Raw genomic sequence first — 45,766 nt, 5'->3', positions numbered from 1 at the left:
AGCATTTTCAAATTTTAGTTAGTGCGTAGAGATACGAACTGACACCCAATTTGCTTGGTGACAATAGCGTTTTGGACCCACCTGATCCCATGCCGAACTCAGTAGTGAAACGAAACAGCGCCGATGATAGTGTAGCATTTGTTATGTGAAAGTAGGTCATCGCCAGGCTCCAAATAAAGAAAGCCCGACTCATAGAGTCGGGCTTTTTTACGTCTGCAGGAAAGTGAAAAAGCGAGCAAGGTGCAAGGTGGCCAGTGTCGCTCGGGCGTTCATCTGAAAGCAATACACCCCCATATATCGGTTGTCGCGATAAATCACGACCTACTATTTTGCAATCAGCGTGCGGGTATTTTATTGTAGGTCAGGCTTTAGCCTGAAGGCATATACAGTATTCCCCAGAGCCCCATATACTCTCTTCGCAACGCATTTTCATGTCACGATAAATCACGATCTACAATAGGTTGACAGCAAGGGACTATATTTTTTCAGGATAGCTTGGTCTCTTGAACAGTAAATACAAACTCCATAAGTGAACAGCAACTTGTGCAAATTATTATCTTTATTGACTGGGCTATAACTAACTGTAACTATTATGCCTGCTAATGAGGTTGTTAAGGGAAGTGGTCGATATGTCTTGTATACAGGTTGTAATTATTGAGGATGAGAAAGCGATTGCTGATACGTTAATTCATACACTCGAAATGGATGGATTTAAAGTCGCCTGGTTTTCAACTGCTGGCGCGGGGCTTGAACATTTAAAAGCAATTAGTACTGATTTACTCATTTTGGATATTGGTTTACCCGATGCTAACGGTTTTGAGTTATGTAAGCAGATCCGAGAGTTTTCATCATTACCTATTATTTTTTTAACAGCCCGCAATGATGAAATAGATCGTGTAGTTGGTTTAGAGATAGGTGGTGATGACTACGTTACTAAGCCGTTTAGCCCTAGAGAAATGCTAGCTCGCGTGAAACTTCGTTTAAAACCACATCGTGTTTCGGCGCCACTGTTAGATTCCTTTCAAAGTAAACCTGTGCTTTATAGTGAAAACTACGATTATTATTATGCAAAGCAATCGCTTGGTCTAACTGCTTTGGAGTTTAAGGTACTCGATAAACTAGTCTCACAACCACGGCAGGTATTTTCTCGCGAGCAATTATTATCATCAGCTGAACTATGCCAAGAGAGTATGTATGCTCGTAATATTGATAGTCATATTAAAGCGATTAGAAACAAGTTACGCACAGCAGGTACAGATGAATTGATTCATACAAAGCGTGGCTTTGGGTACTTTTATGAGCCCGTTTAAACAGATTACTCAAGGGTTATCTCGATTTAAGCGCTGGCCTAAAATCCCTCTGGGGTTTAGATTATTTTTACTCTATTTTGTACTCGTTATATTAACCACTTACTTGGTTAGCTCTACTGTAATGCGCGAAATAAAACCAACGGTGCGTCAAGTAAGTGAAGAAACTCTCGTTGATATGGCTAATTTACTCGCTGTCATGGCCCGAGAAGATCTTGTTCAGGGTACATTGGTAGAAGGTAAGTTCGCTAAACAGATTAATTCATACGGTATGCGAGAGCCTAATGCGGCCATTTGGGGGATTAGCAAGCCTGCAATTAATCACCGTATTTATATTACTAATGCTGATGGAGTTGTTGTCCTTGATTCTTGGCAGCAAGATATAGGTAAAGATTTTTCGCGCTGGAATGATGTGTATCTGACATTACGAGGAGAATATGGTGCACGCTCTACAGCCTTGGATTCAAGTGATCCCCTTTCTACTGTGATGCATGTAGCTGCGCCGATTATCCATAATGAAAAAATCATTGGCGCTGTCACGGTAGCTAAAGCAAACCGATCGGTGCAACCATTTATTAATATGTCTAAGTACCGTGTATTAAGTTGGCTAGCGGTGATGAGTATATTGGCATTAATAGTAGGGGCTTTGATCGCTTGGCGGATCAATAGCGCTTTGTATAAGCTAGCTAATTATGCCGACAAAATAGGCCGGGGTGAAAAGGCCAATAAACCGACTTTTAGAGTATTTTATGAATATGGGTTACTCAGTGATGCACTTGAGAAAATGCGCCGTCAACTAGATGGTAAAAGCTATGTAGAAAACTATGTGCAAACTCTAACACATGAATTGAAAAGTCCATTATCAGCGATTAAAGGCGCGAGTGAGATCCTACAAACCCCGCTAAGTAATGATAAACAGCAGTTATTTGCTAGTAATATTGAATCAGAAACAGCACGAATGCAAAAGTTGATAGATAAGTTATTAGCATTAACGAAACTAGAGCAACTTCCTGAACTTGAAAAGCGAGAAGTTATTTTTATAGCCCCATTACTTGAGGCAATAAAGGGTTCTTTTATAGCTAAAGCCACTAATAAAAATGCCCTAATAACAATTCAATGTGACTCTAGTATGCAGTTAATGGGAGACCGCTTTTTAATACAGCAGGCTTTTTATAACATTGTTGATAATGCGTTCGACTTTTTATTCGAAAGCGGTCAAATCAATATCTTCGTAGAATTACGTCAGCGCATGGTGAGTATTAAAATTAGTAATACGGGCTCTTGTATTCCTGATTATGCGCTGTTGCGCATTACAGAGCGCTTTTACTCACTGCCTCGTGCTAACGGTAATAAAAGCACAGGCTTAGGTTTAAATTTTGTAGAGCAAGTCATTAAATTACATAAAGGGGAACTCACTATAAGTAATATTGAACAAGGGGTGTTGGTTGAGATCACAGTACCAACTCCATAAAAGCTCCACTTAAGACCCACCATAACTCCACATAGCTTCGTTACCATGTATACCCAAGCCACCTCAAGATGCAGAATTCAGCGTTTCACAGGGGCTTAATATCAAGGCGTTACTTTGAAACAATGGCAATCCCTTTTAAGAAGGAACAACGATGAGAGTAAGTCCCTGTGAAGCGCCCTGCGGGTTGGTTTTAAAGCGATTTATACTACGTTATTGATTTTAACAATAGAACCACTATTACTTGCAATCAATGCCTTGCCTAAATCGCTTTAAATTCCAACTGAAACTCGCATCTTGAGGTGGCTTGGGTATATTTAAATAATACATGGAGCGAATATAGATGAAACAAAAAATAGAAACAAAATTGGTGATAATCATAGGTTTAATTGTCCTGCTACTTATCCCAATTTTTATGATCCAAAATTTAATAGATGAGCGAGCTGATCTGCAAGATCAAGTTCAAGCAGATATTGCAAAAAGCAGTAGTGCTGAGCAACAAATTATTGGTCCTTTTATTCATGCTGAATATATTGAAACCAGCACTCGAGATGGTAAAACGATAGATCATGTCGTAAGTGTTTTGCTATTGCCTGAATCACTGAATATAGACAGCACATTATCAACATTCGAAAAATACCGAGGCATTTATAAAGCTCTTCTATATCGTTCAAAAAATAGGTTTGATGGTGTGTTTGATACAACGTCATTAAAACCATTAGCAGGCAAAAAAATAAAGCGGCTTAATCTTGTTATGGCCATTGCTGATATCCGAGGGATTGGGCAAGGCTCTCAAATAAGTATGAATGATCACACCTACAAATTGTTACCGGGTACGCAAATCGCACAATTACCAGAAGGGGTTCGTATTGAACTTGATTATGCAAGCATCATGGAAGCGCCTATTTTACCGTACCAAATTGACTTAAATTTGCAAGGTATGCGCAAACTTGCTTTAGCGCCTGTTGGCAAAGAAACCTCATTAACGATGCAAGCTGATTGGCCTCATCCAAGTTTTGTCGGCGACTACCTCCCAATTGAATCGAATATTTCACAGCAAAGCTTCTCAGCAAGTTGGCAAACAAATTATTTTGCCACGAATCTGCAGGAGTTATTTAACCATTGTTTATTTCAAAATGAATGTGCGCAATTTAAGCAGCGCAGCATGGGGGTTAATTTAGTTGATGGCGTAAATCATTATCTTAAAAGTTATCGCGCAAGTAATTATGCTTTACTCGTGATCTTACTGGTGTTTGCTAGTTTCTTTTTACTTGAGGTATTGCGTGGTGAGCCAATACACCCTGTACAATATGGTTTTGTCGGACTTGCTCTAGCTGTTTTTTATTTACTGTTGATTTCTTTAAGTGAGCATTTAGGGTTTAATCTGGCGTATCTTTTATCAGCTCTTTCATCCGCATTTTTACTCAGTATCTATGTTGCGGGCATGCTTAAAAATAGTAAACATGGTGGGTTTTTCTTCCTCGGTGTTGTGTTTTTATATGGTTTATTATTTGGCTTATTAAGTGCGGAAGATTATGCATTATTGATGGGCAGTGTATTGGTGTTTGCAGTACTCAGTTTGATTATGATGCTCACTCGAACCGTAAACTGGTATAGCACAAAGCCGCAAGCTGATAACGAGGTTACTTAAGTAACCTTCGCTCAAATAATAAAAGGGCTGATAATTTTATCGGCCCTTTTATGATTATTCAGAGTTCAGGTTTATTAACTATTAGACAAAAATACAGTTAGCTTTTCGCCTATTTTTAAATGGTCGCTTGAGAGATTATTCCATTGTTTTAGTTTATTTATACTGACTTTGTAATGCTTCGCGATTTTCCATAAGCTTTCTCCCGATTTTACTTTATGCTCAATTTCTTGATCGGCAAGTATAGGGAGGATCAATTTACTCCCCGCGCGAATGCGGTTACTCGTTAGGTTATTAAATGCTTTTAATTGATTCACACTGATCGCATAGCGTTTAGCTATCACACTGAGACTGTCACCAGATTGAATTGTATAATGCTGCCATTGACTGAAATCGTTACTTTTTTGACTTGCGAGCATGCTTTTAAATGCGGCTTGTTTATCTATAGGGACAACGATGTGCGGTGCATCAATAATAGCAGGAAAGCGGATCACGCCATTATTTAATGATTCTAGTTGTTGCCATTTATCTTTGTTATCTAAAATAACCGATCCCGATACAGGCACCACAGCAATAGCATTTTTATTTGGAATTACTGGAAATGCCATTTTCTGGCTTTTTAATAATTGCGCCGCAGCAAGTAATTTAGGTACGTACTGACTTGTTTGTTTTGGTAACTTTAAACTAAAAAAATCGGTCGGTTTACCCTGTTTTTTATTGTTACGAATTGCCCTCAATACACGTCCTTCGCCTAGATTATAGGCCGCAACAGTATGATACCAATCACCGTCAAAACGTAGATATAAATACTCCATAAAATCGAGCGCTGCGCGGGTACTATCTATAACATCCTGACGCCCATCGTACCAAGGAGATATGTGCACTTTAAAGTGCTTGGCAATTGCGGGAGTCAGTTGCCATAACCCTGAAGCATGTTTATGTGAATAGGCACTTGCATCAAAGTCACTTTCAATCAGCGGCATTAATGCCAATTCAATGGGTAACCCGCGTTTTTCGACTTCGTTTACAATATAGTAAAGGTAAGGTTCGGCTCGGCGGCTAATTTCATCCATATAGTTTGGGTGAGATAAATACCACGCTATGCGTTGCTGTACATCTGGGTGGCTTGAATTAGCAAAGCTTAACTGTACGCGAATACGTTGCCAAACATCATCTAGCGTTTGAGGGGCTAAAGGCGCTACCTGCTCAATCGCTTCACTTTGCTGACTAATAACGGAGCTTGGCTGTGCTGTAATAACTGTTTGAGGGGTTGGCTTTTCAGATGTGGTTTCACAGCCAGATAAAACAAAAATGAGCGGAAAAATGCCGATATATCGATTAGAAAACACGTATGAAATCACTCCTAAAATGTCGATGAGGTCAGCCTAGCTAAAAACGAACGCTAGCTGGAGAGTACTAACAACACTAGGGCGTGTTGACCTTTGTGGATTGAAGTTTGTTCAATCTAGGGGCGATTTAATCGCGGCGCGAGGTTTGTAACCTAGTGGGCTAAGTAAAAACCGAGCAATAATGAGTTAATCACCCCTAGGAAGAACCCTTTGGGCAGCGCATGTTTGGCATTTATACTGCGTTATCGCCTATTTATGGGGAACACCACACACCATAGGCGCTGCCTTGCCTAAGTACCAAACAGTCTGCTGAAAAATCAATCACGAAAGGTCAACACGCCCTAATATTACTATGTTAATTAGCATCTTAACCAAAGTTGGGGTTAATTAATATTTAAGTGAGTTTTAAATTGATCTTTATAACGTCGGGATAAATTAAGTACCTTACCCGTGGTTAGTTTTATTTCACTATCGCCGCTAGATAATGGTGTGATCGATTCAACTGCATCTAAGCGAATTGCATGAGAGCGATGAATACGGCAAAACCCTTGAGATTCTAAATTACTGCTAAGCTGAGTTAATGTAGCGCGAAGTGGGTAAATACGTTCTGCGCAGTGCAGGTTTACATAATTCCCAGATGATTCTAACCAGTCTATGTTGTTCACTTTAACGATAAACTCTTTACCGAGCTTTTTTACTAAAAAACGATCGAATTGGGTGGGGATAAGCTCTTCTTCATTATTTGCCAAAGTGGTCGCTTCCCCTATGATTTGAGCGAAAACATAACTAAATACTTTAATAACGACGATAAAAAACAAAAACGCCCACAGATCTTTGCGGTATTCATATAACAGCTCAAACCAATTCAGGCCAAAGTCATAAGCGCGCGCTTGTAGCCAATAGATAAGCTTGCGCAATCCAATCATCACCCCAACGTGCAGCACACAATAAAGTACAGATGCTGCAAAATATAAAGCGATTGAGCGGTTCACTGCTTGCCAATTAAAAGGATGGTGTTTTAGCAAGTATAAAAGAGCTGGTATGAGTAATAAGGTACTAACAGCGCTCGTGTATTCCCACACAAAAGGCTCCCACAACAGAAATGGTAATGCGCCATCGCGCTGCGCTTCCATAATTTGAGAGGTGGCGTTAATACTGTTGTTAATAAACACATACAATGCTAGAAAAATAGCGGCATACCATTTTTGGTAGTGTTGAAAGTGGTGTAGTTGAGCGCTATTTAATGTATGCATACTTTACAGAGTTATCGCAAAAATTATTCCAATAAGCTTGAGCATAGCAAGCAGGTAATAATAGGCAATACTTTTCATCGGCTACCGTCCCTGTGAGCCACCGCTTATCCCTACGTATTGTTTTATCAGCCTTTTATACTGGGAATTAAGATTATCTTCACTACATTAATACACATATTAAGGTATGGATGTAAGTCATGGTCAAACAACTAAAAAATGGGCTCGGGAGTGTTTTTTCACCTTGGCGAAATGTGTTTAATCACTCTTGTGAAAGTTTACCGCGGCGCTATGAGCTCGATTGGCTAAGAGTGTTGGCATTTGGTTTACTTATTTTTTATCACACAGGTATGCTGTACAGCCAAAGCTGGGGTTTTCATTTCAAAAGCCAATATCTAAGCAGCGGTGTTGAAAATGCCATGCTATTACTATCGCCCTGGCGAATGGGACTGATTTGGTTTATCTCTGGCGTTGCACTGCGCTTCATTGCGGCGCGTTTGTCTTTTTGGGATTTTTTAGTTAGTCGCAGTATACTCATATTATTGCCCTTGCTTGTTGGGATCTGGTTTGTAGTTCCGGTACAGCTGTATGCGCAAATGTCACAAGAAAGTGGTTTAACGCTGAATTATTGGCAGTTTTATCAGGCATTTTTTGATTTATCACACCCGATTTTTAAAAATTATAGTGCCGGTATTTGGCCCCATGTTGATGTAAATCACCTTTGGTATTTACGCTCATTATGGCAATTTACCTTGTTGCTTGTGCTGATTTTACCTTTACTACATCTTTCTAAAGTTCAGGCTTTAATTGCGTACTTGTGTGAGCAGTCACTGCTTATTATTTTCATTGTATTACTGTTGCCGCTTTGCGCGCTAAAATTGAGCTGGCCGAGTGATACGTTTCGTTATCCCATGGGCGCGTTGTTTTTACTTTATGGTTATTTGCTTGCGTGGCAGCCAGTATTTTATAACCAATTACTGCGCTGTTGGCGGGTGTTGCTAGGGCTATTTATTGTCGGTTATCTATTAGTTGTTGCGGGCTATCATATTATTTGGCAAAACCCTGCATCTAGCCAATGGCAAATCACTAGCATGGACATGCTTTATACCACCCAGCGTTTACTTGGTGTAGTACTGATGTTAGCCCTCGCACAGCGTTTTTTGAATCGCAACCATCCGATACTTAGCAAGCTTAATGGCGCCGTTTTCCCATTTTATATTTTACATCAAAGCGTGATCATCGCCTTGGCGTTTTGGTTTACGCCAATGCAATTGGGAGTAATCATTGAGCCTCTTGCTATCATCAGCCTTACTTTTATGATTTGTTGGTTTTTCTATGAAGTGATTAGCGGATTCGATGTTCTTTGCCCGTTGTTTGGTATAAAGCCTAGCGGGCAATACAGCAGAAAACTTCGCTTTTATGCGCGGTTGATTGGATTTGGGATTATTAGCCCGTTGATGTTGGTATTACTTATTTAGAAAGTGATTTAGGGCTGAGTTAAGAGTTGCCCTGTATTATTAGTTGTCATAAAAAAACCATAAAACCGTAGCCCATTAGTCATACACATGTGATGCACTATGCCCCAATTAATTATTCAAAAAATTAAAAGGGTTTTTTCATGCTAAAACGTTCATTGCTCGCAATTTCATTACTTTGTGCTTTAACAGGGTGCTCGCTTGATGGCGACGATGGTTTAACTGGTCCGCAGGGAGGGCAAGGAGCTGCCGGTGTTGATGGTCAAAATGGAGTTGATGGGGGCGATGGCGCTAATGGTGAAAATGGTCAAGACGCGAATCGACTTTTAGATATTAACTTAGTTGGTCGCGCGGTACTAAATGCACAAAGCCCTGAAGGGGCAGCTGAAATTGTTGCTTACCAGGCTTCAAAAAAGTGGATTTATGCAATTAACAGCTCCGGTGATGTTGCCGTTGTAAATATTTTGCCAGCACAAAGCTTTGATAGCGCCGCCATGGTAAAAAATAATGAAGGCATTGTTACGGCAACTAATTTAACAAGCGCGATCACCATTACTTTAAATGATCACACCACCGGTGATGCAAACAGTATTGCAATTGATGAGAATAACCAGATCCTTGCTGTGGCAATGGCATCTAAAACGGTTGGTGAAGCAGGTTACATTGCCTTTTATAACATCGCAGGCGATGCCCCTGTTTTTATTAAAAATGTAATGGTTGGTGCATTGCCAGATATGGTGACATTCACCCATGACGGTAGCAAGGTAGTGGTTGCAAATGAAGGTGAGCCAGCAGGCGATTACAGTGTAGATCCACTTGGCAGTATTAGCATTATCAGTGTTAATAACGGGGCGATTGCAGATGCAGCTACAATGCTTGATTTTACAGCCTATAACGACAAACAAACAGAGCTAGAGGCACAAGGTTTTGTATTTGCCAATCCCACAGGGCGAACGATTAATGGCAACGTTATTAATACAACGGTGGCAATGGATTTAGAGCCTGAGTATGTCAGTATCTCCAAAGATAACCGCTACGCGTACGTGTCTATTCAAGAAAATAACGGCTTGGCTGTGGTTGATTTAACAGACAACAGCCTAAAGTTGATGGGGCTTGGTTTTAAAGATTGGTCTAACTTGACCATGGATGCGTCAGATAAAGACGGCAAAGTTAATTTTCAGAAGTACCCAGGTTTATTTGGTATGTATCAGCCAGATACTATTTCCAGCTTTAGCTACAAAGGGGCAAACTTCATTGTCAGTGCAAACGAAGGTGATGGCCGAGAGTACTTTTTTGATGCAGCCAATGCCGCAGACTGTACAGCAAAAGGCGGTCTTGATTTTGACGATAAAGACGGCTGCTTGGCGTACATTGATGAGTCACGCGCAAAAGATTTAACGCTCGCGGCGAACTTCTCTTATCTGAATAACGACAATGAGGATATTGGCCGTTTAAAAGTAACCACAGTGAAGGGCGATGCAGATAACGATGGGCAATATGAGCAGCTTTATACTTACGGTGCACGCTCATTCACTATTTGGGATAGCAATGGCTTAGTGGTATTTGATTCTGGGGATCAAATTGAGCGCATTACCGCATCTATCCATGGCAGCGCGTTTAATAACGATGAAGATACCAATGAAGGCGATACCCGCTCAGATGCCAAAGGGCCGGAGCCTGAAGCATTAGCGCTTGGTAAAGTTGGCGAGCGTTTATTTGCGTTTGTTGGATTAGAGCGTATGGGTGGCATTATGGTATACGACATCACCAACCCATTTGACGTTAAATACACTGATTATTTTTATAACCGTGGCACGACAGAAGGGGCAGATATCACTGGCGATTTAGCGCCAGAGGGCATGGCATTTGTACCCGCTGAGCAAAGTGCGACAGGCAAAGCATTGCTGATTGTAGGTAATGAAATATCAGGTTCAATAGCAGTATGGGAAATTGCACTTAAGTAATTATTTAACTTAAAAATGGCGCACATACACAGTGCGTCCTTTTATTTTCTAGCGCGTAAAGGTGTTTACTGTAGGGTTATACTTTAGGTTGTCGCCATAAATGACGACCTACAATGTAGGGCTGCTTTAGCGCGAAAAGGTGTTTGCTGTAGGGTTATACTTTGGATTGTCGCCATAAATGACGACCTACAATGTAGGGCTGCTTTAGCGCGAAAAGGTGTTTGCTGTAGGGTTATACTTTGGATTGTCGCCATAAATGACGACCTACAATGTAGGGCGTGCTTTAGCGCGTAAAGGTGTTTGCTGTAGGGTTATACTTTAGGTTGTCGCCATAAATGACGACCTACAATGTAGGACGTGCTTTAGCGCGTAAAGGTGAATTTGGCTGTTTATGCTGTGTCGCCATAAATGACGACCTACAATGTAATGGCGTACTAAACAGTGCGCCATTTTATTATGTGGTTGAGTTATTCCAAAATTGGTTTTGGCGTATCGTCAAATGCACTATTTTTCACCAAACCTCGGCGTTTGTATTGCGCTAAAGTAAAACAAAACCCCGCTACAACTAACAACATCGCATTGACTAAAACCACATCTAATAATTGGTAACTGTGCGTGGTGTGTCCAAAAATAGTATTTATAAGGTCGTAAATAGGGCAAATTGTAAATAGTAATGCTGCAACAAATAACTGTTGTACCATCGCTAAACGAACGCGCTGGCGCTGCATACTATTAAATATTGCATGTAATAAACTGACTCCAATAGCACAAAAGAACAAGGTAGGCAGTAGTTCGGTTCGATCCCAGCTAATAGGAGTAAGCCGTGCGCCAATAAAGCTGCAGGCTACGGCGATTAATGTTCCTGTTGAAAGAGCTAAGGTCATGGCTTTTACAAAAGCTAATCCTCGTTTACTTTGTTGGCGGTTATTTTCTCGCTTTTCTAACCAAATAAGGTTGCCGGATAAAATTAAATAACAACAACTAAACCCTAAAATAAAGTACACAAACTTAAGCGTGATCCCACCAAACTCGCCAAAATGTAGATTACTTAGTACAGTGTAAGTGGCTGCTGTAGGCGCTTGCTTTGAATTATACTCATCAATAAACGAGGCATCTTTAAGCTTATAAGTAAGGTATGTTGTGGGCACTAAACTGTTTTGCTCATGTAGCCTAACTTCTACCTCGCCATTTTCGTCTCCTGCACCATAAATGTTTATTATTTTAATAGCTTGGTTTGGGTACTGTGTTTGGGTTTTTTTGAGGATGACATCAACTTGGCTATTGTTTACAGCATTGCCAGAATATTCCACTTGAGGGAATTGAAAAAAGCCTGCCGTTTGTATTAAAGCAGGTATATCACCTTTAAAAACAGCAAAACCAAAACCTGCTTGTAGCACAATACTTAAATTAAACATAACCCCAGTCAGTGCAAAAACAAAGGTAAATGGCAGTGATGAAACACCAATTAAAGTATGCCCATCAAGGTAAGTATCTTTATTACGATTTGTACGGTATTGATAAAAATGACTGATCATTTTTTTCAATACCATACATAAACCAGACATCACCATCACAAAAAAGAGCAAGGTAATTACACCCACTATTTCAGTGCCATAAGGGAGTAATAAGCTGATATGTAAATTATAGAGCATGTCACTCAAATAAAAGGTATCAAGATCAAATGGTAGCTGCTGCCCTGTAACAGCATCAAAATTTAGCTGGTGGTCAACATGATGACCATCCGCAGTTTCAGTTTCGAACGCGGTGTAATAATAAGGTTGCTCTGCTGATGGTAGTGCAATTAATAAATTATGATGGGCAGGAATAGCAAAATTTTGAGCTGCGATATTATCTAGAATTGTTGATACAGGCACCACTTCACCCGAAGCGGCCGCAGGAGCATGATACTGGCTATCCCACTGTGTAATATTATGGCGGAAAAACGAAATTGAGCCGCACACAAATACAATCATTAATACGCCAGAGATAATTAACCCAAGCCACGCATGAGCATGTGTAAGGTTTTTTAAGGTCTCTTTATTCATACTGTTGGCCCCGTAGCAGTTAAAAATACGCCAATGAAGATAATAATGGTTGGAATGGCCGCCTTAGCAGCTCTTAACCATGCTTGTTTATTTGTATTTGCACCATAGCACCAAGTCATCACGCCAGCCCATGCTGATAAAGCGAATACCAATCCAAGCGCTAAAATAAGCCCGACTAATTGAGGGAATATTAAGCTAATGATGCTTGGCACCAGTATCATTACAATTAAGCCACTTAACATTCCGGCAAATGTTTTATGCCACATGAGTTGCTCCTAATAAGTGAAATACCGCCGCGAGGCAGCAAAAAAAACCAACGCTTGGCCAAGCCCATTTAGGTCTGTGCGAGAGTAAAAAAACAGGAGCAGGAATAAAAAACATAAATAAAATGAATACGTAAAGAAGCGCAATAAAAATGCCTGTATTAGCAATAAGCATCAGCGATACAGTTAAAATTAATAAACCGGTCGTAAACAACAAGGTTAACCATTTTGGCGGTACACGCTGATTGGGGTTTATAAATTTTTGCCTAGGGCTTGCCCCATATAACAAAATGCCACACAGCCAATAAGCTGGTAGCAAAAAAAAGTAGCTCATTTCTATTCCTTTAAATATTATTTTTATATTGTTTAAACGACAAAAAGACGCCAGCTGAACTGACATCTTTTTAAACCAACTATCTGGCGCTTTGCAGAGACTTACTCTCTGCAAAGCGCCTAGGTTCTGACCCTGTGAAGCGCTGAATCATGCATTTATACCCAAGCGACCTCAAGATGTGAGTTTCAGTTGGAATTTAAAGCGATTTAGGCAAGGCATTGATTGCAAGTAATAGTGGTTCTATTGTTAAAATCAATAACGTAGTATAAATCGCTTTAAAACCAACCCGCAGGGCGCTTCACAGGGACTCACTCTCATCGTTGTTACTTCTTAAAAGGGATTGCCATTATTGCAAAGTAACGCCTTGATATTAAGCCCCTGTGAAACGCTGAATTCTGCATCTTGAGGTGGCTTGGGTATACAAGGCTTAGGTAATTCTTACTTACAAATCAAATACACCACGAATATTAAGTGCAAACTCTCTTGGTTTTCCTAAATCAGGATTTCTGACTCCGTTTGAAGTGAAATATTCTTCATCCAGCAGGTTTTTGCCAATGAGGTAAACGCCTACAGATTCCCACTCATAGCCGATTTGTAAGTTCACTAAAGTACGTGCATCATTGTGTAGATCATAATAAGGGTCACCCGGCTTATCGCCATTACGTTCAGGGTTGATAGCAGTAGGTGCATTGCTTGCATAATTAAGGTTTAGGTTGGTAAAAAAGCCATTATCAGCTTGATAGGTTAAACCTAAATTATGGGTTCTTTGTGGAGCCATAAAGCGACGCCCAGATAAATCGGTTTCTTTAAAGCCATCAGCAACCGGGATGCTTATTTTAAAATTAGTAAACTCAGTGCCAGAGTAGCCAATGGCCGCATATGCCGTCAGGTTGTTGCTTACTAAATAATTCAGCTCTAGCTCAAAGCCTTGGACTTTTGAGCTTCCGGCATTTTTTGTTTCTCTATCATAGGTATTTGTAGATAGCTGCACATCAACTTGTTGATCTTTCCAATCAATGTAGAACAGATTAGCATTTACCGTTAACTTATTAGCAAGCCAAGTTGAGCGGTATGAAAGTTCATAATTGTCTGTATATTCAGCATCATATTCAAAAATTTGACTAGTTGCTTGGTTTACACCTACGCCACCAGAACGGTAGCCTTTTTGGTAAGTGAAACTCGCTGTCGCATTATCATTAATGTGATAGCTGGCACCAATTTTAGGTAATAGAGTGTTAAATGATGCGTCTACCATTGGCGCTGTTTTTGATGCTTGTGCAGCAAAGGCCAACAGCTTATTGTTTATACCCGTAATAAGGGGGGTAATACCTTCAAGAGGAGTGCCTGAGTAATTGGCTGGGTTAGGCATTTTGTCTTGATTTAAAATAGTGTACTTAGCGTCATTAGCGTTGCTTTGTTTTTCTTTATCGAAGCGGATACCGGCAAGTAAATCCCATTGATTATTTAAATGCCATACACCATCGGCAAACAGTGCATAACTGGTTACTTCGCTGCTTAGCTGCGTATAAATTTCTGTTGTTGCAGGGTTAAATGCATCGTATTGGCTGTAAACTAAGTCAGCAATATTTTTTGGCAATTTAAACTGCGCTTGCAAGCCATCGCTAGATAAACCAAACCTGGATAACTGATAATGATTTAAGCCAGTGCTAGTACTCTCGCTGTCAGCGTTAAAATAGTAACCACCTAACACACCGCTAAAGCTATCATAATCAAACGTTAAGCGAAGTTCCTGACTTAACGTATCAATATTAGAGTCATTACTGCGAGTGCTGCCAGTATCGACTGTTGGCTCTATACCCCTTTTAGCCACATAATCAGAGTCCCAGACAAAGGAAGTGTCTACAGTTGAATAGGTAGTATAAGACGCAATCGATAAGTGATCATCAATATCGTATTGCAACGTTAAAGAGGCAAGATCAGAGCTGGTTTTTCGTCTACGGGGATCATTAAAAACGGTTACGCGATTTTCAAAAGGGTTTTGACCTTCAGCAATTGCCAGTGTAGTTGTACCGTACGATCGCTCAGCATTCATTAGACTTAATTGGGCAGAGAACCCTTCTAAATTTGTGGGTTCATATAAAAACTTAAGGCGGTATGTGTGTTCATCAGAGGCACTGGCATCTGAATTATCAAATGTATTTTTTACGGTGCCGTCATCGCTGGTTTCTTCTGCACTAAAGCGAAATGCAAGTTGCTCATCAACAATACCACCTCCAATAGCAACACCTACATCCTGGTGGCCATGGGATCCTACGGTAAGTTTATACTTGCCTTGCCAGTCATAGGTTGGGTTTTGTGTATTTAAAATTACAGCACCCGCTAATGCATTTCTGCCTTGTAGTGTTGATTGCGGACCGCGTAAAACTTCAATTTGTTGCGCGTCCCAAGTTGAAAAAGCACCGGCTCTAACTAAGTCAGCAGGTAGGGGCGCACCATCAACATAAATACTGGCTAAAAAGCTATTACCACCGCCTGAAACATTAAAGCCATCAATACCGCGAATGCTAAAGCTGCGATTATTGTCACTATGCGTATTTGCAATATTAATCATTACATCATCAAAGCTGTTTATCTGTTGTTGCTCAAGTTGTTCAGGCGTTAAGACCGCTACACTGGTTGTTGTTTCTTGTAAAGAGCGGGCTATTTTTTGTCCTGTTACCATAATAGTTTCGATTTTTTTATCGCTATCAGGTGTCACTTGTTCGGCATGAGTAGTATGAGAGAGTATTACTGCTGGCAATAGAGCCATGTTTAATGCAACAGAAACTAACGAGCGTTTCATAGAGTCCTTCTTTTTTACAACATTTCATCTTGTGTTCACAATGGTAACATGTGGTTTTGCAAATCACTATCATTTGCATTGCCTTTTGTTCGGGTTTTGTAAAGAAGGAATAACCATATTGGGCAAGAATCACACTATAAAATTAGTACACGTATAGTGATGAGCTGTGGCAAGATGAGAGAAATGTGGTAGTAAGTTGTGTTTTAGCGAAAAGTATAAATTCTAATTACCGTCATAAATGAATTACCGCCATAAATGACGGCCTATCATCCAAACACACACCTAAAGCATGCGCCTTGTGGCTTTTGCACATAAACTAAATCACCGCCGTGGTTGAGCATAATCTGCCTTGATAGGCTTAGGCCAATACCAGAACCTTGTTGCTTGGTGGTAAAGAAGGGCACAAAAATCATATCTATAACGTGTTCAGCAATACCTGGGCCGTTATCGCTGATTTCAATGTAAAGCTGTTGGGCGCTATTTTGCGCGAGGGTGAGTTGAATTATGGGTGTTTTGTTTGAGTGCTGCGCGTTTTGTTGATGATCCATAGCAAGTACTTCAAGTGCATTTTTTACTAAGTTAACCAGCACTTGCTCTATTTGGCTATTATCGAGCATCACCAGTTGCTGGCTACGAATCGCAAGCTCAAAAGTTGTGCCTTGGCTGAGTGCTTGCTGTTGGTGCAGCGCGACTATTTGTTCAAGTATATTAGCTAAATTGTATGGTGCTAAATTAGGTTTGGGTAAGCTACTAACTTGACGAAAACGTGCTATAAATTCGCCTAAATGCCCAGTACGTGACGCTAACGTGCTTAGTGCAAGCTGTAAGTCTTGCTTATCTTCAATATCATCAAAACACAGTTCTTGCGGTAATAAGGTTGTACACGTATGAGCTAGAGATGAAAGTGGCGTGATAGAATTTGCTATTTCGTGCGTTAGTACTTTAGTTAAGCGCTTATAGGCTTGCTGTTCTTTTAACTGCAATTGATCATGAATCGATTGTATGCTGACAACACGGCGAACTTTACCCTGAATTTCGGCGATACTTAGTTGAATTGACAATGTATCGTGTTGTTCACCTGTTTGCCAGTGTAGGGTGCTACGTACGTTTTGGTCGGCTTGTAAAAGTAGCTCACCCACCGCGCCTAATTCAGTTAAGTGCTTAAAGCTTTTGCCTAAAAGCTTACTTACAGCAGGGTTTGACTCAATAACTTGGCCGCTGTCATCAGAGACTAATACAGCCAAGTCGACATGAATTAATAATGCTTGTAAAAACTGTGCTTGTTGCTCGGCATTAAAGCGTGCGGTTTGCATTTGCTCTTTGACTTGATCGAACTGCTTACGCATTGGATGATACTGGCTAAGGCCTAAGGTACTATCGCCATTAGCGAGTGCGCGAATAACCATTTCGGCTTGTTTTTGCTGGCGAGTAAATAGTGTAAATAGATGGCCGATCAGCGCAATACTTATTAAGCCAACTGATAGCAACGTTGCCGAAAAGCCTTTATTAATAAACAGGTAGCATAATAATGCACTGCAGCTGGTTAATGCGGCTAGGTTAAAGCCGAGTAAAAAATAAGGGCGCATATTTATAAGCCATACTTTTCAAGGCGGCGATACATCGCACCGCGGGTTAAACCAAGCGCTTTAGCTGCGTGGCTCACATTACCTTGATAGTGAGTAAGGGCTGCGCGCACTGTGCGTTGTTCGAGTATATCTAAATCAAAAGTATCGTACGCATTATTATTTTCAATTGGGTTATTAGTGCTGTTGACGTTACTTGTAATATTGCCAACCACTGAACTCACATCAAGATTTTCGCCTTCGCTTAATATTACCGCACGCTCTATGGCGTGGGCGAGCTCACGTACATTACCCGGCCATGAGTAATGGCAAAGCGATGCCATATCATGCGTGGTTATGGTTAAGTTGCGTTTATATTTTTGTGCAAAATGATTGAGGTAGTAATCAGCAAGTAATGGAATGTCATCACTGCGCTCACGTAAGGCAGGTAATCTAATTTCAACGGTATTAATACGATACAGTAAGTCGTGACGAAAACGACCTTCAGCGACCGCTTGCTCAAGGTTGTCGTTAGTGGCGCAAATGAGGCGAATATCAATATCAATTGTTTTACTGCCGCCGATCGGAGTTACTTGGCGGTTTTGCAATGCGGCGAGTAACTTAGCTTGATGTTCAAGAGGTAAGTTACCTAACTCATCTAAAAATAAACTGCCGCCTTGGGCAAGTTCAAATTTACCAATTCGATCAGCTTTAGCGTCAGTAAACGCGCCTTTTTTATGGCCGAATAACTCACTTTCAAACAGGTTTTGCGCCACTGCGCCCATATCTAAGCTCAAAAAGGTGTGTTCGCTACGCATACTTGCTTGATGAATTGCGTGAGCGGTGAGTTCTTTACCTGTGCCACTTTCGCCGGTGATCAATATATTTGCGTCGGTTTTTGCGGCTTTTTCAATGGTATTAAATACCAGCTGCATTGCTGTGCTTTGTCCTAAAAATTCAAACGAAGGCGTATTTAGTGCTTGGTTTAGGCCGTGCTTTTGACGAGTGAGCTTACCGACTTGTTGTTTGTCTTTAGCGTGTGAGAACGCAGCGGCGACTGCACCGAGTAGTTGCTCGTTTTGCCATGGTTTAGCAATAAAATCAGAGGCACCCGCTTTAATGGCATCAACAGCAAGTTGAATATCACTGTAGGCGGTCATCAGTAACACCACGATGTTGGCGTCTTGTTCGATGATTTTTTTTAGCCAATAAAAGCCTTCCTTGCCGCTAATGGAATCTTGGCTAAAGTTCATATCTAATAAAATAACGTCAATGGGCTGATCGCTATTGCGCTGTTCGTTAATAATGCCAGCAATATCAAATGGGTTATCAGTAGTTTTAACGCGTTGATAGTGTTGCTTTAATAATAAACGCGCCGCAATGAGAATATCGGGGTTATCGTCAACAATTAAAATCGAACCTGAATGTTTCATAATTATTATTTTTTATAAGGTTTTATTTAGCCTAAAACAAAAACGGTACAGTGTCCATAAATGGACGCTTAATAAGTTACTAAGTGTTCTATAAACGGACACTATAATTAGTTTATAGACTCGATGTAAATTTAAGTGGTTGATTGTATTGGTTAATTAAAGTTGGCATACGCTTTGTAATAGCAATAGGTAATTAGTTATTAAACCTGTATCAAGGTAGCCGACATGGACAAAAAAATAGAACGCTCATTTACGCAAAAATATTTAAAAAAATTTACTTTTGCAGCACTTACTTTAGGTGTTGCAGCGGCTGCATACGGTTTTACGCAAAGCAGTGATACAGGCCGTAGCCAAAATATCGAGCGCAGCAGTTTAACGGTTAGCACGGTTAAACAAGGTGCCTTTAAAGATGCCTTAAGCTTACGCGGTCAAGTCTTACCAAAAACCAGTATTTACCTTGATACTATCGCTGGCGGTCAAGTTGAAGAGCGTTTGATAGAGCAAGGAGAGTTTGTAGAAAAAGGCCAGCCACTGGTGCGCTTAAGCAATACTAACTTACAGCTGGATGTTATGAGCCGTGAGGCACAAGTAACAGAGCAGCTTAACTTTTTACGTAATACACAAATGACGATGGAAACCAGCCGCTTAAATTTACGCCGTGACCTATTAGAAATCGAATTAAAAATCACTCATTTAACACGCCGCTTAAAACAAACTAAGCCCTTGGTTAAAAGCGGGGTGTTGGCGCAAGACCAACTAGCTGAGCTTGAAGAAGATTTAAATTATTACCAAGCCCGTAAAGAGCTCACCCTAGAGCGCCAAAAACAAGAAAACTCAATACGAGAGGTGCAAGTGGCTCAGCTTTCAGATAGCGCTAAAATGCTAGAGAAAAACCTCCAGTTTGCCCGTCGAAACCTCGACAACTTATTGGTGAAAGCGCCCGTGTCAGGCTATTTAAGCGAGCTTGATGTAGAAATTGGTGAGTCAAAAAGTAGCGGTGCACGACTCGGTCAAATTGATATTCCTAACGAATATAAATTAGTGGTGCGTCTTGATGAGTTTTATTTAAATCAAGTTCAGCGCGATATGACAGTGATGATTGAGCTTGATGATGGCGAGATTACCGCCAAAGTGAGCAAAATTGATAGCCGCGTACAGCAGTCACAATTTCAAATCGAGGTTGATTTACCCAGTGCGACAAAAAGTATTAAACGTGGGCAGAGCATTGATATTGAGTTAATGCTAGGGGGTGACAATAACAATGCCTTACTGCTTAAACGCGGGGCTTTTTTTACTAACTCGGGCGGTAACTGGGTTTATGTAATCGAACAAGGCGGTGATAAAGCAGTGCGCCGTGATATCCGCCTAGGCAAAAAGAATCAACACTATTTTGAAGTGCTTGAAGGGCTCAATGCTGGGGATCAAGTGATTACCTCAAGCTACAGCAACTTTGACAAAGCACAGCAATTACAATTTTAAGGATAATAACAATGATCAAACTAACTAATTTAAGCCGCGTATTTCGTACTCAAGATGTTGAAACAACAGCGCTAAGCAATATCAACTTAACTGTAAACGAAGGCGATTTTTTAGCGATAATGGGGCCATCTGGCTGTGGTAAGTCAACGCTGCTTTCTATTTTGGGTATGCTTGATTCACCGACCTCAGGCAACTTTGATTTTGCGGGAACTGACATTGCAGGCTATAGCGAAAAGCAACTAGCAGAGCTGCGTAAAGAATCAATTGGCTTTGTATTTCAAAGCTTTAACCTGATTGATGAGCTAACAGTTTATGAAAACGTAGAGTTGCCATTGCAGTATCAAAAAATATCAAAAAGTGAGCGTAAGCAACGCGTAGAAACCATTTTAAAGCGCGTGGGTATTGATCACCGCGGCGAGCATCTACCACAGCAACTGTCGGGTGGTCAGCAGCAGCGGGTAGCCGTTGCGCGTGCATTAGTGATTAATCCCAAGCTAATTTTAGCCGATGAGCCAACCGGTAACCTCGATTCTAAAAACGGTGATGAAGTGATGGCGATGCTACGCGAATTAAACCGCGAGGGCACCACGGTTATTATGGTGACTCACTCAGAAAAAGAGGGTGCCTATGCTGATCGCTTAGTGCGCCTATTGGATGGCCAAGTGATGCTTGATAAAGCAAATATTGCGCAGCAAGCCGTTGTTGAGGTTGCTTAATATGTTTATTAATTATTTAGTCACTGCTTTAAGATCATTTAAGCAACAAAAACAGCATTTTATCCTAAACCTTTTAGGGCTAAGTATCGGCTTAGCTGCGGCAATTTTAGTGGCACTGTTTGCACAAAACGAGTTGTCATACGATAGTCAGCAACCTCACGCTGAACGTGTTTACCGTGTAGGCCAAGATTACTCAAAGTTAGGGTTATCAGTTATTCCTATTTTTAATTATTCTCAAGCGGCAAAAGCCACTGAATATAGCCAAGTAGAAGAAGTGTTTGGTTTGACGATGGTATCGCTGACTCGAGAAGCTATGGTTGACGTGCAGTACCGGGATCAGGGTTTTAAACTTAATGACTTGTATGGGGCAACGCCAAATATTGAGAACTTTATCAATATAAACACATTGGCAGGGGATTTAAAAAATGCAATGAGTACACCTGAGAGCTTGGCTCTAAGTGAATCTGAAGCACTGCGAATTTTCGGTACAATAAATGTTATTGGTAACACGCTACAGCACGAACAAGGGCAATATACTGTACGGGCGGTGTTTGCAGATTTACCAAGCAATACTCACTTTGCATTTAAAAACCTCGTATATGTAAAACATGATCCAAATAACCTGATGGTTAATAGCAGTTATGTTTATATGCGCTTGGCGCCGCAAGCAGATCCAAAAGCACTCGCTGATACACTGTCTAAACAGTACTTCAATGGGCAAATGGCGGGTCAAGTTGCCATTGAGTTACACCCATTACTAGACTTACATTTAACAGCAAAATCGCCATTTGAAATGAAAGCAGGCGGCGCAAAGCAAGTTGTAACGATTTGTGCAGGGTTGAGCGTGTTACTTATTTTGATTGCTGGCTTTAACTTTATCAATATGACGGTGGCACAGTCTGCAAAGCGCGCCAAAGAAGTAGGGGTGCGCAAAGCACTTGGCGCAAGTAAGCTGCAGTTAGTAACACAGTTTTTAGCTGAGTCTACTTTGGTTGCTCTATTGTCGATGATTATTGCCTGTGTGTTAGTGGAGCTGTTATTGCCAAGTTTTAACCAGCTGGTCGATCGTGAACTGATAGTGAGTTATTTTTCAGCCTTTGGTTTGGGCATTATGGCTGTTGTTATTGCTGTAGGCATACTTGCAGGTTTGTACCCGGCATTGTTTATCTCATCATTTAGCGCAAAACGAGTGTTAAGTGGCGATTTACAACGCGGTAATACGGCCATTTGGGTACGTAAATGTTTATTGACCTTGCAAGCTTCATTAGCAATCGGTTTGATCATTGCATCGGTTACGTTGTTAAAACAATTATCTCACTTACAAAGTCTTCCTTTAGGCTATCAAACGCAGCAACGCTTAGTGGTTTCAGAGTTGCCGGTGCAATCGGTATTTACGCAGCAGCCTAGCGCACTAATTAATCGCTTGACGGCTATAGATGGTGTAGAGCAAGCAACGATTATTGATACTCGTTTAACCGTTTCAATTAATAATACATTACAGCCTACTTGGCCCAATGGTGAATTTTCAGGTGGAATAACCCCTGTGATAGGTTCTGGTTTTGATGTTGTAAAAGGGCTAGGCCTTACGCTTATTGCTGGTAGAGACTTTAGCCGTGAGTTTTCCTCAGACTGGGCGACGCGAGCAAACGGGGTTACAACAGTAGGTACAATTATTACAGAAACCGTTGCCAAGCAGGCTGGTTATAGCAATGTGGCTGATATTGTTGGACAAAAAATTAAAGACACAGGGCGTAATGTGGATATGCAAGTTGTTGGTGTTGTAAAAGATGTAAAGGTTGGTAATGCACAAGATGCGAATTCTAACATTATGTTTTTATGTGGTTATAACTATTTAACACCAGTATCTGAAGTAATTTTAACCGTGAACGTGCAAAACCTCCCTGCTATAAAACAAGCAGTGATCACAGCTTTAGCTGAAGTGTCTAATATTTATGAGCCAAAAATAAACCTACTAGCTGAAAACTATAAAGCGGTATTAAAAGGTGATGAGCGTGTTTCTCTTGTCGTACTTATATTTACTGGCCTTGCAGTGTTCTTAACTTGCTTAGGTACTTTTGGTTTAGCTTCATTTGCCACGATTCGTCGCCAAAAAGAAGTCGCTGTACGCAAAGTGCTTGGCGCATCACGCATCAGTATTATGAATCTACTGGCAAAAGAGTTTTTAATTTTAGTGCTTGGCAGTGTAGCAATCGCATACCCGCTAACTTATTGGCTGGTGGGTGACTGGCTCGCAAACTTTAATGAGCGGGTTGATCAAGCGTTATGGGTGTATGGCGTGGCTGCATTGGTTGTGGCAGTAATAACTTGGCTTACGGTAGCAACTATTGCTTTCAAAGCCGCGAGCGCACGGCCATCGCTTACTTTACGCTATGAATAATAAAAAAGTGATGTTTTAGACAAAAATGTTAACGCTGCCAAAGTATCGAGTTAAATTTTGGCAGCGCAAAGCTAGTTGAAAAGGATGACCACTTTGGAACAATTAATTATTTCAATAAGAACAAAAGCGACTCGATTATTTTGGCTCCATTTTATTAGTTATAGCGCTGGGTTAGCAGCTGTTATCTTGTTGGCTCTATTTGTAAAACATGAGCTTTCTTATGATAGTAACCAACCGGATAAACAGCGGGTATATAGGGCACATGTAGATTATAAAAGCTTTGGCTTTGACACGCTTATGCCGATGCGCGATTTAGCTGTGGCACTAGCACTTAAAAATGATAGCGACATTGAAGAAATATTTAGTTTAATACCTGCCGAGTTTATGGGATATGTTGATCACCATTTTAATTTAGACGCACATAATGGCGAAACCAATGTTAAGTTAAAAGATGTCTATTTTGCGTCAAATAATTTAGATCGATTTATTAACCTAGACATTATTTTTGGCAATTTAGATCTGGTTTTGAACACGCCTAATCAACTTGCTATCAGTGAATCAGAAGCGATCAGACTATTTGCTAACGCCAATGTAATTGGAAGACGGTTAACGACAAAAAATCAAGCCTATATAATTGGCGCGGTATTTAAGGACTTACCAACGCATACTCATTTTCAGTTCAGTGTGCTAACAGCTTTCCCTAACACAATTGAAAAGCAACCCCATGGTTACGTTTATATAAAAACAGCTGTAAATACAGATATTGCTGAACTTGAAACTAAGTTATTTAAAGAATATTTAAAAACAAAGTCAGAAGAGCACAAAACGGTACAATATAAATTGATTAATATCACTGATATTTATTTAAAAGGTCGCTCAACTTATGAAATGAAAGCGCCTGGGTCGATCCTCGCAGTTACCATTGCGTGCGGGCTGATTTTCATTCTTTTTTGCAAATAACCTGTAATTTTATCAACTTTAATTTAGTCAGTGTTGGTAGAGCTGCAAAACAAATTGCGATTAAAAGGCAATAGGGGCAAGCCGAGGTCAACTTTTTCGTTTATTTATCTATGAATCTATTTTGATGACAGGTTGTGCGGTGGTGTTGTCTTTGGCATTTGTTGAGCTGACTTATGGTTACTTTAATCAGTTAGTCGAGACACATATATTGTTCGTACTCAGCAAGAGTATGGTGCTGATGGCTGTTTTAGTTACCTTAGTAATAGGATTACTCAATGGTGTATATGCAGGGGTAGTTGTTGCGAATGTTGATGTGAAATTATTAGTAAGAACACATTATCAGTACCATTTAAGTTTGCTAGTGAAGGGAGTACTGAGTTTTCAAGCAGGCTTGGCGATATTGATCTTTATCGTCTTTATAATTGCCCAGTTACAGCTGGAGTTTGTTGCTAACATGGATGTGGGTTATCAAACTAAAAATAGACTCATAGTTAAAAGTGTACCAGCCACACAACTATTTGAAAAAGATAAAACACAACTAATATCAGCAATTGCTGATTTACCAGGCGTTGATTCAGTTACTGCAACCGACATTAATATTACAGAGCAAGTACGAGGAGGAGTTCAATTAACTTGGCCAAATGGTCAGGTAATTGAAGGTGTCGCGCCTTCCGTTGTAACTAGCTTTAATGTTGTTGAAGCATTAGGCCTTCACTTGTTAGCAGGCAGAGGCTTTAGTGAAGAATTTCAAAGTGATTGGTATCAAAAAATGCCTGATGGCTCTGAGCAAGTGGCGTTAATTGTTACTGAGTCGATGGTTCATTTAGCGGGTTACAAATCATTGCAGGACGTGATCGGCATGACGCTTACCAATGCTGATTCAAATTTAAATGCGACTATTGTCGGCGTTGTCGCAGATGTTAAGGTAGGTTCAGCTAAGCAGGAAATGATACCCCTTTCTTTTAATCTTGCACGTAGTTACATTCCGAATGGCAATATAGTCATTAAAGTAACTGACGCAGCTTCACATACAGATTTAAAAACGCAAATTGCGGATGTATTAAAATTGCGCTTTTCAATCCTTGATATAGAAGTAAGCGCGCTTGCAGATGATTATGCAAAAAATTACAAAAATGAGCGTCGCATAATTACGTTATCACAATGGTTATTAATTTTGAGTACGGTGCTAACCCTTATAAGCCTTGCGGTATTAGTTTCTCAAACGGTACTCTCGCAACAAAAAGATTTGGCCATTAAAAAGGTGTTGGGCGCACCCATCATGCAATTAGTAACAGGGTTGAGTTTGTCTTATTTAAAACTTGTGTCACTGAGCTTAGTAGTAAGTATACCTCTAGCTTATTGGTTAACAGATAATTGGCTAAATAGTTTTAATGACCGCATAGGGCAACCTATTTGGGTTTATGCTGTGGCTACATTAGTTGTGGCAGTAATAACTTGGCTTACGGTAGCAACTATTGCTTTCAAAGCCGCGAGCGCACGGCCATCGCTTACTTTACGCTATGAATAGATAAGTCGTTATATAAAATTAGTTACAACCTTTTAACTAAGGCCTTTCGTTTACCGAGAGGCCTTTTATATTCTTGTCGCCATAAAGCACGACCTACCTGTAGGACGTGCTTGAGCGCGAAAAGGTGAATTTGGCTGCATATGCTGTGTCGCCATAAATGACGACCTACCGTAGGACGTGCTTTAGCGCGTAAAGGTGAATTTGGCTGTTTATGCTGTGTCGCCAAAAATGACGACCTACCTGTAGGGCGTGCTTTAGCGCGTAAAGGTGAATTTGGCTGTATATGCTGTGTCGCCATAAATGACGACCTACCTGTAGGGCTGCTTTAGCGCGTAAACGTAACTTTGCTGTATATGTTGTGTCGCCATAAATGACGACCTACCGTAGGACGTGCTTTAGCGCGTAAAGGTGAATTTGGCTGTTTATGCTGTGTCGCCATAAGTGACGACCTACCGTAGGGCGTGCTTTAGCGCGTAAAGGTGGATTTGGCTATTTATGCTGTGTCGCCATAAATGACGACCTACCTGTAGGACGTGCTTTAGCGCGTAAAGGTGAATTTGGCTGTTTATGCTGTGTCTCTATAAATGACGACCTTCCTGTAGGACGTGCTTTAGCGCGTAAAGGTGAATGTAGTTGTTTATGTTGTGTCGCCATGAATGACGACCTTCCGTAGGACGTGCTTTAGCGCGTGAATAGGCTATATTTTACTTCTGCTTTAGGAAAAAGGAATTTATCAAATGAGCTGGAGTAACTTAAAGAAAGGGCGTGTATCAATTCAATCAGGTGAGTACTTTATTACTTTTACGAGCTATCGCAGAGAAAGGATATTTAGTAGCTCTGATCTTGCCAATACTTTTTGTAGATGTATTGCTAGTAATGAGCTCAAGTATCAATGCCGTTGGTTAACTTGGGTTTTAATGCCTGATCATTTCCATGGTTTATTGCAATTAACATCGAGTGAATTAGGAGTAACAGTGGGTCATTTAAAAGGTGCATCTGCTCGGGAAGTTAATAAAGTGCGCAATAAAAATCAGCCTGTTTGGCAAAGAGCGTATTATGATCATGCGCTGCGAGAAGAAGAAAATAGGATTGCAATAGCGAGGTACATTGCTGCAAACCCTTTGAGGCAGAAATTGGTCACTAAAATTGGTGATTATCCGTATTGGAATTCAGTATATTTGTAAACTTAATATCGCAGTGAGTTGTCGCCATAAATGACGACCTACCTGTAGGGCGTGCTTTAGTGCGTAAAGGTGAATTTGGCTGTTTATGCTGTGTCGCCATAAATGACGACCTTCCTGTAGGGCGTGCTTTAGCGCGTAAACGTAACTTTGCTGTATATGTTGTGTCGCCATGAATGACGACCTTCCTGTAGGGCGTGCTTTAGCGCGTAAAGCTGAATTTGGCTGTATATGTTGTGTCGTCATAAATGACGACCTTCCTGTAGGACGTGCTTTAGCGCGTAAAGGTGAATGTAGTTGTTTATGTTGTGTCGCCATAAATGACGACCTACCTGTAGGGCGTGCTTTAGCGCGTAAACGTGAATTTGGCTGTTTATATTCTTGTCGCTATAAATGGACTGCCTACGATCAATGTTTTTAAATATCTCTAATTTTTACTGCGGGATTACCTGCAACTACTGTATTTTCGGCAATATTTTTGGTGACGACAGACCCTGCGCCTACTACAGCGTTATCGCCGATGGTGATGCCCGCCAAGACTATAACCCCTGCGCCAATCCACACGTTATTGCCTATCGTTATTGGCGCTGCAAAGTTTTCTTTTTGTAGCCTTTGTTTAGGCTCAACTGCATGAGACACCGCTAATAGCTGAACATTTGGGCCAATTAAACAATCACTGCCAATGGTAATGACTCCTTCAATTATTGGTGCATCTAACATAGTGCAATTAATGTTTATAAAAGTACGATCACCAATTTGCATTTGCGAGCCATAATCACAATGAAACCCAGCTTCAATAATTACACCCTCCCCGCACTGCGCAAACAGCCCTTTAATACGCTTTAAATTACCTTTACTTGGGCTTTTGTTAAATAAGCGGCAGATTTCATGAGCGGCTTTGCGCTCTTCAAACAGTGGTTTTGCTAGGCTATTGAATTGAGTTAGATGAGTCATCGTTTTAGGGAGTTAATGAGTATGCATTGATGATAAAGCAAAATTGGCTGCTAACCAAACGGGGCTACCTGTTGTTGTTGACAGTGAGTGATTCAACATCACCCGACTTTACGAAAAATAGATTAAAGTCGGGTGCCTATTTATAGCTTTATTTATGGATATAAAGCGCTTGAGTCTTATTTTCACTCATTTCGTAACGCCTTTATTGGATCTTGCTGTAACGTTTGGTTGATCGGAAAAAAGCTGGCAAGTACTGATATAGCTAATAATCCTAACCAAATGGCCATTGTTAACCACCAGTTTATAGGCAGGTCAACCCCAGGTAATGACATACAATAGCCTATAATTAAAAATGCCAACGAAAAAGCTAATACTAAGCTCATTGTTATAGGTTGCATAAGCTCTAATAAGCTTTCTTTTAGGAGCCTATAATTGTCAGCCCCCATAGAAAGTTTTACGCCTAAGCTATATCTGCGAACTTTAACTAAATAGCTAACAATACCGTTTATGCCAATACACACCATCAGCAGCGATGTTGATGCCAACACAATAGCCAGCCATGCTGCATTTAAGTGACGTTGCCTTTTATCATCAAACAAACTTGTTAAAGAGGCGATGTTATTAATGTCTAATCGTTGGTCTACTTCTAATACCGCTTGTTGAATATGGGCAATTGCATTACTTTCATCTGAAACAGTAATTAAATACGTAAATTGTTGCCAGCCAGGATAATCTTTAGGTGTAAACACTTCAAAGTCTTCACTTTCAGGGCTACCCGGTACATAGGTGTTGCTGACAATGCCTATGATTGAGTAGTATTTTTTATTGTCAAAACTCACTTTGCTATTGAGTACATCATTACTGTTTTTATTAAGTAAGTCCGCAAGGCGTTGGTTAATAATTATCGGTGGGTTTTCGAGTTGTTCATCCCCCTTGGCAAAGCCTTTACCCGTTATCGTGAAGTTAAGTTCAGTGAAATAATTGGCAGTTACCAAGCTATTCCGTGCTTGGGCAATATACTGTCCGGCTTCGTTATATATTTGATTGACGTTAACCGTTTTTGGTAGCCTCATTTCGGACGAAACAGCTAAGCTGCTCACATTATTAAGCGCCAGCAACCTCTGACTAATTGCTTTGTGTAAATTAATGCGTTCGCTGGATTTATCAATATTGCTGTAATTAACGGTTAGTGAGTACTTGCCTTGAGTGTTAATGCCGTTATCTCTAAGTGCTTCTGATAGTGTAACGAGCACGACGTGACTGGCGGTGGTTAATACTAAAAACGAAAACAAAATTTGCAAACCAACAAGTAAGTGGCTGGTGGCAGAACTCATTTGTTTACCGGTGCCTTTACCGCTGCTTTGTAGGCTGTTCATTAGGTTTTTTTCTTTAACAACACTGAGCTCTATGAAGGAGTAAAGTGAGGCAATGCTGATAATTAGAAATGCTGAAAACAGCAATGTATTAATGCTTAAAGACAGAGTATCTAAGCGTTGAATGGCATCGGCTGCTAGGTTTTGAATAACCATAAAACCGATTTGAGTAAAAGTTAAAGCCAATAACACCGCAATACTAATGAGTAAAACATTATGTTTGAGTGTTTCAATAATGAGCTGTTTTTTACTGGCACCAAAAGCAAAGCTGATTGCAAGCGGTTTGATACGTGTAATAGCTTTTGCAAGCTGCATACTAGAAAGGTTGATAAGTGCAATGAGCATTAATAAACACACACCTAAGAGCAGCATGAGTACAATTTTACCGCTGTCGCCCCTAAGTGCATCATTAAATGCAGTAACACGTGCATCCACAGTAAAGTCTTTTAAAATATTAGGCGCGTGCAACTGCGCCCCTTTGAGCGATAAATTACTTAGTTGTTTACTAATTTCTTGCTCTGAGGTTGCGGGTTTTAATCTAACAACGTTTTTGTATGCGCCCATAAAACCGTTAGATGTTTTAGGGTTGAAGGCTTCGTCAGCATCAATTGGTAACCAAATTGCGTTATTTATCTTGCTGTAATCAGGTAGTACAAGGTTATCGGGAGCGACGCCAATAACCGTGAAGCGACGTTGATTAAGTTGTATTTTTTTACCAACAATATTAGGGTCACTTTTATAGTGGGTTTGCCAAGCGCGGTAGCCTAATACGACCGACATTTGCTGAGTGCCGAGCGCTTCTGATTTGTTAAATAACCGACCAAGTTTTGGTTTTACGCCGAGTAAATCAAATAAATTATATGAAGCGAGAATGACATCTATTGCGGGTCTACTGGGTTTATCTAGTAGCTTATAATCAGTCCACTTATGATAAGTAGCGACATCAGTAAAAACAGTGTTTTCGTGCTGAATGTAGCTCATTACTTTTGAGTTACTCGCAGGCCCTGAGTAACCTTTAGAGTTAATGGTGCCTTCAAGTAAATATAAGTTATCGCTTTGTTGATAAGGCAACGGTGAGAAAAACACTAGATCAACCAAGCTAAATGAACTAAGCACCATAGAGAGCGTTAATGCCAGTGTAAATACAGTAGTAAAATAATATTGTTTGGCACGTTTAAAGGTATTGTAGGCAGTTTTTAACATGACTGAGCAACCTGTTCTACATTTGCAGTAACCACAGTGCCATCTTTTAGCTGAATACTCCGCGTAGCCATGTCGGCATAACGCGGATCATGGGTAACCAATACAATCGTTGTACCTTGCTGATTAAGGTCTTTTATTAACGCCATGATTGCATCGCCATTTTTTGAGTCCAAGTTACCTGTCGGCTCATCGACCAGCATGATGCCAGAATCACCAGCTAGTGCGCGTGCAATTGATACGCGTTGTTGCTGACCACCAGAAATTTGATTTGGGTGTAAATCAGCTTTATCAGCCAGACCCACCTTTTCAAGACAATCTAACGCTCTTGCATGACGTGATGATAGCGAGTCACCACGATATTTTAGTGGCAGCGCAACATTTTCAAGTACGGTCATTTCGTCAATTAAGTTAAACGATTGAAACACAAAACCAATGCGATTACCGCGTACTTTCGCACGTTGGTTTGAGTCCATATCAGAGACCAGCAAACCGTCAATGTAATATTCACCGCTTTGAGGAGTGTCAAGCAGGCCCATAATGTTAAGCAGTGTTGATTTACCACAACCCGAAGGCCCAGAAATAGAGATAAACTCGCCGTCATATACGGTAAAGCTAATTCCTTTTAAAATTTGACTTACTTGCTCACCGTTCGCAAAAGACTTACTTAAGTTATTAACTCTTAAAATTTCAGTATTCATGTTTTTCCTTAACCAGCAATTTTTATTGTTGTTGTTTCTGCGGGGATATCTAATGTAGAAATAATAACCTGTTCGCCAGGCTCTAGCCCTGACAACACTTGGATCAGTTGGCCAGATGCTTTGCCGTATTGCACGTCAACTTTAACTGCTTTGTTATCCAGTGTGAGTTTAAACAATGAGCCATAGCTGCCTTCGCTTGCACCGGTTGGTTGCTTAATATAATTCACATTTTTTTGTACATTGGCAAAAATAGTCGCATCTACTTGTTGCATGGGCTTCATGGTGTCTGATTCTGAAGCTTCAAGTTCAATATCAATTTGCACAGCACCGTCGCTGATCACAGGATCTACACGCACCACTTGACCGCGTACTTGATCATTCAACGTACTAATTTGGGCCGTCATACCTATTTGAATTAAATGAGCTTGAATTTGCGGCACTTTTATTTCACCAACCAAAGGAGAAAGGCTACCTATTAGCGCCAGTTCAGAACCCGCAGTGACGCTTTGCCCTAAACTTAAAGGTAAGCGCTGAATAACACCACTCATCCCCGCTTTAACAGAAAGTTGCTCTACCATTAATTTTGCGACATCAAATTCGTCCTGCGCCTGGGCTATTAAGTCATCTTGAATCGATAGGGCTTCTTTTTGCATCAGTGTTAACTTATCAAGTTTTGATTCCTCAAGCTCAATACGCTTTATTAACTGTTTGGCTTCCAGCTCATTTTTCTTGGCGCTGATCCCGGAAACAATGCCTGATTTAGCCAATGTGCGCTCTGCTTCAACTTGCAGCATGGCTATTTCAGATTGTGCTTTTAGCTCAGATACGCTTGATTCGTTATTTAGCATCTCACGCTGTTGTAGTAATACGGTTTGCCGCTTTTGGGTTTTGGCATTTTTAAGTTTTGCTAATGCCAAGCGCAGCTTACTTTCTAGTTCGGGGTTATTTAAAGTGAGGATCACCGTGTCATGGTTAACCACAGCACCTGCTTTGAGTTTTATTTCGTCAACCACAGCATTGCTAGTTGCAGTGAGTAGTCGTTTATTGATTGATTGCAATGACCCGTAGCCATCAACTTTAATTGAAAAATCACCACGCTCAACCTTTGCAATAGTGACAGAGTCTTTTGATATAACTTCGGCATTATCTGCAAAGCCTAATTGCCAGCCAGAGATAAGCATAACGGCAGATAAACCTATCAACCCTTGATAGATTAGTTTAGATGTAAGTTTCATAGTTATTCCTTTTTCAACGAAAATACTCCAACAAATTAATTAGGCAATAATACATAAATAATTTTACTGTAACTAAGTTGTAACTATGTTTTAAATCAATAGGTTAAATGGTTGTAGTAATGAAAAATTGCATAGGTTATGATTGGGCTAAGTAAAAACAATGGGTCGTTAAAAGCTGCAATGGACGTATGTTGATTCAATTAGGTGAGTATTATTTAGACACAGACGAAATGTCTCTTCGAGTTAATGAGCAATCTGTTGTGCTAGAACCAAAAGTTTTTGCTGTATTGATGTATTTTATTGAGCATCATGAGCGTTATATATCAATAGATGAATTGCATGAAAATTTATGGAAAGACCGCTGTGTATCAGATGCTGCGGTAAGACGGATTATAAGCAAAATTCGCATAGTGTTGAATGATGACCATAAAAACCCTAAATACCTTCAATCTCTCTCTAAGCGCGGGTATAAATTAATTTGTCCTGTCTCTAAATTTTCTACATTGTCAGTCTCAGAAGGCAGTAAAAAACTGAGCTCCACAGAAAGTAACAACACAAAAAAAACGAAAACTTTTCTGCTTTTTGCAATTATAGCTTTATTGATTTCGTCAGCCTATTTTATATATGAAAATATTGATGACGAATCACATGTCGTTACAAAAGTTATAGACTCGATTATCTCTGATAAAAAAGCGCTGGTAGTTTCAAATGATGGTCGGTTTATCGCATTTACAAGTAAATTAAGACGTGGAAATGACTATCAAATTTATTTAAAAGATCAAGATAGTCAAACAGTAAAAGTGCTAGTTGATGATACAAGGTTACCTGGGGGCTTAGCTTTCTCACGTGATGGAAATTACTTATTCTTCTCTGATAATGTCGGTGATGCAGCATCATTAAAGCGGGTAGCTCTTAAAAGTAAAGAATATGAAATAGATGTTTTAGTGACACATTTTTATTTTATCTCTGATGTTTTTATCGATAAAAATGAAAGTAAGGTTATTTATTTTTCAGCTCAAAAAAGTAGAGAAAGCGCAATGCTTATCTATAAATTCAATACTGACGCTGGTTTGGTAGAAGAAGTGACCTCTGTCTCTCAAAAAGGAGAACATGATAGCCGAGCTGATATTTCACCAGATTCAGGTAAGTTGGTTGTACTTCGAGTTTATATGGATAGTAAGCGTAATTTTATTCGAGTTTTAGATTTAAAGGCGGGCAGTGTACTTTTTCAGTATGATCAAAATGAGGTTATTTATGATGTTCATTGGCTTGATGATGAACACATTGTTTTATTAGATGATAAAAAGCTAGCTAAAATAAATGTTAAAACTGGGCGTTTAGATGAAATCTCCACTACAGGCCAAGGTATTATCTCACTTGATGTGGTGATCCCAAACATGCTATTTGCTATTAGAGATACCTATGGAATCAGTACAATTACTGAGAAAAAATTGCCGTTAAGTAATTTTAAAGATATCGAATTGTTTCGCAGTGAGCAATCAGGGCAACGTCGTATTGTAGATTATCAACCATTGGGAGATAAGGTTTGGGCGATCGAGAAACTAAAAGGTATAAGCGATTTAGCTTCTTATAAAAAACAAAAGCCAAAGGAAAAGGTGGTGTTTTTAAGTACGAAAAAGTCGCTTGAGCTGATAGCACCCTCTCTGTCAGGGCAATATGTATTAATTAAACTCCAAGGTCGTATCGCCATACTCAGTACGCTTAATAATAATCTGACCTATATATCTAAAACGGATGAATTAATTGGCGATATTGCTTTCTCAGAAGATGAAAAATCTATTTTTTACACCAGAAAAAGTAATGGTGAATGGTTGGTTTTTGAATACTCTATTAAGGAAGAAACAGAATCCATTCTTTTTGAGGGATATCGTTTCGTCCGACAATTTAAAGGCGGTTATATCTTAGGTGATAATACAGGCAAGTTGTCTCGTTTTAATGTTAATTTAAAAACAATAAAACCACTGCAGATAACTGTTTCAAAAGAAAAAAACACTAACTGGGATGTTGTAAACGGTAAAATTTTCTGGAGCAGCCACAACTTAATAAATACAACATTCAATGAAATCGATATAGATGATGTTGATGGCTCTAGCCTAAGCTCTAAAACGTTTGACTTTAGTGTGATCAGACCAAATTTTTATGTGGACAAAATAAATAATACGGTTGTAGTTGAACGTTTAGGTAGTAGGACTAGTGAAATAATTACAATTGAAATTCAGTGAGTGATTGTAATGCAATAGTTTTAAATGCGTTTTAAATCCACTGTTTTGGGGTTAATTAAAAGCGCATTTTGCGCTTTTTTTGATCTACGGCTTGCCATTTTATTAGTTTCGTTTAAAATCTTGTAACTTTCGAAACGAAACTTAATAAATTACTTTATGACAAAACGAAACACTCAGCAACGTCGCCATACAATACTTAGCCAAGTAAATGAGCTAGGAGAAGTTGCTGTTGAAGCATTGGCTGAACAATTTCAAACCTCTGAAGTAACCATTCGTAAAGACCTAACAGCGCTTGAAAAAAGTGGACTATTATTACGCCGCTACGGTGGTGCAATTGCACTACCTCAAGAGATAGTTGCAAATAGCGATGAGAAAAGCGATTCACTTCGCAAAATGGCAATTGCACAAGCGGCTAGTAACCTTATAAAAGATCACAACCGCATTATTATAGATAGCGGCCGTACAACAGCAGCGATGATCCCTGAGCTTGCTAAAAAACGTGGTTTAGTGGTGATGACCAATGCAATAAACGTAGCTAACCGTTTGCTTTCTTTAGAAAATGAACCAACACTTTTGATGACCGGTGGCACCTGGGACCCTCATTCAGAATCCTTTCAGGGGCAAGTAGCTGAAAACGTTTTGCGCTCGTATGATTTTGATCAGCTTTTTATTGGTGCCGATGGCATCGATGTTGAAAGAGGCACTACCACCTTTAACGAGTTAGTAGGGCTTAGCCAAGTAATGGCTGAGGCGGCTCGTGAGGTAATCGTGCTAGTTGAGTCTGAAAAAATAGGTCGTCGAATTCCTAATTTAGAACTGCCTTGGCAACGCGTTACAACTTTAATTACCGATAGCAACTTGGCGCTTGATACTCGCCAAGCAATTGAAGCATGTGGCGTGCAGTTGATCTGCGCCGAAGTAAATTGACCTGAAAAGGTAATAATTTCAGCTCATAATAGGCCGACAACACCAATTATGGGCATTTAATATTTAACAACACATACAACCCAAGGTGAATACATTGGGTAACGTGCAAAAATGGAGAATACTATGTGTGGAATCGTTGGGGCAGTTGCAGAACGCCCAGTAAATAAAATTTTAGTTGAAGGTTTAAAACGTCTAGAGTACCGCGGGTACGACTCAGCTGGCGTGGCACTTTTAAACGGCAATACGCTAAATACCGTAAAAGCGGTTGGTAAAGTAGTAAACCTTGAAAACGCACTTAATGAAGCGGGCGTTAAAGGCACTACCGGCATCGCGCATACACGTTGGGCTACTCACGGCAGCGTGACTGAAGCAAATGCGCATCCGCACATTTCAAATAGCGAAATTGCCTTAGTACATAACGGTATTATTGAAAACCACGCAAGCTTGCGTGAAGCGCTTAAAGGCGACGGTTACGAGTTTTTATCAGACACCGACACAGAAGTAATGGTGCACTTAATTCATCAACTTCGCCAGCAACACACAACCTTGCTTGCAGCAGTTCAAGCCGCTGTAAAACAGTTTGATGGCGCATTTGGTACAGTGGTATTTGATAAAGCCAACGATAACGAAATTATTGTAGCGCGTTCAGGCAGCCCACTTGTAATAGGCTTAGGCCTTGGCGAAAACTTTATTGCCTCTGACCAGTTAGCATTATTACCAGTAACACGCAGCTTTATTTACCTTGAAGAAGGCGATGTAGCGCGTATTACCCGTGACACTGTGGAAATTTTTGATGTAGACGGCAACGCCGTTGAACGTGAAGTGATTGAGTCAAACATCACCCAAGATGCGTCAGGCAAAGGTGAATACCGTCACTACATGCTTAAAGAAATTTACGAACAGCCACTTGCTGTACGTAATACACTAGAAGGGCGCTTAAACGACGACCGCGTTGCCATTGATGCCTTTGGCGACAGCGCACAGCAAATTTTTAAAGACGTTAAACACGTACAAATTATTGCCTGTGGTACGTCTTATCATTCAGGTATGGTTGCCCGCTACTGGCTTGAGCAATTTGCAGGCGTAAGCTGTAATGTAGAGATTGCCTCTGAGTTCCGCTATCGTGAGTCTTTCGTGCATGAAAATAGCCTACTAGTGACAATTTCACAATCAGGTGAAACAGCCGATACGCTAGCAGCACTTCGTTTGGCTAAACAGCAAGGTTACATGGCTTCAATGACCATTTGTAACGTACCGGGCTCATCACTAGTACGCGAATCTGACCTTGCCTTTATGACTAAAGCAGGTGCTGAAATTGGCGTAGCTTCAACAAAAGCATTTACCACGCAACTAGTTGGTTTGTTAATGCTTACTGCATCTATAGCGCAAGAAAAAGGCTTAGATCAAAGCGTAATCGTTAACGCGATTAAAACCTTACCAAACAAATTAGAAGAAGCATTATTACTCGCTGATGGCATTGCTGACTTAGCTGAAGAGTTTGCCGACAAGCACCACTCACTGTTTTTAGGCCGTGGTTCACAATACCCAATTGCGATGGAAGGCGCGCTTAAACTTAAAGAGATTTCATACATTCATGCAGAAGCATACGCAGCAGGCGAGCTTAAACATGGCCCATTAGCACTAATTGACGCCGACATGCCAATTATTGTTGTAGCACCAAACAACGAATTGCTTGAAAAGCTTAAATCAAACGTAGAAGAAGTACGTGCTCGCGGCGGCATCATCTATGTATTTGCTGATAAAGATTCAGCCTTTGCATCTGACGACACGATGCGTGTGATCAACGTAAACCACGTAGATGACGTGATCGCCCCAGTGGTATATACAATTCCACTACAGTTGCTTTCGTACTACGTAGCGGTAATTAAAGGCACTGACGTAGACCAACCACGCAACCTAGCTAAATCGGTTACTGTTGAGTAAAATCAATGGGTTAATAAAACTTTATTAATTTTAAAAAAAGCGCATTGAGCGCTTTTTTTGTTCCTGAAACTCTGCTAGCTTAAGTAACTCATTATTCTCTAAGGGATTAGTTATGCGTTTACTCACCGCTCTGTACTTTGTTAGTTTTTGTATTTTTAGTTCACACAGTGCCTTTGCACAACCTGATACTAAACAACAAACCGCTGATTACTCTGTGCACACGCACACGATTAAATCGGCTGTATTAAACGAACAGCGCACCGTTGTAGTTCAGTTGCCTAAAAGCTATCAAGCTGAGCCAAATAAGGTGTATCCAGTTATTTATCGCTTAGATGGAGCGGGTAATATACCGCTTGCTAGTGCTATTATTGAGCGTTTACAAAATGATAATCGTGCGCCTGAGGTTATTATTGTCGCTATTGAAAACACTAATCGACTTAGAGATATGTATCCTACAGTGAATAAAGAGCCGCAAGGTCCGGTTGGTGAAGGGGGCGGCGCAGCAAAATTTTTAGCGTTCTTTGAACAAGATCTTATTCCTTTAGTTAATAATAATTATCGTACGCATGACTATAAAGTGATTTCTGGCGCATCTGCTGGTGGTGTATTTGCGCTGTATGCGTTGCAGGCAAATCCTGAACTGTTTCAAGCGCATATTGCTTATAGCCCTGCGGTTTGGTGGAATTATGGCGCAATGGTAAAAAGCACAAAATCGTTTATAACTAAAAACAAAGAGCTTAACAGCTACGTTTACATCAATATTGGCGAAGAAGCCGGCATAATGCGTGAAAGGTATGATGAACTACAGCAATCACTACAATCGCCTAAAGTGCGGGGGTTACGCTTTTTTAATGATGCGTTTGATGGCATCTCGCATAACCTGACTTCCGCTGCTGGGGCATTTAATGCCTATTACCACTTATTTCTACCTAAGCAAATGCCAATGAGTGCTTTAACTGACGATTTAGCCTCTATTGATGTTTATTATCAAAACTTATCTCAGCAATGGGGCGAGCAAATTTCGCCACCAGATCGTGCTGTTAGATCACTCGGTTATAACTTAACGGGAAGCAAGCAGTTTACTCGTGCAATTGAGGTGTTTAAGTACAATTTAAAAAACCACCCAAAATCAGTCGATGCGCTTTCAGCCCTATCTTATGGCTATGAAATGCAAGGTGACACTCGCCAAGCGCTTGCACAGATGGAATCTGCTTTAGCGATTGCAGATGACTCATATCCTTATGTAGATTACTTACAAGATACACGCATTCGGCTAGAAGCTCAGCTTAATAAAAACCTGTAATATAAGCAGGTACTTAATTTTTCGATATTTTATCGATAAAAAGTCCTATTATGCATCCAGTAGTTCTAAATGATTTTTTAAATTTTCAACGTTAAGTTATGAGCTAAGCTATCGCGACGATATTTACTCGGGGTCTGATTAAATAATTTTTTAAATGCGTAAATGTAAGCTGAATCAGAGGTATAGCCTAACTCTAATGCAATATCTTGAATCGAACCCTTTGAATCCAAAAGTTGTAAAGATAAAACGAGTCTTATATTTTGCCGCCACAATGAGAAAGATTGATTAAATTCTTTTGCGCAAACTCTCGATAAAGTGCGTTCTGATGCCCCTACTTTTTTAGCCCATTCTTTTAGCGTGAATGACAAATCAGGTTGTTGCTTAAGTTGTTTGAAAATTGCTAGCAGGCGTTTATCGGTTGGCAGTAATAATGGGATGTCATAACTATTAGCCATGACAGTTTGATCTCTGAGCACTAGTAATAAATGAGTAGTATTGGATTCGGATTGTTGGCTCATTTCATTTTCAAACAAGAGCAATATGAGCTGTTTAATGAATGGAGTTACAAGGCAGGATTTAGCTTCACTTGCATACTCTACCCATACATCAGGATTAAGATAAATGGCTAAAAACTCAGTATTCGTAACTGCTACAGATTTATGAGACGTGTTTGCGGGTATGTATAGCATTGCATTGTGAGGCACGATTATGCTTTTACCACCAATGCTTGATTGTAGTAAACCTTTAAATGGGAATACTATTTGATGCCATGGGTGTGAGTGAAAATCATCAACGTAACCAGCAGGCATATGAATTGTTTTTGTTATTAGCTGTTTATGAGTATAACTTTGGATTAGCTCGTTAGCTTGCATGGTGACGGTTTATCGATGTTTTGTGTCTGTTAGTATAAAACGCATAGCTCTGATTTGGTATATCATCGTGAGCCTCTGTTATTTAAAAGGTAAAAAAATGCATATTCACTTTATTATCCATGAGTATTTTGAAGCGCCAGGTGCATACGAAACTTGGGCTAGAATGCAGGGTTATACTATTAGTTATTCTAAGGTGTATGAAGGTAGCCCTCTGTTAGATGCGATTAAAGATATTGATATTTTAATTGTAATGGGTGGCCCTCAAAGTCCTAATACAACAATTGAACAATGCCCTTATTTTGATGCAAAAGGTGAGCAAGCCCTAATCTTAAAAGCGATTGCGGCTGGGAAAATTGTACTTGGCGTTTGTTTAGGGGCTCAGTTGATTGGCGAAGCATTAGGTGCTCATTATGAACATAGTCCTGAGCGTGAGATTGGTAAATTTCCAATTACTTTAACACCAGCAGGTTTAGTGCACCCCTTGTTTGAGCACTTCGATAAAGTGTTAGAAGTCGGTCATTGGCACAATGATATGCCGGGGCTGACACCTGATGCAAAGATCATCGCATATAGCGAGGGCTGCCCAAGGCAAATCGTTGCTTATAATGAGCGAGTATTTGGTTTTCAATGTCATATGGAGCTAACTAAAGAGGTTGTAGCCTTGCTAATTGAGCATGATGATCTTAGTGAAACTGCAAAATACCGCTTTGTTGAGGAGCCAGAAGTATTACTTGCTCATGACTATGATGCTATGAACCAAAAGATCTATTTATTTTTAGATAAATTAGTAAATACCTATTAGCTCAAAAGTATGTGCTGCGCTGCCTGTTTCTATCGTTTTTCTCTAACCTGAAGTCAGATAGAGTTACTTTAGCCGTCGTGCTATGGTTTTTATTTAGTTAAATCAATGAACAACGTCGCTTCGTTTTAACTAGTGGGTCGAATATTTTCATCAAAGCCATTATTTAAACCACTAATCCCTACAGAGTAGCTAATAAACGTGCCAGAAATACAGGCTTTTTTCGTCATGGCTACAATGTATATATGGCGATATCTGTCTAGCAAAATGATTTAGGTAAAGTACCCAAAATAAGTCCTAAACTAATAAGTAAGTCAGCCGATACAGAAATACTTGAATGCAGAACAACTAAAAAAGGAACTTTTATGACTATTAATTTTAATATTCATCAAGCGGTAAGTCTGACTACTACAAATCAACCCAAAGCGCCGATAGCTCCTCAGCAGCAAGTGGCAGATGCTAAAAAAGAGGTAGAACCAGAAGCAGAAGCGATTGCTGCATTTACTGGCGAAGCACAAAAAAGCTCACCCTATAGTGCGCTGCTTAATCCTGAAGGCTTTGACTTTAGTAATATGTCGATCAATGAATTCAAAGGGATAGTCGATGCGGTGAGAAAACTTGAGTCGGATACACAAAGAGCAAGCGGTAACACAGAAAGCCTCAGAGGAGCATTTTGGGGGGATGTTATGGATGTAAAGGGCTCTCTTGAAGGGATCAACTTCCAGAACAGAGGTTTTTCTTCAAGTGATAAAATCGATATAACAGCATTTTTTGAACTTGGTGTTAAGGAAGCACAACAAATGCGAAAAGAGCACCCTCGCTCTTTTAGTAAAGTTGTTGGATATGCGCAGTCTGCTTTATCAACGGTAGAAAAATTAACCTCAGAATCTTTTATTAAAGAATATCAAGCTAAGGCCGTTGAGTTCTTAAAAAGCCAAGATACCCCATTGATAAAAACGCAGGCTTAGTTAAGCCTGCGCATGAATAGATTAATTTTCGCGGTATTCGTAGCGCACACCACCACACGTGCCATTACCTAAAACACATTAAAATCACTTATCCCTACTTAACGGGCAATAAATACGCTAAAATTGCAGGCTATTTTTAGTAATGAGCCGCACTTTTTATGACCTCAGCCGCAAACCCTAGTAATTTCAACGAACTTGGCCTTATTCCAGAGCTAATTGCTCGATTGTCTGATCTTGAATACACGCAACCTACGTCGATTCAGGCAAAAGCAATTCCAAGTATCTTGGCGGGAAGTGACTTAATTGCTGGGGCGAATACCGGCTCAGGTAAAACAGCAACGTTTGCATTACCTATGTTGCAAAAAGCTTTCCTAGAGCAGGGCGCTAAAAGTACTGCAAGTAAGGGTAACTTTGTAACAGGGCTTATTTTAGTGCCGACTCGTGAGCTTGCTACGCAAGTGGCCGATAGTGTTAAGTCGTATTCTGCAAATTTTAATGGCGCGATTAAAACGGTGGCGGTGTTTGGTGGTGTGTCGGTTAATACGCAAATGCAGGCACTTCGTGGTGGCGCTGATATTATTGTGGCAACACCAGGTCGCTTGCTCGATTTAATCTCAAGCAATGCGATTAAGCTCGATAAATTAAATACCCTTGTGCTTGATGAAGCCGACCGTATGCTAAGCCTTGGCTTTACCGAAGAACTTGCTGAGCTATTGGCATTAATGCCAGTTAAAAAGCAAACTATGTTGTTCTCAGCGACCTTTCCTGAGCAAGTAACACAATTAACGCAAGAGCTGCTAAATAATCCAGTTGAAATACAAGTACAAAACAAAGAAGAGAGCACACTTGTACAGCGCGTGTTTAGTGTTAACAAAGGCGAGAAAACCACGGTTTTAGCGCATTTAATTAAAACTCATAAATGGCGCCAAGCACTGATTTTTGTGAACGCCAAAAAAGACTGTGAGCACTTAGCCAGCAAACTTGAAAAACGCGGTGTTAATGCGCAAGTATTCCACGGTGATAAAGGCCAAAGTGAGCGAACTCGCGTAATAGAAAAATTTAAAGCGGGCGAAATCGAAGTGCTTATTGCAACCGATATTGCCGCCCGTGGTTTAGATATTGAAAAGCTGCCAGTGGTAATAAACTTTAACTTACCGCGCAGCCCTGCTGATTACATGCACCGTATTGGCCGAAGTGGCCGTGCTGGTGAAGTAGGTTTAGCGTTATCACTAATTGATTACGAAGACTTTCATCACTTTAGAATCATCGAGAAGAAAAACAAACTACGTTTAGAGCGCGAAGAGGTTACAGGCTTTGCTGTAAACCAAGCCAACCTTGATGCAGCACAGGCGCTTAAAAATGATAAGCCAATGGCAAAACCTGAAGGCACAGGTAAGAAAAAGAAAAAAAATAAAACCGATGATATAGATGATGTATGGAGTGGCTGGAGAGGGCGCAATTAATAGACACAAAAAAGCCGACATACGTCGGCTTTTTTATTGGGAAGTTAAAAACATGTTTAAAGTTAAATTACATGGTATTTAGTTGTTTAATCATCGCTTGGGCTACCTCTCGTGAAGATTGATAATTTGTACCGGTAATAATCCGTCCGTCAACTTCAATAAATGATTGGTTTCGTTGCCCATAATTGAATATTCCACCGCGTTGTTTAATGAGGTTGTCTATCGCAAAGGGAAATTGTTGATAATAAGCGGCGTCTGTTTTTTCAAAGGCTGTTGGGTAGCCTGTAATTTTACGCCCTGCGACTAAGTACTCGCCACTAGCCAGTTTGAGATTAACGATACCTGCGGTGCCATGGCAAACAGCCGAAATTATCCCTTTATTTTGTTCGTAAACATGCATAGAAATTGCTTGAATGTTTTTGTTTTCCGCGACCTGATACATCGCATTACCGCCACCAACATAGTGAACAGCTAAATACTTTTCAGGGTCGACTTGTTCAGGTGCTAATGTGTACGCTAACTTGTACATAAAGTCTTGATTATAAATGTATTGGCGATGTGTTTTATCTGAAGTATTAATATAGGCAAGTGGTAAGGTACCCCCTTTGCTACTTACAACATCAACCTGATACCCTGCATTTATGAACACGTCATAAGCTTCTACTAATTCAGAAAAGCTAGTGCCTGTAGCTAGGGCTGAGTCCCCATGAAAGTCGGCACTCGATACTATAAATAACACACGTTTATCCATCGCAGCTAAAAACTGTTCTGATTGCGTAATATCCAGTTGGCTGGCTGTTTTACTAACAATTTTCCAGCCGTCAGAAAAGCGTTTTAGTAAGAACTGATCGATGTATTGTTTTACGGGTGAGGCGGTCGTTATTTTTGCACGAGCCGTGGCTATATCGTTATCAACTGTTATTGAAAGAATGGCACCTGTTCGCGTTACTTTTTTTGTTTTAAACCAGCTTGCAAATTCCTTTGCCGTAACTTGCCAAAATGGTTTATTAGGGTGGCTCAGAATTAGGCTTGCTTTAGGGTGAAATGCTGAGGTTATTAAGTTTGGATCTGCGTTGCTGGTGCCGTCTATGTATTTTTGAATGACTACATGCACAGCTTGCTGTTGCTCTGAGTTATTGGCTAAGGTTGAAAACTGAGTGATTGCCAGTAGTAATATAAAAAATTTAATGATTGTTTTCACAGTTATAAGCTCTTAATTTAATGTGGCTTTAAATTTAAGCTAAATATAATTAAAACAATGAATTAGTTTATATTTTAGGAGTCTCAAATTATAAATTGAGAGTTCTAAACTTATTTGGAGTCAACCCAGTTTGTTGTTTAAACGCATTATAAAATGTGGATGGTGCGCTAAAACCGCTTTGCTCTGCAATATCATCAATACTGGTGTTTGGGTGTTCAAGCAATAGCCCTTTTGCACATGCCACGCGCAAACTATTGACGTATTGTTTAAAGTTCATTTGATAGTGCTTATTGAGCAGTTGCGATAAAACAGTATGCGATGTTGATAACCGCTTAGCCAAGCGAGGCAAAGTTAACTGTGGATCGATATATAGCTGATCTTTAGCCATCAACTGATTTAGCAAAATAGAGTAGTGTTCTGCCTGTTCTTTAGACAATTTATTATTGGCATATTTATCTATTTTATTCGATGAAGGCGAAGGTGGTTTTAACAGTATTATTGACGATAAATATAAGACGACCGAAAAGCTGATCGCCCCCATAATATAAGAAGTATATGAGGCAGTAAAATACGCCAGCCAAATTAAACTACACCCTACGATAGTTATAAATGTTTGCTCAGAAAGAAGCTGCTTCCAATTACCTGCTACCTCTTTAAAACGAGAATAGTAGAGGTAGCTTGCGATTATAAGGCAGACAAACCATACATAGCTTGAACCTCGATACAGCCAATATTGCCATAATTCAAGATTTTCATTGTAGGGGTAAATCATCCCGATAGTAAAAACAATTCCGACCAGACAAATAAATAGCCGACTAGGGAAGTTATTTACAGTGACTGATTTTGATTTCGTATAGGTGTAGACAACTAAGCAGGGACCAAGTAGGCAGCATGCGGTCAGCCCTATTTGTAAAATACTTTTATCGAGTGTGGGTATAAAATAAAAAGCGACTGACTTAGCAATACGAACACTGATTAGTAACAGTAGGACAGCTAACCATGTGTCTGAAGGTTGTTTATTTTTACGAACAAATAGCCATAGTGCTAATATAACGCCATTAAATGCGCCTAATGAAGAAAAGAAAAACAATAGGTATGAATAAGCTTTCATAAAAAGTTAAGTCCATTAATTTGTGTTAACTATCCCAAATTAACCTTTAAATCGCAAATCTATTGGTACGCTTAATTCTTGGAGTCATAAAGCGCTTTATTAAATAAGTAAAAATACCGAACAATTTACAGTATTGTTCGGTATTAGCGTCTCATACTATAGGCGTTCTATCAGCATTCACGATGTTATGTACGCTCATAAACCTAGTGTTCGTGAGCGTGCTCTTCTTCTTGTGCTATACCTAACCAAGTAATAGCCGCTGGTGGGAATGTAAGTTCTAGTTCACCTTCAATTTCTAAATCTTCAAGG

The 45,766-nt window shown here is 40.1% G+C and carries 35 protein-coding genes and 1 rRNA gene (1 of these 36 running past the window's edge); 20 read left to right on the top strand and 16 right to left on the bottom strand.

The features are described from left to right. The first annotated feature begins 53 nt into the window (after window positions 1-53). From rrf to creD, 4 genes are all read left to right on the top strand, one after another. Window positions 54-168 (top strand): 5S ribosomal RNA (gene rrf, locus ACJJVX_RS21130). A 461-nt stretch (window positions 169-629) separates the two neighbouring features. Beyond that, the gene (locus tag ACJJVX_RS21125; RefSeq protein ID WP_054205792.1) at window positions 630-1,310 is read left to right on the top strand and encodes a response regulator; all 681 of its coding nucleotides are present in this window, start codon (window positions 630-632) and stop codon (window positions 1,308-1,310) included. Beyond that, complete coding sequence (gene creC, locus ACJJVX_RS21120) at window positions 1,297-2,778, top strand: two-component system sensor histidine kinase CreC (protein WP_054205793.1); 1,482 nt, start codon at window positions 1,297-1,299, stop codon at window positions 2,776-2,778. Before ACJJVX_RS21125 ends, creC begins: the two co-directional genes overlap by 14 nt. Before the next feature lie 340 nt (window positions 2,779-3,118). Further along, window positions 3,119-4,426, top strand: a complete 1,308-nt coding sequence (gene creD, locus ACJJVX_RS21115) for a cell envelope integrity protein CreD (protein ID WP_170174609.1) — start codon at window positions 3,119-3,121, stop codon at window positions 4,424-4,426. Window positions 4,427-4,500: 74 nt separating this feature from the next. Here creD and ACJJVX_RS21110 read toward each other — a convergent pair whose 3' ends face one another. After that, on the bottom strand, window positions 4,501-5,772 hold the full coding sequence (locus ACJJVX_RS21110; RefSeq protein ID WP_054454253.1) for a LysM peptidoglycan-binding domain-containing protein: 1,272 nt from the start codon (window positions 5,770-5,772) through the stop codon (window positions 4,501-4,503). 383 nt (window positions 5,773-6,155) lie between these two features. Further along, complete coding sequence (locus tag ACJJVX_RS21105) at window positions 6,156-7,025, bottom strand: LytTR family DNA-binding domain-containing protein (protein WP_054205796.1); 870 nt, start codon at window positions 7,023-7,025, stop codon at window positions 6,156-6,158. A 197-nt stretch (window positions 7,026-7,222) separates the two neighbouring features. Between ACJJVX_RS21105 and ACJJVX_RS21100 the strand changes: the two genes are divergently transcribed. Both ACJJVX_RS21100 and ACJJVX_RS21095 read left to right on the top strand, forming a co-directional pair. Next, window positions 7,223-8,500, top strand: coding sequence for an acyltransferase family protein (locus tag ACJJVX_RS21100; RefSeq protein ID WP_405633414.1), 1,278 nt, complete (start codon window positions 7,223-7,225; stop codon window positions 8,498-8,500). Between the two features lie 140 nt (window positions 8,501-8,640). Continuing rightward, window positions 8,641-10,461 (top strand): choice-of-anchor I family protein, encoded by a 1,821-nt coding sequence (locus tag ACJJVX_RS21095; protein WP_405633412.1) that lies wholly within the window; start codon window positions 8,641-8,643, stop codon window positions 10,459-10,461. Window positions 10,462-10,928: 467 nt separating this feature from the next. Here ACJJVX_RS21095 and ACJJVX_RS21090 read toward each other — a convergent pair whose 3' ends face one another. The 5 genes from ACJJVX_RS21090 to ACJJVX_RS21070 all read right to left on the bottom strand — a co-directional run bounded on the left by ACJJVX_RS21090 (window position 10,929) and on the right by ACJJVX_RS21070 (window position 18,901). Then, entirely contained in the window at window positions 10,929-12,506 is a 1,578-nt protein-coding gene (locus ACJJVX_RS21090) for a PepSY domain-containing protein (protein WP_054454260.1), read from the bottom strand. After that, window positions 12,503-12,772 (bottom strand): hypothetical protein, encoded by a 270-nt coding sequence (locus ACJJVX_RS21085; RefSeq protein ID WP_054205799.1) that lies wholly within the window; start codon window positions 12,770-12,772, stop codon window positions 12,503-12,505. Before ACJJVX_RS21085 ends, ACJJVX_RS21090 begins: the two co-directional genes overlap by 4 nt. A 773-nt stretch (window positions 12,773-13,545) precedes the next feature. Further along, on the bottom strand, window positions 13,546-15,906 hold the full coding sequence (locus ACJJVX_RS21080) for a TonB-dependent receptor (RefSeq protein WP_405633409.1): 2,361 nt from the start codon (window positions 15,904-15,906) through the stop codon (window positions 13,546-13,548). 266 nt (window positions 15,907-16,172) lie between these two features. Then, window positions 16,173-17,492 (bottom strand): sensor histidine kinase, encoded by a 1,320-nt coding sequence (locus ACJJVX_RS21075; protein WP_405633407.1) that lies wholly within the window; start codon window positions 17,490-17,492, stop codon window positions 16,173-16,175. A 2-nt stretch (window positions 17,493-17,494) separates the two neighbouring features. After that, window positions 17,495-18,901, bottom strand: a complete 1,407-nt coding sequence (locus tag ACJJVX_RS21070; RefSeq protein ID WP_405633405.1) for a sigma-54-dependent transcriptional regulator — start codon at window positions 18,899-18,901, stop codon at window positions 17,495-17,497. A gap of 225 nt (window positions 18,902-19,126) precedes the next feature. On the opposite strand from ACJJVX_RS21070, the gene ACJJVX_RS21065 reads away from it, so the two are divergent. The 5 genes from ACJJVX_RS21065 to ACJJVX_RS21045 all read left to right on the top strand — a co-directional run bounded on the left by ACJJVX_RS21065 (window position 19,127) and on the right by ACJJVX_RS21045 (window position 25,982). Continuing rightward, on the top strand, window positions 19,127-20,380 hold the full coding sequence (locus tag ACJJVX_RS21065) for an efflux RND transporter periplasmic adaptor subunit (RefSeq protein ID WP_405633403.1): 1,254 nt from the start codon (window positions 19,127-19,129) through the stop codon (window positions 20,378-20,380). Between the two features lie 11 nt (window positions 20,381-20,391). Beyond that, window positions 20,392-21,096 carry an ABC transporter ATP-binding protein gene (locus ACJJVX_RS21060; protein WP_054454271.1) on the top strand — a complete coding sequence of 235 codons (705 nt, stop codon included), beginning with the start codon at window positions 20,392-20,394 and terminating at the stop codon, window positions 21,094-21,096. Window position 21,097: 1 nt separating this feature from the next. Further along, window positions 21,098-23,494, top strand: coding sequence for an ABC transporter permease (locus ACJJVX_RS21055; protein ID WP_054454273.1), 2,397 nt, complete (start codon window positions 21,098-21,100; stop codon window positions 23,492-23,494). Between the two features lie 93 nt (window positions 23,495-23,587). Next, a complete protein-coding gene (locus ACJJVX_RS21050; RefSeq protein ID WP_405633401.1) occupies window positions 23,588-24,454 on the top strand; it encodes an ABC transporter permease in 867 nt (288 codons plus the stop codon). Between the two features lie 124 nt (window positions 24,455-24,578). Further along, entirely contained in the window at window positions 24,579-25,982 is a 1,404-nt protein-coding gene (locus ACJJVX_RS21045) for an ABC transporter permease (protein ID WP_405633423.1), read from the top strand. Window positions 25,983-26,471: 489 nt separating this feature from the next. On the opposite strand, the gene ACJJVX_RS21040 is transcribed toward ACJJVX_RS21045, so the two are convergent. Continuing rightward, entirely contained in the window at window positions 26,472-26,636 is a 165-nt protein-coding gene (locus tag ACJJVX_RS21040; protein WP_405633399.1) for a hypothetical protein, read from the bottom strand. A gap of 83 nt (window positions 26,637-26,719) precedes the next feature. Here ACJJVX_RS21040 and ACJJVX_RS21035 point away from each other — a divergent pair, with 83 nt between their 5' ends. Together ACJJVX_RS21035 and ACJJVX_RS21030 are read left to right on the top strand one after the other, a co-directional pair. After that, entirely contained in the window at window positions 26,720-27,166 is a 447-nt protein-coding gene (locus ACJJVX_RS21035) for an REP-associated tyrosine transposase (protein ID WP_169326692.1), read from the top strand. 169 nt (window positions 27,167-27,335) lie between these two features. Next, on the top strand, window positions 27,336-27,584 hold the full coding sequence (locus ACJJVX_RS21030) for a hypothetical protein (RefSeq protein WP_405633396.1): 249 nt from the start codon (window positions 27,336-27,338) through the stop codon (window positions 27,582-27,584). On the opposite strand, the gene ACJJVX_RS21025 is transcribed toward ACJJVX_RS21030, so the two are convergent. The 4 genes from ACJJVX_RS21025 to ACJJVX_RS21010 form a co-directional block, all read right to left on the bottom strand. Then, entirely contained in the window at window positions 27,581-28,117 is a 537-nt protein-coding gene (locus ACJJVX_RS21025; RefSeq protein WP_405633393.1) for a sugar O-acetyltransferase, read from the bottom strand. The genes ACJJVX_RS21030 and ACJJVX_RS21025 overlap by 4 nt on opposite strands. Window positions 28,118-28,299: 182 nt before the next feature. Further along, window positions 28,300-30,693, bottom strand: a complete 2,394-nt coding sequence (locus ACJJVX_RS21020; protein WP_405633391.1) for an ABC transporter permease — start codon at window positions 30,691-30,693, stop codon at window positions 28,300-28,302. Beyond that, entirely contained in the window at window positions 30,687-31,391 is a 705-nt protein-coding gene (locus ACJJVX_RS21015) for an ABC transporter ATP-binding protein (RefSeq protein ID WP_054205812.1), read from the bottom strand. Before ACJJVX_RS21015 ends, ACJJVX_RS21020 begins: the two co-directional genes overlap by 7 nt. 8 nt (window positions 31,392-31,399) lie before the next feature. Further along, window positions 31,400-32,626, bottom strand: a complete 1,227-nt coding sequence (locus ACJJVX_RS21010) for an efflux RND transporter periplasmic adaptor subunit (RefSeq protein WP_405633389.1) — start codon at window positions 32,624-32,626, stop codon at window positions 31,400-31,402. A 188-nt stretch (window positions 32,627-32,814) separates the two neighbouring features. Here ACJJVX_RS21010 and ACJJVX_RS21005 point away from each other — a divergent pair, with 188 nt between their 5' ends. The 4 genes from ACJJVX_RS21005 to ACJJVX_RS20990 all read left to right on the top strand — a co-directional run bounded on the left by ACJJVX_RS21005 (window position 32,815) and on the right by ACJJVX_RS20990 (window position 39,043). Beyond that, window positions 32,815-34,869, top strand: a complete 2,055-nt coding sequence (locus ACJJVX_RS21005; RefSeq protein WP_405633387.1) for a winged helix-turn-helix domain-containing protein — start codon at window positions 32,815-32,817, stop codon at window positions 34,867-34,869. Window positions 34,870-35,025: 156 nt separating this feature from the next. Next, entirely contained in the window at window positions 35,026-35,796 is a 771-nt protein-coding gene (locus ACJJVX_RS21000) for a DeoR/GlpR family DNA-binding transcription regulator (RefSeq protein ID WP_054205815.1), read from the top strand. Between the two features lie 123 nt (window positions 35,797-35,919). After that, entirely contained in the window at window positions 35,920-37,740 is a 1,821-nt protein-coding gene (gene glmS, locus ACJJVX_RS20995) for a glutamine--fructose-6-phosphate transaminase (isomerizing) (protein WP_405633384.1), read from the top strand. A 112-nt stretch (window positions 37,741-37,852) separates the two neighbouring features. Then, the gene (locus tag ACJJVX_RS20990) at window positions 37,853-39,043 is read left to right on the top strand and encodes an alpha/beta hydrolase-fold protein (RefSeq protein ID WP_405633381.1); all 1,191 of its coding nucleotides are present in this window, start codon (window positions 37,853-37,855) and stop codon (window positions 39,041-39,043) included. A gap of 77 nt (window positions 39,044-39,120) precedes the next feature. Here ACJJVX_RS20990 and ACJJVX_RS20985 read toward each other — a convergent pair whose 3' ends face one another. Next, window positions 39,121-39,915: an AraC family transcriptional regulator gene (locus tag ACJJVX_RS20985; RefSeq protein WP_054205818.1), complete on the bottom strand. Its 795-nt coding sequence runs from the start codon at window positions 39,913-39,915 to the stop codon at window positions 39,121-39,123. 97 nt (window positions 39,916-40,012) lie between these two features. On the opposite strand from ACJJVX_RS20985, the gene ACJJVX_RS20980 reads away from it, so the two are divergent. The 3 genes from ACJJVX_RS20980 (at window position 40,013) to ACJJVX_RS20970 (ending at window position 43,145) form a co-directional block, all read left to right on the top strand. Further along, window positions 40,013-40,717, top strand: a complete 705-nt coding sequence (locus ACJJVX_RS20980) for a type 1 glutamine amidotransferase (RefSeq protein ID WP_064435637.1) — start codon at window positions 40,013-40,015, stop codon at window positions 40,715-40,717. A gap of 362 nt (window positions 40,718-41,079) precedes the next feature. Beyond that, window positions 41,080-41,682 (top strand): hypothetical protein, encoded by a 603-nt coding sequence (locus tag ACJJVX_RS20975; RefSeq protein ID WP_054454293.1) that lies wholly within the window; start codon window positions 41,080-41,082, stop codon window positions 41,680-41,682. A gap of 158 nt (window positions 41,683-41,840) precedes the next feature. Next, complete coding sequence (locus tag ACJJVX_RS20970) at window positions 41,841-43,145, top strand: DEAD/DEAH box helicase (protein ID WP_405633379.1); 1,305 nt, start codon at window positions 41,841-41,843, stop codon at window positions 43,143-43,145. A 67-nt stretch (window positions 43,146-43,212) separates the two neighbouring features. Here the strand turns inward: ACJJVX_RS20970 and ACJJVX_RS20965 are convergent, their stop codons facing one another. The 3 genes from ACJJVX_RS20965 to ACJJVX_RS20955 all read right to left on the bottom strand — a co-directional run. Continuing rightward, a complete protein-coding gene (locus ACJJVX_RS20965) occupies window positions 43,213-44,346 on the bottom strand; it encodes a nuclear transport factor 2 family protein (RefSeq protein ID WP_054454298.1) in 1,134 nt (377 codons plus the stop codon). 88 nt (window positions 44,347-44,434) lie between these two features. Then, window positions 44,435-45,457 (bottom strand): helix-turn-helix domain-containing protein, encoded by a 1,023-nt coding sequence (locus ACJJVX_RS20960; protein WP_054454300.1) that lies wholly within the window; start codon window positions 45,455-45,457, stop codon window positions 44,435-44,437. A 203-nt stretch (window positions 45,458-45,660) separates the two neighbouring features. After that, window positions 45,661-45,766 carry the end of a 5-methyltetrahydrofolate--homocysteine methyltransferase gene (locus ACJJVX_RS20955; RefSeq protein WP_405633375.1) on the bottom strand. The gene runs 1,292 nt beyond the window's last position, so only the last 106 of its 1,398 coding nucleotides appear in the window; its start codon lies off the right edge, out of view; it ends in the stop codon at window positions 45,661-45,663.

The sequence above is a fragment of the Pseudoalteromonas sp. Ld20 genome, assembly GCF_045064175.1.
GTDB lineage: Bacteria > Pseudomonadota > Gammaproteobacteria > Enterobacterales > Alteromonadaceae > Pseudoalteromonas > Pseudoalteromonas neustonica.
The sequence above is the reverse complement of the archived record's forward strand: the minus strand, read 5'-3'. Positions and strand labels throughout refer to the sequence as shown.

What these genes read in the sequence shown, in the direction of transcription:
- ACJJVX_RS20970 (WP_405633379.1), top strand. Translation starts at nt 41,841, where the DNA reads ATGACCTCAGCCGCAAACCCTAGTAATTTCAACGAACTTGGCCTTATT.
- glmS (WP_405633384.1), top strand. Translation starts at nt 35,920, where the DNA reads ATGTGTGGAATCGTTGGGGCAGTTGCAGAACGCCCAGTAAATAAAATT.
- ACJJVX_RS21105 (WP_054205796.1), bottom strand. Translation starts at nt 7,025, where the DNA reads ATGCATACATTAAATAGCGCTCAACTACACCACTTTCAACACTACCAA.
- ACJJVX_RS21025 (WP_405633393.1), bottom strand. Translation starts at nt 28,117, where the DNA reads ATGACTCATCTAACTCAATTCAATAGCCTAGCAAAACCACTGTTTGAA.
- ACJJVX_RS20985 (WP_054205818.1), bottom strand. Translation starts at nt 39,915, where the DNA reads ATGCAAGCTAACGAGCTAATCCAAAGTTATACTCATAAACAGCTAATA.
- ACJJVX_RS21020 (WP_405633391.1), bottom strand. Translation starts at nt 30,693, where the DNA reads ATGTTAAAAACTGCCTACAATACCTTTAAACGTGCCAAACAATATTAT.
- ACJJVX_RS21005 (WP_405633387.1), top strand. Translation starts at nt 32,815, where the DNA reads ATGTTGATTCAATTAGGTGAGTATTATTTAGACACAGACGAAATGTCT.
- ACJJVX_RS21075 (WP_405633407.1), bottom strand. Translation starts at nt 17,492, where the DNA reads ATGCGCCCTTATTTTTTACTCGGCTTTAACCTAGCCGCATTAACCAGC.
- ACJJVX_RS20990 (WP_405633381.1), top strand. Translation starts at nt 37,853, where the DNA reads ATGCGTTTACTCACCGCTCTGTACTTTGTTAGTTTTTGTATTTTTAGT.
- ACJJVX_RS21090 (WP_054454260.1), bottom strand. Translation starts at nt 12,506, where the DNA reads ATGAATAAAGAGACCTTAAAAAACCTTACACATGCTCATGCGTGGCTT.
- ACJJVX_RS21000 (WP_054205815.1), top strand. Translation starts at nt 35,026, where the DNA reads ATGACAAAACGAAACACTCAGCAACGTCGCCATACAATACTTAGCCAA.
- ACJJVX_RS21040 (WP_405633399.1), bottom strand. Translation starts at nt 26,636, where the DNA reads ATGGCGACACAACATAAACAACTACATTCACCTTTACGCGCTAAAGCA.
- ACJJVX_RS20975 (WP_054454293.1), top strand. Translation starts at nt 41,080, where the DNA reads ATGACTATTAATTTTAATATTCATCAAGCGGTAAGTCTGACTACTACA.
- ACJJVX_RS21065 (WP_405633403.1), top strand. Translation starts at nt 19,127, where the DNA reads ATGGACAAAAAAATAGAACGCTCATTTACGCAAAAATATTTAAAAAAA.
- ACJJVX_RS20960 (WP_054454300.1), bottom strand. Translation starts at nt 45,457, where the DNA reads ATGAAAGCTTATTCATACCTATTGTTTTTCTTTTCTTCATTAGGCGCA.
- ACJJVX_RS21030 (WP_405633396.1), top strand. Translation starts at nt 27,336, where the DNA reads ATGAATGACGACCTTCCTGTAGGGCGTGCTTTAGCGCGTAAAGCTGAA.
- ACJJVX_RS21125 (WP_054205792.1), top strand. Translation starts at nt 630, where the DNA reads ATGTCTTGTATACAGGTTGTAATTATTGAGGATGAGAAAGCGATTGCT.
- ACJJVX_RS21055 (WP_054454273.1), top strand. Translation starts at nt 21,098, where the DNA reads ATGTTTATTAATTATTTAGTCACTGCTTTAAGATCATTTAAGCAACAA.
- ACJJVX_RS21070 (WP_405633405.1), bottom strand. Translation starts at nt 18,901, where the DNA reads ATGAAACATTCAGGTTCGATTTTAATTGTTGACGATAACCCCGATATT.
- ACJJVX_RS21080 (WP_405633409.1), bottom strand. Translation starts at nt 15,906, where the DNA reads ATGAAACGCTCGTTAGTTTCTGTTGCATTAAACATGGCTCTATTGCCA.
- ACJJVX_RS21060 (WP_054454271.1), top strand. Translation starts at nt 20,392, where the DNA reads ATGATCAAACTAACTAATTTAAGCCGCGTATTTCGTACTCAAGATGTT.
- creC (WP_054205793.1), top strand. Translation starts at nt 1,297, where the DNA reads ATGAGCCCGTTTAAACAGATTACTCAAGGGTTATCTCGATTTAAGCGC.
- creD (WP_170174609.1), top strand. Translation starts at nt 3,119, where the DNA reads ATGAAACAAAAAATAGAAACAAAATTGGTGATAATCATAGGTTTAATT.
- ACJJVX_RS21035 (WP_169326692.1), top strand. Translation starts at nt 26,720, where the DNA reads ATGAGCTGGAGTAACTTAAAGAAAGGGCGTGTATCAATTCAATCAGGT.
- ACJJVX_RS20980 (WP_064435637.1), top strand. Translation starts at nt 40,013, where the DNA reads ATGCATATTCACTTTATTATCCATGAGTATTTTGAAGCGCCAGGTGCA.
- ACJJVX_RS21085 (WP_054205799.1), bottom strand. Translation starts at nt 12,772, where the DNA reads ATGTGGCATAAAACATTTGCCGGAATGTTAAGTGGCTTAATTGTAATG.
- ACJJVX_RS21010 (WP_405633389.1), bottom strand. Translation starts at nt 32,626, where the DNA reads ATGAAACTTACATCTAAACTAATCTATCAAGGGTTGATAGGTTTATCT.
- ACJJVX_RS21095 (WP_405633412.1), top strand. Translation starts at nt 8,641, where the DNA reads ATGCTAAAACGTTCATTGCTCGCAATTTCATTACTTTGTGCTTTAACA.
- ACJJVX_RS21100 (WP_405633414.1), top strand. Translation starts at nt 7,223, where the DNA reads ATGGTCAAACAACTAAAAAATGGGCTCGGGAGTGTTTTTTCACCTTGG.
- ACJJVX_RS21015 (WP_054205812.1), bottom strand. Translation starts at nt 31,391, where the DNA reads ATGAATACTGAAATTTTAAGAGTTAATAACTTAAGTAAGTCTTTTGCG.
- ACJJVX_RS21045 (WP_405633423.1), top strand. Translation starts at nt 24,579, where the DNA reads ATGACAGGTTGTGCGGTGGTGTTGTCTTTGGCATTTGTTGAGCTGACT.